Consider the following 43675-nt stretch of genomic DNA (forward strand, 5'->3'; position numbering starts at 1 on the left):
CACGCAACGCCATCGTAGAACTCGCCGCGCTCGCGCGCATGTGTCAATCAGGCGGCCTTCGTCGTATGCGTACTTTGCGCGCGGGCACCATAGTTTTGGAGCTTGATGAAAAATGCAGCCTAAGATCGGGTGGTGTTTCGTTCTCGAACAAGCGCTGGTAGCCGGCGACGTGATGCTTGCTCAGAAGATCGCGCTCGAGACCGACGAAGCCGCAGTGCTCGCGCTTGCCAACCGGTTTGTCCGAGACCGCCCGTCCTGCCCCGAGTAGTACGGCGTACTTACTAGTCCGCTCATGGGCGGGGCCGCCGCCTGTGACAGTGGCAGCCCCTAGCCGCGAAGGCACCGTTTACGCGATACATCGGCAGCTCCGCGGCTACAGGTAAGCCTCAACCCAGTGATCGCCTTCTGCAATGTGATCCACTTGTTAGCCTTACCGGGCGCGAGTGGTCCTCTGCTGATGATCTCAACACTTGCCATTGTTTCGCGTGAACGCCTCGCGCAACTGCCTCCGTGAGCAGGGCTCGGTGGGTCATTGAGATATGCGATTGTTAGCCTGCCCGAAAGATAGCTCAGGGTGCTAGCTTCGCAGAAGCAGGGATTTGCCGTCGCATCTCGATGAGCTCGAGCGCTCCCTCTCTTGACGCCCGCATCAAAATCAAACGCACGCGCGTGGCCGGGCAACGAAGCCGCCGCGCCGAATACAATGGCGCGCCGGCTTCGCATTGGGTGAACCCGGATGGGGCAATGACCGGTGCCTGAACGTAACGCTCCGATGCCTCGCCGCCCGCATTTGTGACACCGATCTATACGGCCGCGTTTAAGAAAGCTCTGCAAGCCGCAGGTAGTTTGCGAATAGTGCGTCCCCTTGCGATGCGAGTATCGACTCCGGATGGAACTGCACGCCGTATGTCGCTTGATTGCGATGGGCAAGAGCCATGATCGCCCTGTCCCAGAGCGCTGTCACTAGCAGAGCGCGAAGTGCCAACCCTCGGATCACCCACAATGGTCTCTCCGTTGCAAAATAGCTTTCCCGTCCGCAATCATATGAGCCCAGAAGGGATCGCACGTCACATACGAATGCTGCCCGAGTACCGCGTCGCTCGATGCGCTATCCAGGAACGTGAGGTGCCTCCGTTGCGAGGGGCCTCGCACGGCTGTGACGGGCTCAATCCACTGCAGTTCCACTACTGCATGACTCTGTCGCTCAGCGATATATGGATGATCGTAAGTCGGCCCGGCGAAGGCGAGCGTTATATCACCAAAAAACCCCTATATGCCTGTCAGCTAACCACGCCCGTAGCGAGGGCCTGCCGAACATACTGGCTCCGCATCTGCAGACATGCTGCAGTCGCCCGCGAGACGTAGCTCTCGCAGCGGCTTACCTGCCGGATCGATTGCTGGTAAACCTCGTGCGCTTTATAGGGTTCGAGCTGGCCTTCGTTGTCGAACTCACCGTAGACGATCACGTCAATTTCGTTTAGCCGGTCACTCTTGCAGTTACGAGCGACTTCAAGCCGGCGTGCGTACGGGATTTTGGCGAGAACGGAGAGGGCTTCGACTTTTGTCGATATATGCCTTATCTTTTGCGGTGAAGAATACGATGTGTCGAATCATAGTTGGCCGTCGGTAATCCCGAATAATTGCGGTTTGATTTCGCGGAAAGCGAAGCATCTTCGCCAAATCATGCAGGACTCGGGCAGCCGTCCAGTGGCCACCGCACGGCAGGCGCCCTGCACAATGGCACTGCCTGGTGTTTAGCTGAATCTCCTTCGGCCGCTACTCCGCAAGGTGGACCATGTCTGAGACCAGTTTTCGCCATGCAGTAAGAAAGCGCCTGATCATCAATCCCCGGGACAAGTTTAAGTATATGACTGCGTCGACGCCATTAGCTTTGCGCGGACGATGAAACGATCTCACTTGCTGGATTGAGGCATAAGAACTGCAGGAAAATGCGGCTCGTTTGTCGAATACAGGCGAGGCGCCGTCATAAAGCTGAGGGGAAAGAGCGCCGCCAACCCCTGAAGCGTTGATGTCGAGGCATGACTTCAACTCTTAAAGTGCTAGCCGGCTGATCACCGCAGAGAGATCGCTCGTGAAACTACACTCAACTTGCGTGGCGATGGTCCACCCCTGCCGCCGAGTTCGTTTTACAAGTTCGCGATCGTCGTAGCGTAGCGCATCGAGCCCGCAACGCTATCTCGCCCACAGCGTCAGATCTCACTGTCAGGGCGAGGAATTGTGCCCGTTCCCCAAGACGCGTCCGGCCGAACCGCTCGAGCCCGGGCGGGATTAATGCTCACCTAGCACTCCGCGGTAAAGCCAACCGGTGTGTTCTGGGAGGCTATTGTCTGGATCACGGCACCGGAGCTGCGATGTCTCTCGACGGTCGCGATCGAGATGCGCACTCGCTGCACGCGGCCAAGCGATTTCAGCTCGGTCGGGAACATGCAAATTGGCCTGATCTACTGCACCGGCAAGCGCTGACGTGATGGGTCCCGCGCGCTTCTTGGCCAATAGATTTTCATCGTGCGGATAGCTTCCAAACGATGCGGACGTGCCCGCCTGGAATGGTCGGTCGGAAAATATGCATGTCTCTGACGCGCAGTTTGCTCTCCTCGATCAGGTTCATGACATGCCCAACGTCTCCTTGATCGGAGAAAATCACATACATCGCACCCTTCGGACTTAACCAGACGTGCGCCCCTCCGACCGCGGCGGCCATGACCTTGTGATCTTCATCGAAACACGAACGCTCCAGATCGTCATTGGCCTTGCGGTTCCAATAGGGGGCGGCAAAGATAATGGTATCAAATTGTGCTCCAGGTTGTAGCGCAGCATAGGTGTCACTCTCGAGGGCTTCTGCTCGATCCCCATAGCCTAATCGCTCGATGTTTATCTTCGTCGAGAGAACCGCCTGCGGATTTATGTCGAGAGCGACTAGACGTCTTGCCCCGGCACGGAGTGCTGCAAGGCCCAGCACACCGGATCCGCACCCAAGATCGAGTACCGCCGCGCCGGGCTCGATGTGCCATTTCGAGATCAGTGCGTCCGGTGCGTGACTTAGGCGCGGTGACAAAACCCCGGGCAGGATGTGCAAAGACATGCCGCCGACTTCGACATCGTGCGGATCATTGTTCAAACGCAGTTCGGCCAACATTGCATCGACGTCTGTTGTTTGGCTGCGTACGGATGCGCCGAGTTGGGTGATCACTTTAACCTCCATGAGTGCTTAGCGCGCGGCGGGAGTAGTCCAGGGCAGCAACACGGCGGGGCCAGACGCGTGCGAAACCGGCAAGCCGTTCAACGTTAAGCTCGATGATCGGGCAGAGAAGGTTGATCCGCTCGGGCGCGGTGTTGCACCTCTCGGATATGGCCCAAGGAAGATATCGCTCATCTGGCCGCGCCCACTCGCTTGGTGTCGTAGCCCTCAATAGCAACGTCCATGCCAAGCGTTGGCCGGATTAATTTCGAGCGGGGTCTAGACATGCGGCCGCACGGCGGCTGAAATTGAAGTGCTGCAAACTCCTTGACGTGAATCATCGTGCCTCACGCGACAGAAGAGCGCAGTTTGCGGGCTGTTCCAACCATACAATCGAGCGCACAAGTCCGCGGCCCCCGGGACGCTGATCACAAGCGCCCTACCGTGAGCTCGCCACACGGTCCGGCTGTCTGCTTAGCCTTCAGAAGGCCCCGAGCACTCGATCGGCATCATCTTCCGTAACATCGTCGTGCCGCTGATGTCTGGACGGCGACGATCAGGCGAGAGACGCGTTCTCATCCTGGTTGTCGCGCCATAAATGTACGCTTGAGAACAAAATGTCGGAATAGGACAAGGGCTGAGCCGTACGTGTGTTTGAAATGCGGAGCGCACCATATTGCGCGAGCCGCACGGCAATTCCCGGATAAGCAACAGGAGCTGCCGCGCCGCCGCCGGGGGAGCGGCGCCATTCCTGAGCCCGCTTCGTTCCGAAAACTCGCAATTGGCTAGCCTCGGACGACGCTCCCGGTTGGTCATCGCCTTATTGCTCCTGTGGGAGGCGGCTCCAAGGCTGGGGCTCCGATCGGTTGCCGCGGATCGTCACGGCCGCCGGCTTGGTTGCCGATCGGGCTGCCCGAACTGGCATGGAATGGGCGACACATCTGATGCGAATCCGAGCAATCCCGCCCCGGGCACTGCAGGCGAGCAGGCGCTCGTCGAACGTCAACGAGGTTCCATGGTCGCGCTCTCCGCTCTGATGAGCATGTCCATCGGACCGGTCGGAATGGTCCCGCTAGGTGGCGTGCGAATTGAAGCATCGGTTAGATCGAGTAGATCGATGCTGCCCGCATTGTGCAACGTCGCGCAATGCGAATTCATTTTGTTTTGTCTCAATGCAGGGCGTCACGATGTGATGCGGCTTGTGCGTTCGGCAATCAATCGGTCGTCAAGGCCGGCAATTGGTGCGAGGATCGAACCGGATGCGGCGAACGTGCCGGTGCCGCTGTCCAGTCAATCGCCAATCGCTGGAGGAGCAGACCGGCTCGGACCTCGGCTCGGCGGCAACTGAAATCGGTGGCCCGGAAATTGCCTAAGTAAGAGCAGTGCCTCTCCCGGCGTCGCCTGCGCGAGGGACTACCAGATGTCCCGAATGGAGTGGAATCGAGGAGGGTTGGCCATGCTGATGCTCATGGGCCGCTCGGACACCGCAACGAACGAAGCCGTGCATTTTGCCCATTCCATGCTGGAGGGCTCGGCGACGGCGTTTTACGAAGTCGACGAGGGCTACAACCTCCGGCGCTTTCTCCTGTCGCGCATTCCGGAGCCGTTTCATCTACAGTATCTCGACGGCATGAGTGCCTTCGACCCGCAGCATCCGAGTCATGCGGGTCACCTTGCGGTGGCGCGCCTGAGTAAGACGATGGTCGGCCAGCAAGCAGGCGAGACAGCACTCTACCGCTCGTTCATCCGCCGATGCGGCATCGTCGACATGCTCGATTTCTTCTTTCGGTGCGACGACCAGATTGTCGCCGGGATCAGCGTCGTATGGGACAGGGAGGCCAGGATCCCGGAGGGCGCCGTGACCATCGCCGAGAAGATGCACCAGCACCTCCAGTTCAACCTGGTCGGCCGCGCCGCCGCGTCCGAGGACGGGCAGCGCTACGCGCTGACCAGCCGCGAGATGGATGTGGTGCGGCTGTTGTGCTGCGGCCGCACCAATCGCGAGATCGGCGAGTGCCTTAAGATCGGCCAGGCGACCGTGAAGACGCACCTCATCCACATCTTTCAAAAGCTCGGCGTGGAGACGCGCTCCGCGGTGGTGGCGCTGATGGCGCGGCCGAATTAGCGGCCACGCCTGCCTTCATCAACCAGTCGCAAGGCCGTGGTCGATCGCGTGAGCGATCGTCCTGGCGTCCTCGGCCGTAATAATCAACGGCGGAGAGAGGATAATATTGCTGCCGGAGACGCGCACCATCACGCCGGCATCGTAGATGGAATCGGCGATCTTTCCGACGCGCTTCTTGTCGAGCGCCTTCTTGCTGCCGCGGTCGGCGACCAGCTCAAGCGCCGCCATCAAGCCCTTGCCACGCACGTCGCCAACGATCTCGCGCTTTTGCTTGAGAGCCGCGAGCGCCTCGTTGAGGATGGCGCCGGAGGCCTCGGCCCTGGTGTCGAGCTTAAGCCCCTTTGTTTCGGCAAGCGCGGCGATGGCGGCCGCGCAACCGACGGGATGGCCGGAATACGTGTAGCCATGGCCGATCGAGCCGAAGCTCGTCTCGTCGCTCTCGAACGCCTCGGCGATTTTATCGCCGATCATCGTGGCGCCCAGCGGGAAATAGCCCGATGTGACGGCCTTGGCGATTGTCATCATGCCCGGCTTGACGTTCCAGAGCCGCGCGCCGCACCATGCCCCGGTGCGGCCGAAGCCGGTGACGACCTCGTCCGAGATCAGGAGCATGCCGTAGCGGTCGCAGATCTCGCGCACGTCCCAAGAAACTCAAATGCGGCACGATGACGCCGCCGGCACCGAGCAGCGGCTCCATGATGAAGGCGGCGATGGTGCCGGCGCCCTGGAATTCGATCTCGTCGAAGAGCGCATTGGCGCGGAGCTGCGCGAGCTTCGCAGGGTCGGTCTCGTTGAAGGGATTGCGGTAAGTCCAGGGCGAGGGGATGTGATAGACGCCCGACAGCAGCGGCTCGTAGTTGCGGCGGAAATTGGCATTGCCGTTGACGGATGCGCCGCCGAAATGCGTGCCGTGATAACCCTTCTTCAGCGCCAGGAATTTGGTGCGGTCGCGCTGGCCCTTGATCTTCCAATATTGCCGTGCGAGCCGCAACGCGGTCTCGACGGAATCGGATCCACCCGAGGTGAAGAACGCGCGCACCATGCCCTCCGGCTTGAACCATTCGGTGAGCTCATAGGCGAGCTCGATCGCAGGTCCCGTCGAGACGCCGCGAAAGCCGGAATAATAGGGCAACTCCTTGAGCTGGTCGGCCATCGCCTTCTTAATCGGATCGCAGCTGTAACCGAGCGTCACATTCCAGAGCCCCCCGACCGCGTCCAGCACGGTCTTGCCTTCGATGTCGGTGACGTGGATGCCCTCGCCCTTCATGATGATCCGCGGCGGATGATCCTGCATGTCTTTGGGATGCGCCATCGGATGCCAGATCCGGCGGCATTGTTCTCGATGAGAAAGTTGATTTCGGGCATGGGTGGCTCCGCTGTCGAAAGGCAAGGCCGAGGATGTGGAGGGCCTGCCGGTAAGAGTTCTGGGGATGTCGAACATCGAACCAGACGGTCGAGAGCCCGCAGGCGATCGCACCCTTGATGTTGCGTTCCTGGTCGTCGACGAACACGCAGGCCTGCGGCGCGAGCTCGAGGGCACGCCGCGCGCGCGACGGACGAAGGTCTGCATATCCCACCAGTCCGCGCCGACGAGCTGCCGACCTCCCGGCTGCGAGTCCGCCAATACTCGCGCTCGGACAATTCTCGGCGAAGCCCGGGTGATTGATGTGGTCCTTGATCACGTGAAGCTCGATCGGCGGGCGGATCGCAGCAAGCATTTCCGTGACGAAGGCGCTGAGGCCTTCGGGATCGTACAGCGTCTCGCGGTCCTGATCCCATCACGGCGCCATAGGCGTGGGGTCTGGCTTCAGGATGCCGGCATGCGTGGCGTCGACGATTATCTCGAATGCCCGAGCAGCGGCCGCTTGCGCCGAAACTCCGCGCCTTAGAAGAGGTCGAGGCTGGTTGGAGAGAATGGCGACCTTTGCGGCCGGCTCCTCGCGCGATCCGGATGGCGCGCCCGGCTTCGGGGCGGATGATGAGCATCGGATCAGCGCTGGACGCGCCGAACGGAAGGACGAAAGCTACTGGCGCCCTCGCCTCCGCAAGCTTCGCGGCAACGGCGCGCGGCTTCCGTCGGCGATCGACGGCACCGGAGGTCGCGGACGCAAGCAGGCGATTATGCGCATGGAACGGACGATGGGCGAGTTCCGTCGGCACCGGCAGCCAGGCGGGAAAGTCCACCATGTCGATGGCGCCAGGCGCGACGATTTGCGGAATGCCGTTCCGGCCGGCATTCATCAGACGGTCCGAGCCGGAGTTTACCACCGAGCCCATCACCTGGTTGGCGACCTCCTGAAGGCTGAGGTCGAGCACCGCGGCAAATCCGCCTTGCGCTGCGATCGACTCCATCGCACGGCCGCCCATGCCGGTGGTGTGGAACACCACGACCTCGTAGCCGCGAGCCTCGAGCTGCGGCTTCAGCTCGACCATTTAGCTGAGGCAGCTCTTACCGAGCGAGGTCAGCGCTAAGATCGGGCCCTCGGGCCGCAGCCTGATGGCGCCGCGGGCCGCGCCGACGATCGCGCCGCAGGCCTGCGACAGCACCGCCGTGCAGGTGCCGTTGAGGCCGTAGAGGCCGCCGGCCCACAGGATCATCATCAGATCGGCGGCGATGCGCGCGGGGGGAATCAGATGAGAAAAGGCGATGGTCGACACGATCAGCTTTGGAAAGCCGAGCGGCAGGGCGAGCGCGATGTCGAGCGCGAGGTCGGTGCCCATGGTGCCGCCGATCGCGATCATGGCGTCGATCCGGCCCTGGTCGCAGTGTTGCCGCGTCAGCCGGGCGGCGCTGCGCGCCATCAACGTCATCGACGAATTCTCGTCGCCGCTCGCGATCACGGCGGCGATCGTCGTGTCGGCGGCGGCGGCCACCGCGTGCTTGTCGTGCGCTGCCTTGTAAGGGGGATCGCCGAGCACGCTGACGTCCATCAAGACGGTCTCGCCGCCGGCGTCCGCAATGCAGCGCTGCATGAACAGGAGCTCGTCCGACGTAGTGTCGCCGGTGCCGATCAGCAGGATGCGAGGGCGTGATCTGTTGGTCATGGAAGGCCGGTGTCGGCGAACGGACGCGCAACGGCCCATGTCCGAGCGCAGTGAATGTTGCCGCAACATTATGGATTTGCTGCGATGCATGATATCCACCTATCGGTGGATTGTGAGAAATGTCGCATCGAAGAAGGACCGTCGGCCTCATTCTGGTGTGAAAACAAATGTTTTGAATTCCTCTCAGATGCCAGCGCTTGCTTCAGCACCTCTCGAAATCATCGCCCACGCCGATATTTGAAACTCACAGAACGCGCGAGGACGCTTGAATTGCCGTGCTTGGAAGACTCTTTGCACATTCGCGCCTCAGACTCGCTGATCATTGAACTGCATAACTGCTTGCTTGCGAAGATCGAAGCGTGTCGTGTCGATAATTCGGCAACCTTGTCGCGAACACGACGGCAGGCTTTACAGAAAGCGGGAACACCGCCGAATTCCGACTGGCCTAAATCCTGCACGACCCTGATGGCCAACATGTCGCCGACCCACCGCTGAGCTACGAGCTGCTAGCGATGGAATGAGGATGTCCGGCACCGCGAATGCCTCAGGTCAGAACCTCATCCCTCCGTTGAAGCTTTCCTTCCATGTCTTTGTTCGTACACTTCGGGAGCGTTAATCGTGCAAATCCCAAAAGAAAATGAGGCGATCAAGCTAGTCTCCTCTGAGGACCGCGCAAGGGTCAGTGCCGTTCTTACGACGGCCTTCACAAGCTGCCCATTGTTGAGATGGCTTTATCCCGAGCCGGACCGCTACTTGCGGAATTTCGGCAAATTCCTCGAGTACTACTCTGGTGATCCCTATACGGATCGAAGCGGCGCGTGGTTCAACAACGGCGATAAAGGCGCGCTGCTCTGGCTAACCGACGAAGTGCACCGGGACGATGCGCGGTTGATCAAGTTTCTACTTGGTAGCGTTCCTGACTTCAGACGAGCCGAAACCGAAGACGTTTTCGATCAGTTCGGCAAATATCACCCCCAGAAAGCCTGTTGGTACTTTACGATGCTGGGTATCGATCCCATCCATCAGCGCTCCGGACTCGGGGAACGTCTTTATCGATACGGCCTCGGGATCTTGGACGAGGCGAAAGGACTCGCTTTCACTGAGGCCACCAGCTCCGAGTCGGCGAGATTGTATCAGCGCCTGGGGTGGGAAGTTCTCGGAGAGGTTCAGATCGGCAGTTCGCCATCGTTCTTCCCGATGGTGCGTTATCCGAAGTGACTGCGAACTAGGTGCGTACGGTTGGACCGGCGGTGGACCAGAATAGCTGACGCATGGTCCCCGGCGAGAATCAGAAGAGACATTCATGCGCGACTTAAACGCCGCAAAGCGACTTGATGATCTGTTCCAGTCAATGAAAAGGGCAAACGAATCATTCCTCGGCTATCCATTTGCTAAGGGCTTCAACTATGAACAGCTGTGGCGTTTCATGAAGTTGACGGGCAACAATCTTGGAGACCCTTTCGAGCCGGGAACTTACCGGGTCAATTCCCATGAGCTCGAATGCGAAGTCGTCAACTTCTTTGCTCGGCTTTTTCGGGCACCCTCGTGCGGGTTTTGGGGCTATATAACCAATGGAGGTACCGAGGGGAACATCTACGGACTGTATCTTGGCCGCGAGCTGTATCCAGGCGCTATCGTCTACTACTCGCGAGATACGCACTACAGTGTCAGCAAAGGCGTTCGACTGCTTGGGCTGGAGCATCGGGTCGTGGCCGCGCAGTCCAGTGGAGAAATCAGTTATGAAGATCTAGGAGAGCAGGCGGCACAATACCGATCTCGCCCTGCCATCGTCGTTGCGAACATCGGCACCACGATGAAGGAAGGCAAAGATGACATCTGTAAAATCCGCAGCGTCCTCCATCATGAGGGCATCACCCAGATCTATATCCACTCGGACGCGGCACTGTGCGGACCGTACGCGCCGTTCCTGGACTCGAAGCCGGCATTCGACTTTGAAGATGGAGCGGACTCGATCACACTCAGCGGACACAAGTTTCTGGGAGCGCCGATGCCGTGTGGGGTCGTAATCTCGCGGAAGCAACATGTCCAGCGTGTCATGGGGCGGGTCGATTACATCGGCAGTTCGGATACAACCTTGAGCGGATCGCGCAATGCGTACACGCCGATTACTCTTTGGTATGCCATCCATACTCTGGGTGTCGAGGGAATTAGAGACACGTTCGGCCAATGTGAGCAGCTAGCGGGCTACGCAGCAGATAAGCTTCGTGCAATCGGGATCGCCGCGTGGCGTAATCCCCATGCGCTCACGGTCGTCTTTCCGCCAGTCGGAGAAGGCATCAAGAGCAAATGGCAAATTGCGACTGCAGATGTTAGCCACCTGGTCGTCACTCCTGGCACGACCAAGCGCCAAATCGACTCGCTAATTGAATCGATGTCGAGGGCCAGAACGTGAGATTCCAACTATCGAAATTCCGGCCTCAAAATGCCTTGGCACTCTCTGGCAATCGATGGGATGACGTACTCGGAATTGACGGCCGGATGGCGCAGGCAAAGTCCTGCCACGCTGCCGTTGAGTGCGACGCATCAAAGCGCCAGCGACTGAGTCGAAAATGCCGCCGCATTCCGCTGCTTGCATTCGTCAACCACACTATCGGAGTTTCTCGCGCGCAGACAGCGTCTAGCCAGGCTGGCAGTGGGTAACGTGATGGCGAAGTCCTAAGCTAATCGTGACAATTCCTGAGCTGTTCGAGTGCTAGGCGATTGTGGCTCAGCAGTAACGCTCCATCCTCTTCATCGATCGAGCCACGGGACTCGAAGAGCGTCTAAACGCGCCATCTTACAGGAGAGGAATGCTGAATTGCGCAAGGTCGAGCGAGCGGATCGCAAGCGCCCAAGTAACCAAAAGAATGAACGAGTGGACCGGCAGCTTCTGAACGACGCGGCCGGGGCCACGAAAGTGCCCATCGATCAGAGAATAGGCGCTACCATTCGTCGCGTTAGACGCGAGCAGGGGCTTACGCTTGCCAATGTTGCGTCGGCTGCCGATATCTCGTCTTCGATGCTCAGTCGTTTTGAGACCGGCAAATCGACCGCTAGCCTAGCGCAGCTCGAGCGCTTATGCGTGACATTCGGCGTCGACCTCGCGCTATTTCTAAATGCGATCGAGCAAGCGAAACGCGAGCCCGAGTTCATCAAGGCCTCTGCTCGAAAGGAGGTCATGCGCGCGGGTACTAAGTACGGGCACACCTTCCATTCACTTTCGCAAATCAAAGGATCTGGGAAGGACTTCGAATCTTTCCTCGTTAATGTGAATAGGAGCCAAAGATATCCGCGCTTTCGGCATCGCGGGACGGAGTTCATCTATATGCTGAATGGCACGGTTCAATATAGATACGAAGATGACCGCATACTCCTTCAACCCGGCGATGCATTAACAATTCCGGACAATGTCACTCATGGTCCGGAAAAGCTCTTCGATGATAACATTCAGTTCATCGCCATTATCATACATAAGTTGTAGAATAGGACGATCCGCAGCCTTTGTGAAAAACTAGCTTCTCTGGTCTTACCTCGGTCGGAAAGCCGAAATGACCTACGTTGAGAAGCCTCGAGTCAGCATGGTGTTTGTCGAGCATCGCCTCGACGAGCAGCTTCTTAAGCCTGGCATTCTCGTCGCCCAGCCCCTTCAGGCCGAGTTGCGGCTCAGCCTGCCCCTCACCGTGGGCGAGGACAACGACACTCCAAGAAGCCGAACCGGCTTTGGAGCGGCATCTCGTTTTCCAGCAATTCTGTCGCGTAGGTGTCCGTCTTCGTTTCGGTACGCTCAGCGCATCCTTTCGCACGACAGCCCATTTCTTGGCTGCGAGGATAGGTCGGCTGCAATCAAGCCGGCGCTGCCGAACTAAAGAAAATCACCGATGGTAACTCTCGGCCAGGTCTGTGTGCGCCGAGCGGCTTTAATCTTCGCCGACCAAGCGTCGATGAGACTGCCGAGGACCAATCGTCCGTTGCCACGAATATCTGGCCATTTCATCGTTGGAGTTCCCAGTGGCAGCGAGATCACCCCATGCGCCGCCGATAGCAGGGCGGCCGCTAGACGCTCCGTCAGCCCCGGCCTCGCCTCCACCCCCAATTCGGAAAGATACTCCGCGATCGAAGTCACAAAGAGCCCGTATCCCTTTCGTACGATCTCAGTTTCACCGAAATAAACCCCATCGGGAAAACGCCTGTCCTCGACCGTGCCGGCCATCGAATAGAGCGATCGAAAATGATCGGGGTTGTCGACCCAATAATCGATATAGCCCTCCATGACGCGCCGCAGCCGGGCCTCGCCGTTGGAATGGAGCGCGCGGACTTGTTCGAGCCGATCCGCCATTTCCTCGAGATTCCGCTCCTTCACTGCCAGCAGCAGCAGGATCTTGGTGGGAAAGTATTTGAGAACCGTGCCCTTCGAGTAACCGAGCGCATCGGCGATCTTCTGGATCGAAACGGTTTCGAGTGTGCCGCTCGCGAACTCCTTTTGCGCTGTCTCAAGGATTCGAGCCTGCAACGCCCGCTTGTCAGCTTCTTGGCGCGCGCGCTTCTGAAAGCGCCGCATCCCTTTAGAGTTTCCTGATCTCTCGGTCGACATCCCAATCTCCGCCCGGTGTGTCCTGCCGCTACATGGCTGGAATCACGAGTAATTAACGCCATTCAACTCGTAGCTTGCCAACTCCAGTGATAAATGACTATAGTCAATTAACTTGAGGCGACCAAATGGAGGAAAGCAGTGGCAACGTCGGCACGCGAGTATGCCTGCAGCGATTTTGATCCGTTCGACTGGGACACTCGCATCGACCCCTATCCGGCCTACGCCGCGCTTCGTGCGAAGGCACCCGTCATCCGGCTAGAGAAGTACGGCATCTTCGCCGTGCCGCGTTTTGCCGAGATCAAGGCGGTCTTTGCCGACCAGGTGAACTTCAGCAATGCCGGTGGTGCCGGCATCGCAAATTATTTCAAGGAGAAGCCGTGGCGTGCGCCGAGCATTGTCCTTGAAGCTGACCCACCGCTACATACACGCACCCGAAAGGTGCTAGCGCGGATCATGTCACCTGGTGCAATGCGAGGCCTCGAGAATGGCTTCAAGGCCAAGGCCGCCGCGCTGGTCGATGAACTGGTCGAAAAGAGATCGTTCGACGCAATCCGCGATCTTGCCGAAATATTTCCGGTGACTGTATTTCCGGACGCCCTGGGCATCGACACTGAGGGCCGCGAAAATTTTCTGACCTACGGCGCAATGGTGTTTGCCGGCATGGGGCCGGAGAACGATTATTTTCGAACTCTGATGGCCAAGGCACCTGAGGTTTTGCCTTGGGTTGCTGCAAAATGCCAACGGGACGCCTTGACTCCGGGCAGTTTTGGCGCGCAGGTCTACGAGGCTGCCGATAGCGGCGAAATTACCCATGACGAAGCACCTCTGCTCGTCCGGTCCTTTCTCTCGGCGGGACTGGATACGACAATCAGTGCAACAGGCATGGCCCTCTTTAGTTTGGCCCGTCATGCGGAGCAGTGGGCCATATTGGCTGCCAATCCTTCGCTGGCGCGCGCGGCGTTCGATGAGAGCCTGCGCTATGATTCCGCCGCACCTTACGTGTTCCGGACCACACCGCATGAAACCGAAATCGCTGGCGTGCCGATCGGCAAGCACGAGAAAGTGTTGCTCCTGATCGGTTCGGCAAATCGCGACGAAACGCGGTGGGAACGGCCTGAGCAGTTCGACATCACCCGGCGCGTTTCGGGACATATCGGCTTCGGCACCGGGATCCACGGCTGCGTGGGGCAGATGGTCGCGCGGCTCGAAGGCGAAGCCGTGCTGGCCGCCTTGGCGGCGAGCGTCGCATCAATCGAGATAACGGGCGAGCCGGTATACCGCGACAGCAGTGGATTGCGGGCACTCAGCTCGCTGCCGGTACGCGTTACGACGAAATAGCCTCAGGCCGGGCTCTTTGCAGCGCAAGGGCGCCACCACTGGCACGAGTCGCCGACCGGCGCGCCAGATGGCCGTTAGGGTCGGCGCGGGGAAATTGTGCGGCTTTGGCTTAAGATGCGCGCGCTCGCGGGCTTCGCGGCGACCGCCTTGTGCACCTCGAAGCGCGGCTTCACGAGGATGAGGTCGGGGCATTGCCTCTTCGCCGTCCCCGACCGTATGGCCGACCGAATGCCGAACTTGCGGTCTTCGTAGCATGCAGTCGCCACCACGCCGCAGGACGTGTGGCGTGCCGATGGATGCGATGCGTAAGCTTCCCGAAAAAGCAGGCCTGAGGCTTGCGCTCCGCGATTACCTCGACAAAATATGCTCGCCAGCCTGCTCATAGGATCGAAAAAGGCCCGAAGCTCGTTCGAGCTCCGGGCAAGTGGAGGGAGAAGCACCCGATAGGGCACCCTGCCGCCATTCGCTAGGTCCCTAGCTCGCTGGCGGCTGCGAATCACTGATTTGGCGGGAGCGCTGAGCCTATTCGATCAACGCATAGGCCTCGATCTCAACGAGCTGCCACTCGCGCAACATCGAGGTGACTTGAACAAGCGTTGAAGCCGGTCGAATCGCGTCGAAGATCTCAAGGTGAGCTCTTGCGACTTCGTCGGCGTCAGCAATATTGCGGACGTAGACAACAGTTCGGACAACATCACTAAGTTCCGCGCCTGCTGCCCCAAGTGCAAGCGAAATTATCTTGAACGCGCCTATCGCTTGGTCATAAGCGCAACGCGCTTCGAAGCCGGCCGGCGCACATGTGCCGGAGACGTGTATTTGGCCACGCTTCGCAACCGCTCGCGAATACCCAAAGATATTTTCATAAGCTCCGCCAGAGGATATGTTTTGCCTATTTCGTCGCGCTCTCGTATCAACTGTCATCTATACTCCTTCCGTGCAATGTCGTGGTGGCGGTAGTTAGTCGAGTCTGGCGGGCCCTCCCGTTCACAAGACCAGCAGTTTCAAACGCTGCAATCGATGCTCTGTCTTACAGCCCTGTGGCATCGCGGACACGGTACCATGCTTCGAAACAAGGTACCGCCGGTCTTGCGAATGCGTGCAAAGCATGACTTGGAAACGTCAGCGCATCGAATGCCGACCGGCCTTCCGCCTTCCCGAGCATTTGAAGCGCAATCTTTCGTCCGAAATGGGTAGATCGCGAAACGCCCGTTCCGCAATATCCCATCGCGTAATGGATGCCATCGGGCGTGCGACCCAAGTGCGGGAGCTCATCGAACGTATACCCGATCAAGCCGCTCCAGGCGAACGACACCCTCACATCGCTCAACATCGGAAACGTGCGGAGGACATCGCGAGCCAGATGCGAATACCCGGCAAGAGCGGAATCTCTGGCGAAATGGTTTCCGCGTCCGCCCCAGATTAGCCGGTTCTCCCCCGGTGCTGGACGGAAATAGAAGAAGACGCGATGGGTGTTGCCGTAGACGCGCCTCTTTGGCATCAGCTGATCGAAGAGGTTCGCGGGTATTGTCTCGGTGGTCAGTTGCGCCGAGCGGATCGGGACAATCCGCTTACCAAAGAACGAGCCTACATTCTTGGTGTACCCATTTGTTGCAATGAGAACTTCTCTGGCCTGAGTCTCAAAGCCATCGAAGTGTAACGTATGTACGGTTCGCTGACTTGTGATCTCGCGTACGGCGGCTTGACCGTGAACCACAGCACCAGCCTGGATGACCCGGTCCAAAAGTCCCGCATGATACCTGCCTGGATGCAGGCTCGCATCGTCCGGTAGCAGCGATCCGCCATGGAAAAGATCTGAGCCGATCTCCTTATGCTGCTCAGATCGAGTGATCATACACGAGTCGACGCCGACGTATTGTCTCAAGTCTTCCATGTCGCGAGCCATACTCTCGTAATGCTCTGGCCGCATCGCGCCTCGGAATCGCCCGCAACGGGCAAATGAGCAGTCGATCTTCTCTCGTTTGACAAGGGCTTCGATGCCGTCGAGCATCTCGATCCCTTCGCGAAGCAACTCGATCGCTTTCCGCTCGCCCTTCATCTGGACGAGGGTCTTCACCCGAAACTTCTGATTGCCGCTGCCGACTTGGCCGCCATTGCGCGTGCTTGCGCCAAAGCCGGGCACTCCAGCGTCAACGACCACGACGTGCCGTCCCGCACGAGCAAGGACCAAGGCGGCAGAAAGTCCGGTGAATCCCGCTCCGATGACAACAACGTCGGCTTTCTTCGGGGGTCTTGGCCAAGGCCCCATCATCGGGGGCGCTGCGTGCCACCAGAAAGGAGTGCCCGGCGTGGACCAGGACTTGGCGCAGCCTTCCGCAAGCTCCCACAGGCGAATGCCCATCTGCTCTTTTTCGGCGTCAGCCATTTCGATGGAGATCGACACGTCATGTCCTAAGCGTGAGAGCAACTTGCATATGATAAAAAGAACTTGCACGAAATGCAATATCAGAATACAACTTCTTCGTCGGGCATGGGCAATGCGCCAGACTTGGTGCAACATGGCGACGAGCCATTCAAAGGAGAAGTCAGAATGCATCTCCCGAACGCGTGGACTGGTGCATTGTCACCCGGAGGTTTGGCGACGCCCAGGCAGTTGGACCTTGCCGGCGCGCAAGCGTTTCTCAAGCAAGCGGGTGTCCGTTACGTTCTTGCGCAATTCGTCGATCTGCACGGAGTCGCCAAGAGCAAAGCCGTGCCGGTGCAGCATCTCGATGATGTTTTGACGGACGGAGCCGGATTTGCGGGCGGTGGCGCGTGGGGCCTTGGGCTTCTTCCCCATGAAGCCGAATATATGGTGATCTGCGAGCTCGATACATTGACGGTGACGCCATGGGCGCCGGGATATGCGCGCATGATGGGCGTCGGTACCGTGAAGGGTGAGCCGCATCCGATCGACACGCGTAATGTTCTCAAGCAGCAAGTCGCCCGACTTGCTGAGCGCGGGTGGACGCTCAATACGGGACTGGAGCCCGAGTTCATTCTGCTGCGGCGGGAGCCGGATGGCAAGCTGTCGCCATTCGACGGGACTGACACGCTCGCCAAGCCCGCCTATGATTATCGCGGCCTCATGCGTGGCCGCAGCTTCCTGGAGCGCGTGACGGAATGCTTACAGGCCGTTGGAATCGACGTCTACCAGATCGATCATGAAGACGCCAACGGGCAGTATGAAATCAACTTCAAATACGCCGACGCCCTAAAGACGGCGGACCAGATCGTCTTCTTCAAGATGGCGGCCTCGGAAATCGCCCACGACCTGGGTGCGATCTGCTCCTTCATGCCCAAACCGCGCGCCAACTCTACGGGTAATGGCATGCATATCCACTGCTCGATCGCCGATGGAGACGGTCGGAATCTCTTTCACGATCAAGCAGACCCGAACGGAATGGGCTTAAGCAGGCTGGCCTACCATTTCCTGGGTGGTGTACTCGCGCATGCAAAGGCATTGACGGCGCTTCTGGCGCCGACCGTGAACTCCTACAAGCGTCTCGTTGTTGGTAGGACTTTGTCCGGTGCGACATGGGCTCCCGCCTTCATTGCCTACGGAGACAACAACCGCACCGCCATGGCACGAATTCCCTACGGCAGACTCGAGATACGCACCGGCGACAGCAGTATGAATCCCTACCTTGCGACCGCAGCGCTCATAGCCGCGGGCCTCGATGGTGTCGAGCGCAAGCTCGAGCCAGGTGAGCCCAAAAACGTCAACTTCTATGGCCTGTCCCTCGAGGCCATCAAGGAAATGGGCGTGGAGCTGCTTCCTCAGACGCTCACCGAAGCGCTCGATGCGCTCGAAGCCGATCGGCTATTTGCCGGCACGCTCGGGGAGCCGGTGATCAAGGAGTTCGTCTCGCTAAAGAGATCGGAGTGGCTGGAGTACCACCGCCACATCTCCGATTGGGAAATCGACAGGTATCTCAACTTCTTCTGATCCTATCGTGTGCCGGAGGTCAAAATGTGTGGAATTGCAGGCCTGTTCATCAAGGGCTCACGACTTCAGCCGCAACTCGGGGAGTTGCTTGCCTCAATGACATCGACCCTCTGTAGCCGGGGCCCGGACTCTGCCGGTTTTGCGCTCTACACGGCAGAAGAGGCAGGCAAGACGAAGCTGACGCTCACCTCTGTGGCGGGAAGGTCGGACTTTGAAGCGTTGGGCGTGATGCTCTCACGGTCGACAGGTGTTCCGGCTTCGTTAGTAAGCCGCTACACCCATGCGGTTTTGACCGTGCCAACCAACCTGGTGCGACTGTGCCGCGATTGGCTCTCGGAGAACGCTCAGGATGTTCGGATCTTGAGCGAGGGGGCCAACCTCGAGATCTACAAGGAAGTCGGCTACCCCGACGATGTCTCGCGATCGTTCGATATTGCATCTTTTGCTGGCACGCACGGCATCGCCCATACGCGGATGGCGACTGAATCCGCTGTATCCACGACAGGCGCTCACCCATTTTCGACGGGGCGGGACCAGTGCCTCGTCCATAACGGGTCGCTCTCCAATCACGCCTCACTTCGGCGTGAGCTTCAGCGCGATGGGATCGTGCCTCAGACGGAGAACGATACCGAGGTTGCGGCGGGTTACTTAACCCGTGAGTTGAAGCGGGGCAGAACGCTGGGAGAAGCTCTCAAATCAAGTCTGGACGATCTCGATGGCTTCTTCACCTTTGTGGTCGGGACCAAGAACGGTTTCGGCGTGCTCCGGGACCCGATCGCTTGCAAGCCCGCGGTGATGGCTGAGACGGATGATTACGTCGCGTTTGCATCCGAATATCGGAGCCTCACCGCGCTTCCGGCGATCAAAAACGCGCGGGTGTTCGAGCCCAAACCGGCCACACCTTATTTCTGGGAGCACTAGGTAAATGAAGCAAATCATCGGCGATTGGCCGCATAGCGATCTTGGCCAGCAGCGATCGCTGGGTCGTACGCGGGAGATCGATCTTTTGACAACGCCGCTACGCGATCTCAACGCAATGTTGCAGGCGCTCAGCAGCGAAGTGAACACAGACGAGGCGTCTTGGCGGGTCCTAAACCCCGATGGCGCACACGCAATTGCTGTCGGCATCGACGCGCCAGTCGATGTCGAAATCGCCGGCCATGTCGGCTACTATTGTGGTGGCATGACCAAGTGGGCCAGCATCGTCATTGATGGAAATGCCGGCCAGGGCGTCGGTGAAAACATGATGTCCGGTCTGATACATGTGAAGGGTGATGCCAGCCAGTGTGCTGGCGCTACTGCACATGGTGGTCTCCTTTTGATCGATGGCAATGCAAGCGCTCGCTGCGGTATCTCCATGAAGGGGGTGGATATCGTCGTAAAGGGTGACATCGGGCACCTGTCGGGCTTCATGGGGCAGACCGGCCGCCTCGTCGCATTCGGCGATGCCGGCGAAGCCTTGGGCGATTCGATTTATGAAGCTCGGATCTATGTGCGCGGGAAAGTCGAGAGTCGCGGGGCCGATTGCATCGAAAAGGAGCTGGGGGACGAGCATCGCGCCGAGCTGTTCGCGCTCCTCAAGCAGGCCGGTGAGGCTCACAAGATCGACGTGTCGGAATTCCGGCGCTATGGGTCCGCTCGCAAGCTCTATAATTTCAACATCGACAATGCCGGGGCCTATTGATGAGTGCGATCGAGAAGATGTGGGGCTACATTCCACCGCGCCCGTCCGCCACTTTTGACGATCACGCGATTGCCGAAATCCGGCGCGCGGCCGCGACCGGCATCTACGATATTCGCGGCGGTGGAACCAAGCGCAACGTCCCGCATTTTGACGATCTTCTGTTCCTCGGCGCGTCGATGTCGCGCTATCCGCTGGAGGGCTATCGGGAACGCTGCGACACCAGCGTGGTCCTTGGGACCCGCTTTGCCAAGAAGCCCGTAAAGCTCGCCATCCCCGTTACCATCGCAGGGATGAGCTTTGGCGCTCTGTCGGCCCAAGCCAAGGAGGCGCTCGGTCGGGGAGCAGGTCTGGCCGGGACATCGACCACCACCGGAGACGGAGGCATGACGCCGGAGGAGCGGGGTCAGTCCAAGACACTAGTCTACCAGTATCTGCCCTCCCGCTATGGAATGAACCCGGACGATCTGCGCAAAGCCGATGCAATCGAGATCGTCGTAGGGCAGGGGGCCAAGCCTGGAGGCGGCGGCATGCTGCTTGGACAGAAAATCTCTGATCGCGTCGCAAGAATGCGGTCTCTGCCTAAGGGGATAGACCAACGGTCTGCTTGCCGGCACCCGGATTGGACGGGGGCTGATGACCTGGAAATCAAGATCCTGGAGCTACGTGAGCTGACTGGGTGGGAAAAGCCGATCTACCTGAAAATCGGTGCAAGCCGCCCCTCTTATGACGTGGCTCTCGCTGTGAAAGCGGGGGCAGACGTCGTGGTGCTCGACGGCATGCAGGGCGGTACGGCAGCAACGCAAGATGTCTTCATCGAGAACGTCGGAATTCCGATCCTTTCGGCGATCCGGGGCGCAGTGCAGTCGCTGCAGGATCTCGGCATGCATCGAAAGGTGCAGTTGATCGTCTCAGGCGGAATTCGAAGCGGCGCCGATGTCGCCAAGGCTCTTGCATTGGGCGCGGATGCGGTCGCAATCGGCACCGCCGCGCTAATCGCGCTCGGCGACAACGATCCCCGGTACGACGACGAATACCGGGCGCTCGGGACGAGGGCAGGCTGTTACGATGACTGGCACGAAGGCAAGGATCCGGCGGGCATCACCACTCAAGATCCGACCCTCTCCTCACGGCTCGATCCGGTGCTCGCGGGGCGCAGGCTGGCGAACTACCTCAAGGTGATCACGCTGGAAGCGCAGACCATCGCGCGGGCGTGCGGCAAGAGCCGCCTGCATAATCTGGAGCCGGAGGATCTTGTTGCTTTGACCATCGAGGCTGCTGCAATGACGCGGCTTCCTTTGGCCGGGACAAACTGGATACCCGGCTCCTGATCAGGACTCAGTTTTCAAGCTGAGCTCGCGGTCTCCCAGACGTCGCGACCGTGAGCGTTCTTGGAAGGTGTTTGCGCAAGCAACAGTCCCTCGGACATTGTTCTAGCCGCGAGCTGAGCTCGCGAAACACAATCCATTTTCGCAAGGATGTGCTCGATGTGAGTCGACACCGTGCGCGGGGAGACAAACAACTGCTCTGCAATCTGCGGATTGGACGCGCCGGTCGCAACCAGATGCAAAACCTGGACCTCTCGGAACGAGAGATCGTAAGGCCAAGGAATTTGCTCCTCCGTCACCAGCACCATATTGCGCTGGCACGGTATGATGGAGACGCGGTGGCAACGGCCGGTATCATCGCTCCACAGGAAGCGCCGTGGCGTCCAAGGCCTCAGCCTGTCCAATAGCAATCGACGCAGGGCACCGTCTTCCCCGAGATGGGGACCGGGGCTGCGCGACAGCAGATCAAAAGCTGCACCGCTCGAAGATATGACCAGCGCGAAAGAGTCCGGCGCCACCCCCTCCGCAATGAGACGTGGCGTTCGGAGCCGGTCACATAGCTCGGCCAGAATGGGACGGAATCGCTGAGTGATCTCTCTGCGCTCATCGGTTGCGGCAACCGCGGCGGTCCAGTTCATATGGAAGGCCCCGACATAGCGTCCATCGGACAGCCGCAGGCACATGGTCGAGCCCTCGTGGAAGCCTGAGGGAATGAGAAATTCGCGAGCGGTCAGGGTATCGGGAAACCAAAGATTCCAGTCCTGCTCGCAGTCTCGCCACCTGAGAGAGCGCGGATCGTCTCGGTGTGCGATTGTGAATGCCGGATTGTTTTTCACGAAATCATCGTTGATGTGCTCGAGCAGCTTGTCGGAATAGCCGTCGCTTGCGAGCGTCTGATGCCGATGGGTCTGAGCTAGCGGATCCCAGGCCGTCAAGGTGAAAGCTGAGCACCGTACCAAGTCGCGAATAAGTCGGGTGGCTTCTATCGTCCTGTCCAAGAGTTGCGCACGTGGATCGGCCGATGCCTCGTCCCACGGAACAATTACCGAACCCTCTAAATGTGCACTCACTGCTTCCTCCTGAGATATTTCCGAAAGGAGCCAGTCGGTAGCGTTCGGTTTATTGCGATTTATTGAGCGGCTGTCCTGCCGCCGTTGGTTCTCGGAGGCTCCAAGGCGCTCGCTTGTTGATAAGTCTATGCCCAATTGGGCCTTTTGGCACCGGAAATTCGAACCTATCAGTCAAACAAGAGAGGCATTGGCCTTTCTAACTGGAGCATCAACTCGTCCCATGTACCGTTGAACAGTTGAAACGTAATGCGAGGACCCGCGGAGTGCGTCACCGGAATTTCTCCGGGACTTCTCCTGCCGCGCGGCTCGGGACAGATGTCCGAAAAATCCGTCAACCGACGTATTGAAGCATCGCCTTCGACGTTGAAAGCTCCCAGCCTATGGTACGCGGTCTTTTGCGCCTCAGAGGCGGCATTCGAATAGCCGATTCGTTCGCATCGTTCGGACAGGAATGGCCTGCGAACAGCAAGATTCGTTTTTGTTGCACTTGCATGAAGTAAAAATGACTTGCATAAAATGCAAACACGGAATAGGTTTTGTCATCGGTAGGCGCAACCGGGGCCATCCGACGATCTCGATCGGCGCAGGAGGAGGACGTTAAAATGACTTCAAAGCTGACCAGGCGGACGGTGACGGCGGGAATCGGTGCGGGCTTGGCCATGCCGTGGATTGTGCGGTCACATGCCTTGGGCGGACAGCCCATTGTGATCGGAATTCCCGCGGCTCAAACCTCGGCCGCTGGCGTCGCCGACCACCTGGATTTCATTCAGGGGACGACCCTTGCGGTTGAAGAAATCAATGCAAACGGCGGCGTGCTCGGCCGCGAGCTCAAGATCTTCACGGTCGACATTGATGTGCTCTCGCCAGAGAGCAGCAAGCAGGCGGTTGCTGCCTGCGTTGACGCGAAGGTGGACGCCATCTCCTTCGCATTTACGCTGGTGCCGGTGCCGGCGATGGATGCGTCAGTGAAGTACAAGTGTCCGTGGATCCACGGCAGCGCACAACGCGCAGGGAGCGAGGCCGTCAAGAACAATCCGCAAAAGTATAGCCATGTCTTCCAGACGCCCCCCTCGGAAGTCGACTATGGCTGGACCTATCCGATCTGGCTCGAACATGAAGAAAAGAGGGGCGTCTGGAAGCCGAAGAACCGAAAGGTTCACATCGTCCAGGAGCAGGTCGCTTATTGCCAAACCATTTCCAAAGCGGCGCAGGAGGCCTTCACGAAGCGCGGCAATTTCGAAGTGGCGCGGATCACTGACATTCAGTTTCCGGTCCAGGACTGGGCGCCCGTCATTCGCGAAATGAAAGAAGTGGGCGCTGCTGCAATCATGGTCGACCATTGGGTCGCGGCCGAATATGCCGCCTTCTGCAAGCAGTTCGTGGCCGATCCTGTGCCGGATTCTCTGGTCTACCTCCAGTATGGCCCGTCACAACCGGAGTTTCTGCAGCTTGCAAGCAACTCTGCCAACGGCTTCGTCTGGTCGACGACGATGGGCCTCTATGCAGATGAGCCGGGCCGCGAATTTGCGCGCAAGTACAAGAAGCGCTTTCCGGGGATCATGGGATTTGCCTATCCCAGCATCTCGTATGACCAGACCTATTACCTGAAGAAGGCTTGGGAAGCGGTCGGCGATCCCCGCAAGTTCAAAGAAGTGTGCGACTGGATCCGCGCCAATCCCCAGCGTGGGGTGAGCGGGTTCATGAACATGAACAACGCCTATCAGGAGAGCTTCCATTTCCCCAACAATGGCGGTGACACGCTTCAGGTGTCGGAGATCGATGAGGGTGTGTCTCAGCTGTACTTCCAGGTTCAGAACGTGGAGCACAAGCTGATCTTTCCGAACGAAGTTGCTGAATCGAAGCTTCAAAAAGCGCCGTGGTGGTCCTGATGTTGAAGACCGCGCACGAGAACCGATCGTGGGACAACAAGTCGTCTCAGCCGCTGTTCTCGTGCAGCGGTATTCATCTCGACCTCGGCGGACGGGAGATACTTCGGGACATCAACATTCACGTCGGCCTCGGAGAGGTGCTTGGCGTCATTGGCCCGAACGGCGCCGGTAAGACCAGCCTCTTCGAGGTGTTGTCGGGCCGTCTGACGCCTAAAAGTGGCAAGGTGACCTTCAAGGGCCAGGATGTCACCACTCTGCCACTGCACAAAAGGGCGAGGCGCGGGATTGGACGAACTTATCAGACACCCGTCATTCCGGAGGAGTTGACGGTTGGCGAAACTTTTAAGGCGGCGCGACAGGCATTTCCGCCATATCTGACAAAATTTGACGCGGAATACGGCGCTGAGCTCGTCGGCTTGAAAGTCGATGAGGATGTTCCGACGGCTCAGCTGGAAACGCTGAACCGCCGAAAGCTTCTGCTTGCCTGCCTTTTGATGCGCCGGCCCTCGCTCTTGTTGATGGATGAACCGGCAGCCGGTCTGATCAACTCGGAAGTAGAGGAGATCGATTTCCTTCTTCGCTTGCTCTCGAAGGAAATGAACATCTCGATCATCATCGTCGAACACCGAATTGAGCTTTTGGGAACGATTGCCGATCGCGTCATGGTGATGGATGCAGGCGAGGTGATCTCGGAAGGCTCCATGGCGAAGGTGCTCTCTGATCCAAAGGTCCACGCTGCCTATTTCGAAAACGTTGACGAGGCGACTTGACATGAACGTCATGCAGCAAGATCTCGGCCGAGCCGAACACCCGCTGGTTCGACGGCGTGAGGTGCTCAATGTGTCCGGTCTGTCGGCCGGATATGGCCCGATGAGGGTCATTCACGACCTCGACCTGATTGTCAGCTCTGGAGAACGCATCGGCATCGTGGGTCTCAACGGTCATGGGAAGTCGACCTTGTTCTACGCGATCGCCGGGCTGACTGGTTGGCAACGGGGTTCGATAAAGCTGAACGGCATCGAGGTCGGCCGCACGCGCAGCCAAGGCCCCGGACGCTACACGCACCAGATCGTGCGTGCAGGTCTTGCCCTTATCCCGCAGGGCGACGAAATCTTTCACGGACTAACCGTTGAAGAACATCTTGACTCGGGCGCGTTCACCCCGCGCTCCTGGCGCGAGCGGAAAGAGCGCAAGGAGCGCATGCTTCAAATATTTCCGCCTCTAAAGAAGCTGATGACGGTCCCGGTTGGTCGGCTATCGGGTGGCGAGCGGCGGATGGTCTCCATCGGCCGAGGACTAATGGGAGAGGCGTCGCTCTTCCTTGTCGATGAGCCTTCACTTGGGCTTGCGCCAAAGATCGGAAAAAACGTGATCGACGCACTTATGGCGCTCGATCTTGGTGGGTCAGCAATGGTGATCGCGGAGCAGAACGTGTCCCTGCTGGAGGGGCGCGTTGATCGAATCATCGGAATGCATGTGGGCAAGCTGAAGGGCGAAGCGTCGGTTGGGCTGATGCTGCAAGATCACGAAAGGGGGTGAGCGATGGATATCTGGTTTGTCGTCAGCAACACGATCGTATTGGCCTGCATTTATGGCACGCTTGCCATTGGTGTATCCATTACGTGGTCAAGCCTGGGGCTGCTAAACCTCGCATACGGACTCATCTTCGCTTTTGCGGGGTACGGAGCCTGGCTATTTTCCCAACACGTCTCGAGCTGGGGTCCCGCCGTTCTCGCAAGCGGCGTTCTGTCAGGGGCTCTGGGTGGGCTCTTTGTCTGTGCCTTGGCCTTCATTCCCATCCACGACAAGCCGAACTTTACGATCAGGGGGCTGATTGCGACGCTGGCCATAAACCTGATCGGGACACAGTCCCTTCTCTGGTGGTTTGGTCCGCGCTCCAAGAGCTTGCCGGAGATATTCGGGACCTGGAAGGTCTCTGTGTCCGGAATAACGTTAACGGCCGACAAGATCGGAAATGTCCTCACCTCGATCCTCATGCTTCTACTCGTGCTCAGGTGGATGCGATCGAGCCGACGCGGCCTTGAAATCCGAGCCATGATGATGAATCCCCACGCCGCGTCCATCGTCGGCATCGGCGTGCGACGCACATCGTTCTACGTCATGGCTATCACTGGCGGTCTGGCGGGCCTTGCGGCCGTTCTCTTATCCCAGACCTATTATATTTCGCCGTTCGGTGGTCTTACGCCGATGATCAAGGCGGTGAGCATCGCGCTGTGTGGCGGGCTTGGGAGCGTGCAGGGAGCAATGATTGCAGCGGTCGTGCTCGGCCTAAATGAAGCGCTCACAACAGTCTCCATAGGCGGCCGTTATATTCTGATCACGCAATTCCTGATGATTATCATAATCCTGCTGGTGCGCCCGAGGGGAATCGCGGGAATTCTGGACAGGGCGAGGGAGGCTTAAAGCATGACCCAAGGCAGCCAAGCTCAGAGGACGTGGCGAAACCCATTGTTCGTGTGGGACAGTGAGCAGGAAGTAGAACAGCTTCCGACCGCCTCTTTCGTCAGCCATCAGGAGATCTGGGACACGACGCGCACCGCCAGGACAAAGCTGTTTCCGGTAGGACGGCTGCGATACTACCACAAGTGGGCCGGCCACAGCAAAAACCTGTGGCAGCGCCATCGCTACTGGCCGACCCGCCGCCGGGTGCTGCGCGTTCGCGGAGAGTATAACGAGAAGAGCCTTCGGCGGGAGAAGACGATCGTCGACAAGCGTCCCATCTGGTGGGTGATGGGACTGATCGCACTTGCGCTAATTCCCCTGGTCACGCCGGCCAGCCTCGAAAACACGCTGCTCACCGCGGGCGTCACTTTCGGGATCTACGCTGCCATTAATCTATGCTGGATGCTCGTCATCGGGACCGCGAGCATCTTCTCGCTGGCGACCTATGCCATTGTTGGCACGGCAGCTTTCGTCACGGCATATTCGTCAACAACGCTTGGGCTGCCGTGGTGGGCGATGCCGCCACTCGGCGCGATTGTGGGATTGATCTTCGGAAGCATCATTGCGCTGCCCGCGACCAGGCTTGACGGGTTCTACTATGCTCTGCTGACGCTTGGCCTCAATGAGCTCTGCCGCGTCTACTTCGTCACGTCCAAGCAATTCGGGTCAGCAACGGGCGGACTCTATGGTGCGACCACCTACATACCCCAGGACTGGTCCTCGTCCGGACAGCTGCAGCTCGCCTATTATGCGTGCTTTGCGCTGATGTTGCTTGCGCTGCTCCTTTATCGCTTCGTCAACGGACGGCGACTAGGGCGCATCTTGCGAATGGCGCCTGAGAAGCGAGAAGCTTTCGCCGAGGCCACAGGTGTTAACTACCGTCAGGCGCGCGTCAGGGTCTTTCTGATCTCCTCCGTTGCGCTGGGCTTCATCGGCGGCTTCTATTCCACAAACTACGGCGGTGTGGCGTTCTCAATCTTCAGTTTTGATACCGTTTTGCTTGGACTTGCCATGCTCGTGATCGGCGGCATCGGGCGGTCGGAAGGCGCGGTGGTCGGCACACTGATCGTGGTCTTTTTCGATAAAGTCCTGATCACGCTCGGGCCGATGCGCCTGATCATCATCGGGCTGATTATGCTGTTCGTTGTGCTCTATCTTCGCAACGGCCTGTTCGGCATCAAGCAGCAGTTCCGTGCCTGGAGAGACAAGAAGAAGAGCGAACGCCGCTCGACCCGCGCGGAAAAGGGCGGCGAAATACTGCCTGAGGAAGCGACCGAAGCCGGCAGCGTGGATGACGTCTATCGTCGCCGCTATGACAAGATGCAGCGCGAATTCTTGAAGAAGCTCGTGACGCCTGAAGTCATTGATGAGCATCGACGCGCGCCACAGGGCCAACACAGCGGGGCGCTGGAACGGCTTTTGATTTACTTCCGGAACCAGCCGCAACCGGACAAATACGCGATCACCGCGCTCCAATCGATCAAGGGCTATCGGATCGTCGCGCTCTCAGGTCACCGGGGTGTCGCGCCTCGCGTGGTCGAGGACAAGATCTACGGGTCGCCCGTCGAAGCCTATCACGGTGTGTTTCTACGCCGGGTCCAAGATCTTCTCGAATCCTGAGCAGCGATTCGAGACGCAGAGCATAGATGTAAGTGGAGAGTTACTAGATGGCACAAGTTAAGCTCTTTGGCTATTCGGACAAGATTTCGGTGAAGCCGGGAGATGTCATCCAGTTTTATGTCAATGCCGACGGGACAGACGCTGCCGAAGCGCACTTGGTGCGTCTGATCCATGGCGACCAGCATCCCGCGGGCCCAGGATTCGTCGAGGAGGAGATTGACTGTTGTGTCAATGGAGCCTGGCGCGTCGAAAAGCAGTACACGCAAGTGGGCTCGTTCCTCGAAGTCGCCGACCGCGAGCGCCGGCTGGCTTTAGAGGGGAGCCTCACCGTCTTCGCGTTTATCCATCCCTTGTGGCCGCAGGTTGGCCTGAGACAGTGCCTTGTCGGCCGTTGGGACAACGACAAGAACTGTGGCTTTGGCCTCGGCATCAAGCAGAACGGACTGTTGGAGTTCTGGGTAGGCCAGGGCGAGGAGGTCGATTACCTTGAAGCCGAGGTGCCGCTCCAGGCGAACATGTGGTACTTCGTGGCTGCGAGCCTGGATGCGAAGACCGGTCGCGCCACTCTTTATCAAGAGGGCGTGGTCAACCGCTATAATAGCGTGCTCGGCAAGGTCGCTCCGCTTGACCTCAGCTCGCATGTCTCTGAAGTTTTCCGCTTCCGTCCCAAGCATTTGGCCGATACGCCATTCTTGATGGCGGGATCGCGGGATTGGCACGAGAAGCGGGGGCACTTCGTCTCGCAACTCTATTGCGGCAAAATCGACCGGCCTGGATTGTTTGATCGCGTGCTCGGTCGTGATGAGCTCGACCTCATGCGAAGCGGGTACATTCCGCCATCCGAAGGCATGGTGGCTTATTGGGATACGACCCACGGATATACCGATCGGGGCATTGGCGATATCGTGACCGACGTCGGTCCGTTCAAGCTGCACGCCAAGGGCTACAATCGGCCCGTTCGTGCACAGACCGGGTGGAACTGGAGCGGACGGAACGACTGCTTCCGACTGGCACCGAACGAATATGGCGGCGTAGAATTCCACTCCGACGCACTCATTGACTGCAATTGGCAGGCCACGAACGCACTGAAGCTACCCGACGAGCTACGGAGCGGCGCCTACGCCATGCGCTTGCGCGCGGGTCCGGGTACCGGCTTGGGTGAGGAATACATCCCCTTCTTTGTTCGCCCGAAGGTGCCGACTGGCCGCATCGCCTTTCTGGTGCCAACAGCTAGTTATTTGGCCTACGCCAACGAACATCTGAGCTTCGATGCACCGATCGTGCAGGGCATGACGGGCATGACCCCGATCCTGACCGAGATCGATATCGAAATGTACAAGAATCCGGAGTTCGGGCACGGCTGTTACGATTCATGGGCGGACGGCCAGGGTGTCTGCTACAGCTCTTATCGTCGACCAGTGGTCAACATGCGGCCCAAATACCGCATCTCAAGCATGGATATCACCTGGCAGTACCCTGCCGACCTCTCAGTGATCGCCTGGCTTGAACACCACAACTACGATTATGACGTGCTCACCGACGAAGATCTCGATCTGGAAGGGGTTGCGGCGCTCAAACCGTATCGCTGCGTCATCAGCGGGACGCATCCGGAATACTATTCCGAGCGGATGATGGATGCGACTGAGGACTACATTGAGGGAGGCGGGCGATATATTTATCTTGGGGCGAACGGATACTACTGCAACGTTGCCATCCGCGAGGATGAGCCGTGGGTGCTCGAGTGCCGCAAGTTCGGAGACACCTGGAAGGCCTGGGAGGCACGTCCTGGCGAGCACTATCTGGCGACCACCGGGCAAAAAGGCGGTCCCTGGAAATCCCTCGGCAGGCCGCCACAGAAGATCATGGGCGTTGGCTTTGTGTCGGAGGGGTTTGGCAGGAGCGAACCGTTTTTCCGGATGCCGGACAGTTATGATCCGACACTGTCCTGGATCACCAAGGGGATCGAGGGTGAGATCATTGGAGATTTCGGCCTTGCTTATGATGGAGCCGCCGGCGTCGAACTGGATCGTTACGACCTGACACTCGGGACGCCACCGAACGCGAAAGTGATTGCTTCATCCGGTGGCCATACCGACAACTACATTACGCATGTGCAGGTTCAATTGCATCAGCATCCCGGCATCACCGGTAGCTACGATTACCGCGTGCGTGGCGACATCACCTATTTCGCCACTCCCAACGATGGCGCGGTCTTATCTTGCAGTTCGATTGCTTTTGGCCAGGCGCTGCCGGTAAATGGATTCGAGAACAATGTTTCTCGACTCCTGGCCAATGTCGTCGACGCATTCGTCAAACCTGGGCCGCTGCCCAATGCAGTGCCGGCTGAAGCCGTGCCAAAGCCCGAGCCTGTCGCTTCGTAAGTTGCGCGATACTGGGGAAGGAGACCAATGATGCAGAATACGGCGCAAGTTGAGGACAGGGACGAAATCTTCAGGCGAATGTTCGAAACAAGGCAGCGGGATTTCCTGCGAGCGCTCGTCACGCCAGAGGTGATCGAGGAGCATCATCTCTCTCCCTTGGGACAGCACACCGAGCCTCTGGATCGGCTGCTCATCTATTTCAACCGCCGACCACTGGCTCACAGGTACGCCATCCTGACTGTCCGGCCATTCGAGACGTACCGGGTGGTGGTCCTTTCAGGAGTTCGAGGCGTGCCGCCGAAGGGACTGGATGAGAAAATCTACACGTCTCACACGGAAGCACAGCACGCAGTCTTCCTCCGGAATGTGCAGGACTTGCTCGAGTCCTGAAATGGACTTTCTCGTTCAGTCGATGCTCTGCCGCCGGACGGAAGCCGGAATAAATTGGAGTTTGTAATGACAAGACCTAAGCTCTTCGGCTATTCGGACAAGCTGTCGGTCAAGCCGGGCGACCTTGTCCAGTTTTACGTCAACGGGGAAGGCACAGGCCGAGCCGAAGCAAAGTTGGTGCGGCTGATCCATGGCGATCAACATCCTTCCGGGCCCGGCTTCGTGGAGGAAGAGATCGACTGCAGCACTAATGGCACGTGGCGGGTCGAAACGCAGCACACTCAGCTCGGCTCATTCCTCGAAGTGGCGGACGATTCGCATCGCTTGGCTGTGGAGGGTAGTCTGACGGCTTTTGCCTTCATTTGCCCGACGCGGCCACAGCTTGGGCGCCGCCAAGCTCTCATTGCGCGTTGGGACAACGAGGAAGGATGCGGATTTTGCCTCGGCATCTCCCCAAATGGCCGCCTTGAGTTCACGTTGGGAAAAGGTGCCGAGGTTGATCGCCTCGAGGCCGACGTCCCTCTGCAGGCCAATTCGTGGTACTTCGTTGCAGCGGCTTTCGATGCCAACACGGGTCGGGCGAGCCTATTTCAGGAGGGCGTACTCAACCGGTATAATAGCCTCTTAAGCAGGGTGGCGCTCGTCGAGCACAGCGCCCACTCTTCTGCAATTCTTCTATCACGGCAGAAGAATCTCCCCGCGACTCCATTTCTGATCGGCGGCGCGCGTGATTGCCGGGAGGGCCGCGGGCAGTTCGTCTCGCAACTCTATTGTGGCAAGATTGACCGGCCGGGCCTGTTCGATCGCGCACTATCACGCGAGGACCTCGATCAGCTCAGATCTGGCCAAAAGCCGTCACCCCAAGGGCTGGTGGCTTATTGGGATACGGCGGCAGGTTACACCGAGGCAGGGATCGGTGATGTGGTCACCGACACCGGGCCCTTCCGCTTGCACGCCGTAGGGCGAAATCGGCCAGTGCGGGGCCAGACGGGATGGAATTGGAGTGGCCGCAATGATTGCTTCCGCTTGGCGCCACAGGAATATGGCGGCATCGAATTCCACGCTGATGCGCTGACGGACTGCAATTGGAAAGTGACGAAGGCCGTCAGGCTGCCAGAGACTTTGAGAAGCGGTGCCTACGCCATCCGCCTGCGGGCGGGTGAGGAGACCGGTCTCAGCGAAGAATATATCCCGTTCTTCGTCCGTCCCAAGAAGCCGACCAGCCGGATAGCATTCCTGTTTCCGACGGCGAGCTATATTGCTTACGCGAATGAACGACAGAGCTTCGAGTCGCCGATCACTCAGCCGGTCACCGGCATGCCGGCCGTCTTGTCTGAGATCGACATTGAACTCGACAAGCGCGACGATTTGAGCCTTTCGGCCTGCGATCACTGGGCTGACGGACAGGGCGTCTGCTACAGCTCCTACCACCGTCCGATCGTCAACATGCGGCCGAAATACCGTTCCTCCAGCACCAATCTTGCCTGGCAGTTCCCGGCTGACCTCTCGGTCATAGCCTGGCTTGAGCACCAAGGCTATGACTACGATGTCCTAACCGATGAGGACCTTGAGCGCGAAGGTGTATCATCCTTGGAGCCGTACACCTGCATCATCAGTGGCACTCATCCGGAGTACTATTCCGAACGGATGCTCGATGCGACTGAAGACTACATCGCTGCTGGGGGACGATACATCTACCTCGGCGGCAATGGTTTCCATTGGAGCGTGGCGTTCCGCCCGGACGAGCCATGGGTGATGGAGTGCCGCAAATTTGGCCCGGCGTGGAAGACGTGGGATGCGCGTCCGGGCGAATACTACATGGCCACCAATGGCCAGAAGGGCGGCGCCTGGCGCGCACAGGGACGACCGGCGCAAAAGGTCGTGGGTGTTGGCTTCATCTCGGAAGGTTACGGAAAGAGCCAATTCTACCGAAAGATGCCTGATAGCTACCACCGCACTGTGTCTTGGCTGACCAAGGGGATCGAAGGGGAGATCATCGGAGATTTCGGTCTGGCCTATGGTGGCGCTGCAGGCGTGGCGCTTGATCGCTGCGATCCAAGCCTTGGGACGCCACCCCACGTAAAGCTCATCGCCTCGTCCGGCGGTCACACGGACAGTTATCTCGTCAACCCGGAGGTCATCCACTATGCATTCGAAGGATTGTCGGGGTCTTATGACTACCGGGTTCGCGCCGATATGGCCTTCTTCACGGCCCCAAACCACGGCGCAGTGTTTTCGGCGGGCTCTGTTGCGTTTGGGCAGGCGCTCCCAGTCAACAACTTCGAGAACAACGTGTCCAGGCTTCTTGCTAATGCCGTCGACGCGTTCGTAAAGCCTGGAGCTCTACCTGGATCGTGGTGGATCAGCGAAGAGAAGCAGTGGCGATAAAGGACTATTGCTAGATCCAAAAACGCTTTAGACGTCATATCCTGCAAAGGCTGCGGGAGGCGTCGAATTGAGCAAAGCCAAACAAGCGAATCAAAAGCGCCAGCGCAAGGCCAAGAAGGAGCGCGCGCCGGACCAGGTTGCTCCTCCCGCCCAAACGGCCGTGGCAAAACCGCCGATCGACGAAAGAATGGGGGCTGCCATGAGGCGTGCTCGGCTCGACCGCGGCCTTACGCTTAGCGATCTTGCGTCGGCAGCAAGCATCTCGGTCCCGATGCTCAGCCGCTTCGAAAATGGCCAGTCCACCGCGAGCCTCGAGCACCTTGAGCGGATCTGTGCGGCTCTGGGAACGGACCTGTCGACTTTGTTTAGAGAGGTGGAGCAAACGATCGGCGAGGCCCAGCTGATCAAGGCCGCCGACCAGATGGAGGTTGTTCGCTCAGGCACCAAGCACGGGCACACCTACCGGCTCCTATCCTATCACAAGGGGCCGCGCAAAATCTTCGAGCCTTTTCTTATCAACATGGACAAGGAGAGCGAAAGCTATCCCCGTTTTCAGCATCCTGGAACAGAGTTCATCTACATGCTGAGCGGGCGGATGCAGTACCGGTTTGGCGACAGAACGTTTCTCGTGGAGCCAGGTGACGCGTTCACATTCTCCGGCGGCGTCCTTCATGGTCCGGAAAAACTGCTAGACGATCGAATCGAGTTCATCACGATCATCATCTATGCGGAATAGGCGTTGATCGTCGAATCGACCTCGATGGATCGAGATACTCGATAGCGGAGTGAACCCTGCTGAGAACGACCGACTCCTAAATAAAGTTGATTGCTCCCTGCCATCGATCGAACGATGGAGATCGCTTCGTGCGCTAAAACACGCCGCTCCGAAGTGACCAACAAATTCTTCGCGACTATCGCGGCCCGTCCTGGCTTCCGCCAAAATCGGTCGACTGACGTATTGAACCAAGCCCCTGGCGGACCGAAGCTTGGCAATGGCAACACTTGATTTCGAGCTCTTCAAGAGCGGCAGTCGGCGAGGACAGATATGCAAAGCCCACATCAACAGCTATCGACGTACAGCAAAAGGATGCGTGACGAGCAGCTACGCGCTTGTTCTTCGTCGAGAAAAATCCGATTACTCGGACAGGCTCCTAGCATTCCGATGCCGTCGTGACTTAATCCCGCGCCCATCGATCGTTCAAAGCCTATTATCAGCAAACATCCCGGAGCTCGTTAATCTATTTTGCAGGTTGACGGCGAAACTCAGCGCGATCGCGCCGAAAAAAGGGCCTCATGTGCGATAAGGGCAGGAATAATGCGTCAAATTCGAATTATGCTGCGCCGGCCGTTCAGGCGTTGCTCGGCCGGGCGTTGTTCGGGGGTTTGTGGCGCAATGAGGCATTCGATGCACAATCATGATGTCGTCTCCGGTAGCCTATTGGCGCTGACCGCCGCCGGCATCGTGCTGCTCTGCTCCAGCCTGCTCGCATTTACGCTCATTTAGAGCGCGATGAGACTTTCGTTCGCGGTCTTCCCGCTTTCAACGCAGGCACAGACTTCATGCGATATGCTTTGTTCGTCGTCGGAGTTGCATTTACCGTTTCGGGTTGGGAGCGGGTTCGACCGCCGCTCCGCGACATCATTCGGCGCACATGCCCGCAGTTCCTTCAGATCGCTATTGCCTGCAGGGCCGCATCTCGGGCTCTCCCGGCAACTGCCAATTCTCGACGTACAAGCAGTGCACGGTCACTGCCTCCGGCACAGACGCGTATTGCGATGTCAATCCGTTCTATGCCTTTGGGCCAGATGGACGGCAATCGCGCTAAGGGAGTCGAGGAGGAGTTGCCGCGACGGCATTGCAAATGCACTCCGGGGTCTGAACTCCATGGTTCGCTTAGATAGTGCACACACATCGTGGCCCGTGTATGGGACCCCTGCTACCGGGATCTCCTTGCTCCAAACCGACGTTTTGACCACGAAATCTCGTCTATATTAGACCGTACAAATAATTGTATTAGCGACTTTACAAATTAGGGTCTAACTCGTATTAAAACGGCGGCGACGATGAATTCGTCCTTTCATGGTGCATCCGACGAGCTGGGTGAAATCATACCAGCTCCCGCAGAAGCTCAGCGAGACCGCAAATCGAGGTCTGAACGAGGGCAACGCTGGTTACGCACTCAGCTTGCAAGCAAAAACAGCCGACGCTTGCAACACGGCGGCGGGTAATTTCAACACTAGCAACCAGCCACGCTCAAAGAGGGGAATGAATATATGAAATTCAAGATTTCCGCATCCGTAGCAGCAGTACTATTAAGTCTAATCGCGCCCGTTGCTTCCGCGGGACCGTTAACCAGTCGCTTAGAGTCGGGAGCGGCGATTCGTATCGGCTTTGCCAACTCGCCGCCATATGCATTCGTTGGGCCCGGCGGCGAGCCCGCTGGGTTCATGAACGCTTACGTCATCAATCTTTTGAAGAAGATGGGGTTCACACAGATCGAGGTGGTGACTTCAGATTTCTCCGGATTGATACCAGCTCTTCAAGCCGGCAGAATCGACATCGTCACGTCTGGTTTGTACATCAAGAAGGACCGATGCAACACGATCGCTTTCGCCGACCCCATGCTGAAGACCGCTGATGCTTTGCTTGTCCCCAAAGGCAATCCGAAAGGCCTTCAGAACTACGAGGACATTGCCAAGAAGAACGCAACAATGACTGCAGTTGTTGGCTATGCCACCATTGACAGCGCAAAAAAGTTCGGCGTCCCGCCGGACCGCATTATGCAGCTTCCTGATGGACCCTCGGTTTTGGCAGCAGTCAGATCGGGACGCGCAGACGCCGCAGCAAACTCGGATCTATCCCTCCAGGCTCAGGCTAAGGGCGCTGAAGGTTCTGTCGAAGTTACCGATTCTACTAAAATGCCGGAATCAACGTTTAATTGGGTTGCTTTTGGTTTCCGGAAAAATGATTCTGACTTCGTCTCGAAGTTCAACGCCGCTCAGAAGGAGTTTCTCGGATCGCCCGAAATGCTTTCCGCGGTTGCGCCATTTGGTTACAGCGAAAAGCAGCTTCCTGGTTCGACTTCGCTCGAATGGGTTTGTGAAAACCGCTGATCTGCCGGAATGGACGATGAACGGGCCAGCAGGTTCGTTCGGGCCAGCAGGTTCGTTCATCGGAGTTTCTCGCTGAGCGTCAGGAGTATGCATGGGCTTTTGGCTTTTTCTGGAGCAGTATGGATCAAGATATCTCAGCGGCAGCTTGGTGACGGCCGGGCAGTTTGTCCTTGCTTCACTTGTAACAGTAGTACTTTCGGTCACTTTTGGACTGTTGGTGTTATCGAAAAATAACGGGCTACGCGCATTTGCTGTTGCATACATCGAATTTTTCCGCGGTAGTTCTTTGGTCGTACAAATATATTGGATATTCTTTGTACTGCCACTACTAGGAGTGAGCCTTTCTCCCTTTACTGCCGGCTTTTTGGCAGTCGGCATCAACACTGGTGCATATGGCGCGGAAGTCGTGCGGGGAGCAATTCTTGCAGTACCGAAGGGACAATGGGAGGCGGCTTATGCGCTTTCGATGTCGCCGGCAAAGCGCATGTACCGTATCATCTTTCCTCAGGCATTTCTAATCATGCTACCGCCTTGGGGTAACCTGTTGATTGACGTCTTGAAGGGCACGGCCCTCGTTTCTTTAATTGGGCTGGCGGAGCTCATGTTTCAGGCAAAGCAGATCAACAACCTTACCTTCCTTTCAGCGCAAGCCTTCGGCGCTGCGTTAGCGATTTACTATCTGCTAGCCCGTTTCCTTATTACACCGACCGTCCGCAGTCTCGAGTCGAGATTGCGGCGAAAGATGTCGAGGACGTGATATGGAGCTAGAGTGGAGCTGGAGCTTCGCCTGGGAAATACTTCCCGATTTGCTCGCCGGAGCTTTAAAAACACTTGCCGCGGTTGGCATCGGTTATTCGATCGCCCTTGTGGGTGGCCTAATCCTCGCTCTTCTGCAAAGAACACGTAGTCAGCTCGTGACGGCAGCCGTGCGCGAATTCGTCGAGTTCATCCGCTCGACACCGCTTCTCCTGCAGATCTACTTCGTGTTTTTCGTAGGCCCGCAATTCGGTGTTCAACTTTCTCCATGGGTTTCAGGGCTGATAGCAATTGGGCTCTACCGGTCGGCGTATCTCTCTGAAATCTTTCGAGGTGGATTGGAGGCGGTTCCGGTCGGCCAATGGGAGGCTTGCGCCGCGCTGAATCTTTCCGGACGAGATACCTATTTCAGAATCATCATACCGCAAGCTCTGCCCCCCGCTATGGCCGGCATGGGTAATGCTCTGATCGCGATTTTCAAGGATACCCCAATGCTCTCGGCAATCGGTGTCGCTGAGTTGATGCATGCCGCGACAGTCGTCGGAACGAATAGCTATCGCTACCTTGAGCCTTATACCCTCGTGGGTATGTTATTCCTTCTGCTCTCGCTGCCTGCAGCCTGGTTGATCCGTATCTTTGAGCGATGGTTGCGCAGCAGATTGGGAATGGTTTGATGGAAAGTTCGCACGACTATCCGCTGGAGTTAACGGGCACCAGTGTACCGATGGTGCGCTTTATGAATGTATCTAAGAACTACGGCGGTCTGAAGGTGCTGGATAATCTCAATCTGGACATCGCCGAAGCAGAGAAGGTGTCGATAATCGGGCCTTCCGGCTCAGGAAAGACGACCGTCTTACGTATGCTGATGACATTGGAATCGATCAATTCCGGGGTCATCTATGTAGACGGGAAACCCCTCACACACATGCCCAGAGGCGGAAAGCTCGTCCCTGCAGATGCGTCGTATCTCCGACGAATGCGAGCAAGCATTGGCATGTGTTTTCAGAATTTCAATTTGTTTCCTCATATGACGGCTCTCCAAAATTGCATAGAGGGGCCCGTTCAGGTTCTCGGTCTTAGCAAAGCTGAGGCCCGAGATAGGGCCGAGGAATTGCTAAGCATGGTGGGCATGATCGAAAAGAAATACCAATATCCTGCACGGCTTTCCGGTGGGCAGCAGCAGCGCGTGGCAATTGCACGGGCTTTGGCTATGCGTCCGAAGGTCATGTTGTTTGACGAAGTCACGTCGGCGTTGGATCCAGAGGTGATTGGAGAGGTGACGAACGTAATACGGAAGCTTGTCTCGGAATTTCGGCTGACAATGTTGATGGTCACTCATCAGATGGGATTTGCCGCGGACATTTCCGACAGGGTGTGTTTCTTTTTCGGCGGCAAGATCGAAGAACAAGGAGAGCCCCAGCAGTTGTTCGGAAATCCGAAGCGGGAGAGAACACAGCAGTTCTTGTCTGCAGTAAAGGATGCTGTCTAGTGCGCTTTTACAGAATGATAATGTTCATTTCGAATGGACCGCCTTGGGTTTGCATGCATAAAAGGGAGAATCCGCTCCGGGTATTGCAGTCGAGAGCACCTCTTTGTCATCGAATTCTGGGCTCACGTTCTGCTATCTCCCGCGGGTACCCGCATCTGAGATCGATAGAGAGGCTCGTCATTTGCGTTTCATGAGCCTGCACCTGTTGGGATGGCCCAGGGGGAAAGCTGTCTAGATGATGCGATCGGCTCTGGCTGAGTGTGCATCATTGGGCTAGCATGCGGATGAGCACGAACGTTCATCATTTCCGCAAAGCCCTTATGAGTGATTTCGCTTACCATCCCTTTCCGAAGTACCTGCAAATTAGAGAGATCGTAAGACGGCGACTTCGCCTGCTTCAGCCCGGCGACCGCCTGCCAACGGAGTCGGAGTTGGCGGCAGAGTTCGGAGTCAGTCGCGTTACGGTGCGGCAAGTGATGAAGATTTTCGCCACCGAGGGAATCATCGAACGCCGGCCGAGAGTTGGCACGATACTCAGGGCGGTACCAGCAGCTCCGGCTGACGATAGGCTGACTGGACCAATAGAAGAATTCGGGATCGCCGGTTTGGAAACAACCAGCGTCTTGATCCAAAAAGGCGAAGTCACGGCAGAGAGGGATGTGGCGAGTGCCTTGCGGACCGGTGCCCAAAGTGCCGTTTACGAAGTACGACGCGTTCGAATGCTCGAGGCCTGTCCGTTCGTGGTGCTCGAGGCGTTCTTTCCTTTGAGAGTTGGAAAAAAGTTAGCTGCTCGAGAATTCCCAGGCCTTTTTGTGCCTCTCCTTCGCAAGATCGTGGACAAAGATATTTGGGAGGAGCATCAAGAGATCGATGCGCTGGTCGCCGGGACCAAATTCGCCACGGCATTGCAAATAGCTGTCGATGCGCCCATCCTCTGCGTGAAACGCTTGTTCTTAGACTCCAAAGGGATCCCGGTGGTGTATTTCAGGGAAAACTTCCGAGCGGACCGCTACTTTTATACTATCCGTCTACCTCAGCCGAATTCGCCGTCCGGCTGAAGTAAGTTTATCTTGACCTGCGCCCTTTGACCTCGCTTTTAAGGAGCGCCGGCTTGAGGGGTGGACGCAGGCCGGGGGCGGCGCTGGTCAGAGAATGAGAAACTTAGGATTTTCTGGAGAGCTTACAGCCGCCACCCAGGTCGCGGCAACAGCGCGGCAATATGCTCCGCACGATTGCGCCATCGTGCGCCAGGGCAATCGCGCGTGTGCTACAACACAATACGGCGGCCGCCGACGGGCCTGTGATCAGCCAGCGATCGAGCAGAACGCGGCCGCTGGTCGGCGTTGTTGGCCCGCGGAGCGGGTCGAGCGGTGTCGATTTCCCGCGCTCGGGCCATCAGCGCCAGGAACTCGCCGGCGCAAGTGATATCCTCCAGCGCGGTGAAGCGATCCAACGGGCGGATCCCTTCGCTCGCGTCACCAGCGTCCGAGACCACACCGCCATTGCTCGCGACGCCGGTGCACTTCCAATACTTGATAGGAGTGGCGTCATCATTCCGTTTGCGATCGACGATGATGCGTTCAAAGCGAGTGCAAACTTTCCCGATCTGTACTGCGTTATGGCAGGCGAGGATCAAGAGCTTCAGCGAGCCAGCGGAACTAAGCAGATCGCCACAAAGGCCAGAAGGAGGCCGATTGAGCGCGCGATCGGCTCGATCCATCGCAGAACTTTGTGGGCGTACGCCTGGCTTCATTTTCAAGGCCGTCCCGATAGAGATTTCTGTGACCTCCGTCTGCTGATTCCGGGTACGTCGTCGCGGAGTTGATCGTTACGTTTTTGCAGACAAAAAGGTCAGCCTGCATAGCGACGTTATGTCGTATATCGGAAACCCCGTCGCTCTTCGGATGGAGGAAGAAACTATTGGGAACGCGGTGCACTCGAAAAGCAAGGCAGATACACCTGACTGCGTTTCCCGGACGCGCCGCACGCACTCCAGCACGTCAAACTCGATATCCTCTGGCCTAGTGAGGGGAGGAGGACGCCGCATCTCATTGTGCCACAGCCGGCCGCCCTCTACGCCTCCTATCACGACCCGTTCAATGTCTGCTGGGTTATCAATTTGCAGTAAGTCAACGCCGAGACATTGTGAATCCGCAGTGATGATCGCGATCTTGCCAGCCGCAGGAAGTTGACGAAGGAGGATAGGCAGAAGGAGCAAGCTCGAAGTTGCGACCGGAACATCGACAGTTTCAGCAATCGCTTTCTGATGTCTGATTGTGAAACCACAATTCGCGCTAATTGCAATCGCTCCACGATCGACCAACCGTTTAGCAGCTGCAATATAAGCTCGCTCTAAGGAGGGATCTCCTCGGATAACGTTCTCTGCCCATGCCCCCTCTACCGTCTCAGAGATAATCGGGAAATCAAATGTCCCCCGATAAAATAGGTGGCCAGGCCTCGGATCCACTGGCTCCGTGCCGCGCGGCAAACCTCTTTCCAAATTAAGAATGCCGAGAGATTGCGGTTGCTGCTGCGACATCGGTATACTCCTAGCAAATACTGGCTGACCAATTTACATGCGCCACATTGTCGACGCTCCAGCTATTCGTCGCCCGAAGCACCTAATGAGGCGATTCCAAGCCCGGCATAGACTCTCTTTAAACGTCTTTTTCTTCGCGCGAACCCGTTAACGCTTTTAACTAGCGTCCGCGCCAAGCAACGCGATCGGCGATTGCCATCATTTATCAAAGCAGGACTTTCGATGGAACGAACGGGTGGTCAACTGCGGGCCGCAACATTTGACGCAGCATGGATGCGTTACTCCGGCGCAGATAGCCGCTTTATTATGCCGGCCAGAAGCGCGCCTTGTTCGGCGATGCTCGACACTTCGGTCCACTCGCGCCTGCTGCACATTTCATGCGTGATCGGGCCCAGGCCATCCAAAGTCGGCGTACCGACCGAAGCGGCATAGCTGGCATCAGAACCTCCTCCCGAGAAAGCGGGAAACATTTCGATACCGAGTGCCGCACCAGTGTCGTTGGCTAACTGAAATAGAAAGCGGCTTCCGTCGCCTTCTTCGAATGGCGGTCGCATCCTGATGGAGTGCTTGATTGTCACTCTCCGATCAGACGAGGCAAGCTCTTCGGAAATGCATCGCTCGATATCATCTATCAGGGCTTCTGTGGCTTCCTTGCTCCGCGCGCGGAGGTCGGCATCAAACCAAGCAACCGCCGGCATCACTTGTCTGGCTTCCCCACCTTGCATCAACCCGACGGAAACACTTACGCCACGCTCATCATCGCTCAAGCCCTCAAGGCGCGTTACAAGACGAGCGAGCACCGAGAGCGCCGATGCTCCGGCCTTCTTATTGTTACCGACATGGGTTGTGATGCCGAAGGCATCGACCCTCAGATGACCAATGGCTCCTCGACCGACAACAAGCCCTCTGTTGGGCCTGGCAGGCTCAAGCGTGAGACAAAAATCCGCGGCTCTTGCCTCGGTCATAATCCAGCTGGCGCTTGCGTCGCTGCCGACCTCCTCGTCAGGCACAATCAGAAATACCACACGTTCGATGCCCTCGATGCCCATTTGGAAGAGTTCGCGGAGAGACACGATTGCCGTGGCTACGCACACTTTCATATCCCCGACGCCGGGTCCGGTAAGAAGCCCATCCTTCTGCTCGAATTTCCACCCTTCGACAGTGCCGGTGGGCCAAACCGTATCGGCGTGACCGAGGATGAGGATCGATCGGCCCGGACGACCCGACTCCCAGCGAGCCGTCAATTGATCGCCAGCGGCCTGCCTGATCTCGCGCTCGACCTTGCATCCGGCAGCTATCAGCGCCTTTTCGAAGACGTCATTAACGCGATTGACGCCCTCGCGATCATAACTGCCGCTGTCAATGTCAACTGCAGCTTTGGTAAGCTGAAGAATGTCGGGGAGTTTTGCCTCCAGAGTTCGAAGAAACAAACGGTCCCAGTTCATGGTGATAGCTTTCGCTGTGGTGGGTAGAATTGCGCCAGTACCGCAAAATGAATTGCATCAGTTCATTAGAGATTGCGGCTGGTCTGCGGCGCCGTTCGACTTTGCATCAGAAGCCTGGCCTTAGCGCGACTCAGACTTCCTCCAAACACGGCTCCGTTTCGGCCTCGATTGCTACCGCTTCGCCGTTGCCGTATGCCGGGAATGCCGTGGCTTCGTGACAGTGCGTCGCAAGCGCGATCGGAATTCCGGAGGCGAGCGCGTCTGTATACCGGCGAGGAGATCAGGAGGAATGTTTCCACGGCCGAATGCTTCGATTACGATGCCGTCTCCCGGTATCGACGACGGCTATTCTTTTCATCATCACAGTGGTCTCCACTACCGCACTATAGGGAAGCGGCGCGGCATTGATCGAAGAACTGCAATGACCTGCGTGCCGCGATCGAGACCAAACGTCAGATTTGCCAGCCAATTTCTGCAACTGGACAGCCGGTATCTGCAGCGCAATGTATTCAAGTGATGCCTCGCGGGTGGGGCTGGCCTGTGTACTTTTCGGCGTCGCTGCAGGGGCGTGCGAAGCGGGAATGAGTTTCGAAGACTACCCCTCCGCGCTTGACGACACCAATGCAGCGGTTAGCGCCGAGAAGGTAGGAAAGATCGTCTGGATGCTCGATGTCCCAAAAAGATAAATCCGCAGCTTTGCCAACCTCAATAGTGCCCCGCTCCTTCCGCATGCCGAGGGCGCACGCCGCGTTGACAGTGAACCCGCGCACTGCCTCTTCGGGCGTCATACGGAATAGGGTGCAAGCAAGGTTCATTATCGCGGCCGGGGAATTTGTGGGCGAACTGACTGGATTACTGTTGGTGGCCAGAGCCACTTT

37 protein-coding genes and 4 pseudogenes are annotated in these 43675 nt (G+C 57.9%); 26 read left to right on the top strand and 15 right to left on the bottom strand.

Annotated features, from left to right (window positions below; translation table 11 throughout):
* Window positions 1-817: 817 nt before the first annotated feature.
* The 3 genes from AC0L23_RS34835 to AC0L23_RS34845 all read right to left on the bottom strand — a co-directional run bounded on the left by AC0L23_RS34835 (window position 818) and on the right by AC0L23_RS34845 (window position 3211).
* The gene (locus AC0L23_RS34835) at window positions 818-937 is read right to left on the bottom strand and encodes a glutamine amidotransferase-related protein (RefSeq protein WP_310473295.1); all 120 of its coding nucleotides are present in this window, start codon (window positions 935-937) and stop codon (window positions 818-820) included.
* Window positions 938-1280: 343 nt separating this feature from the next.
* Window positions 1281-1580 (bottom strand): Dabb family protein, encoded by a 300-nt coding sequence (locus AC0L23_RS34840; protein ID WP_310473296.1) that lies wholly within the window; start codon window positions 1578-1580, stop codon window positions 1281-1283.
* Window positions 1581-2521: 941 nt separating this feature from the next.
* Window positions 2522-3211, bottom strand: coding sequence for a methyltransferase (locus AC0L23_RS34845; protein WP_259219220.1), 690 nt, complete (start codon window positions 3209-3211; stop codon window positions 2522-2524).
* A 916-nt stretch (window positions 3212-4127) separates the two neighbouring features.
* Here AC0L23_RS34845 and AC0L23_RS34850 point away from each other — a divergent pair.
* Both AC0L23_RS34850 and AC0L23_RS34855 read left to right on the top strand, forming a co-directional pair.
* On the top strand, window positions 4128-4547 hold the full coding sequence (locus tag AC0L23_RS34850) for a hypothetical protein (protein ID WP_473358039.1): 420 nt from the start codon (window positions 4128-4130) through the stop codon (window positions 4545-4547).
* 108 nt (window positions 4548-4655) lie between these two features.
* Window positions 4656-5324, top strand: coding sequence for a helix-turn-helix transcriptional regulator (locus AC0L23_RS34855; RefSeq protein WP_473358065.1), 669 nt, complete (start codon window positions 4656-4658; stop codon window positions 5322-5324).
* A gap of 18 nt (window positions 5325-5342) precedes the next feature.
* On the opposite strand, the pseudogene AC0L23_RS34860 reads toward AC0L23_RS34855, so the two are convergent.
* The 3 pseudogenes from AC0L23_RS34860 to AC0L23_RS34870 all read right to left on the bottom strand — a co-directional run.
* Window positions 5343-6689 (bottom strand): annotated as a pseudogene (locus AC0L23_RS34860) (aminotransferase class III-fold pyridoxal phosphate-dependent enzyme).
* A gap of 128 nt (window positions 6690-6817) precedes the next feature.
* A pseudogene (locus AC0L23_RS34865) lies at window positions 6818-7042 on the bottom strand (hypothetical protein); the annotation flags it as partial.
* Window positions 7043-7328: 286 nt separating this feature from the next.
* Window positions 7329-8369: pseudogene (locus AC0L23_RS34870) on the bottom strand (Tm-1-like ATP-binding domain-containing protein); the annotation flags it as partial.
* Between the two features lie 618 nt (window positions 8370-8987).
* On the opposite strand from AC0L23_RS34870, the gene AC0L23_RS34875 reads away from it, so the two are divergent.
* The 4 genes from AC0L23_RS34875 to AC0L23_RS34890 all read left to right on the top strand — a co-directional run bounded on the left by AC0L23_RS34875 (window position 8988) and on the right by AC0L23_RS34890 (window position 12235).
* The gene (locus tag AC0L23_RS34875; protein WP_259219223.1) at window positions 8988-9587 is read left to right on the top strand and encodes a GNAT family N-acetyltransferase; all 600 of its coding nucleotides are present in this window, start codon (window positions 8988-8990) and stop codon (window positions 9585-9587) included.
* Window positions 9588-9672: 85 nt separating this feature from the next.
* Window positions 9673-10782: a histidine decarboxylase gene (locus AC0L23_RS34880; RefSeq protein WP_473358040.1), complete on the top strand. Its 1110-nt coding sequence runs from the start codon at window positions 9673-9675 to the stop codon at window positions 10780-10782.
* A 405-nt stretch (window positions 10783-11187) separates the two neighbouring features.
* Complete coding sequence (locus tag AC0L23_RS34885) at window positions 11188-11850, top strand: helix-turn-helix domain-containing protein (protein WP_473358041.1); 663 nt, start codon at window positions 11188-11190, stop codon at window positions 11848-11850.
* 67 nt (window positions 11851-11917) lie between these two features.
* A complete protein-coding gene (locus AC0L23_RS34890) occupies window positions 11918-12235 on the top strand; it encodes a hypothetical protein (protein ID WP_259219227.1) in 318 nt (105 codons plus the stop codon).
* Here AC0L23_RS34890 and AC0L23_RS34895 read toward each other — a convergent pair.
* Entirely contained in the window at window positions 12232-12960 is a 729-nt protein-coding gene (locus AC0L23_RS34895; RefSeq protein WP_259219228.1) for a TetR/AcrR family transcriptional regulator, read from the bottom strand. The genes AC0L23_RS34890 and AC0L23_RS34895 overlap by 4 nt on opposite strands.
* Window positions 12961-13098: 138 nt before the next feature.
* Here AC0L23_RS34895 and AC0L23_RS34900 point away from each other — a divergent pair, with 138 nt between their 5' ends.
* Complete coding sequence (locus AC0L23_RS34900) at window positions 13099-14298, top strand: cytochrome P450 (RefSeq protein ID WP_473358042.1); 1200 nt, start codon at window positions 13099-13101, stop codon at window positions 14296-14298.
* Window positions 14299-14435: 137 nt separating this feature from the next.
* Here the strand turns inward: AC0L23_RS34900 and AC0L23_RS34905 are convergent.
* The 3 genes and pseudogenes from AC0L23_RS34905 to AC0L23_RS34915 all read right to left on the bottom strand — a co-directional run.
* Window positions 14436-14597 (bottom strand): annotated as a pseudogene (locus AC0L23_RS34905) (Y-family DNA polymerase); the annotation flags it as partial.
* 223 nt (window positions 14598-14820) lie between these two features.
* Complete coding sequence (locus AC0L23_RS34910) at window positions 14821-15219, bottom strand: Rid family hydrolase (protein ID WP_259219230.1); 399 nt, start codon at window positions 15217-15219, stop codon at window positions 14821-14823.
* Between the two features lie 106 nt (window positions 15220-15325).
* Window positions 15326-16699: an NAD(P)/FAD-dependent oxidoreductase gene (locus AC0L23_RS34915; protein ID WP_473358043.1), complete on the bottom strand. Its 1374-nt coding sequence runs from the start codon at window positions 16697-16699 to the stop codon at window positions 15326-15328.
* A 147-nt stretch (window positions 16700-16846) separates the two neighbouring features.
* Between AC0L23_RS34915 and glnT the strand changes: the two genes are divergently transcribed.
* The 4 genes from glnT (at window position 16847) to AC0L23_RS34935 (ending at window position 21256) form a co-directional block, all read left to right on the top strand.
* On the top strand, window positions 16847-18244 hold the full coding sequence (glnT, locus tag AC0L23_RS34920) for a type III glutamate--ammonia ligase (protein WP_473358044.1): 1398 nt from the start codon (window positions 16847-16849) through the stop codon (window positions 18242-18244).
* Window positions 18245-18268: 24 nt separating this feature from the next.
* Window positions 18269-19165, top strand: a complete 897-nt coding sequence (locus AC0L23_RS34925) for a class II glutamine amidotransferase (protein WP_473358045.1) — start codon at window positions 18269-18271, stop codon at window positions 19163-19165.
* A 115-nt stretch (window positions 19166-19280) separates the two neighbouring features.
* A complete protein-coding gene (locus AC0L23_RS34930; protein ID WP_259219371.1) occupies window positions 19281-19928 on the top strand; it encodes a GltB/FmdC/FwdC-like GXGXG domain-containing protein in 648 nt (215 codons plus the stop codon).
* Window positions 19928-21256 (top strand): FMN-binding glutamate synthase family protein, encoded by a 1329-nt coding sequence (locus AC0L23_RS34935; protein ID WP_259219234.1) that lies wholly within the window; start codon window positions 19928-19930, stop codon window positions 21254-21256. The genes AC0L23_RS34930 and AC0L23_RS34935 overlap by 1 nt, the downstream gene beginning before the upstream one ends.
* A gap of 14 nt (window positions 21257-21270) precedes the next feature.
* On the opposite strand, the gene AC0L23_RS34940 is transcribed toward AC0L23_RS34935, so the two are convergent.
* A complete protein-coding gene (locus AC0L23_RS34940) occupies window positions 21271-22323 on the bottom strand; it encodes a helix-turn-helix transcriptional regulator (RefSeq protein ID WP_259219235.1) in 1053 nt (350 codons plus the stop codon).
* A 602-nt stretch (window positions 22324-22925) separates the two neighbouring features.
* On the opposite strand from AC0L23_RS34940, the gene AC0L23_RS34945 reads away from it, so the two are divergent.
* From AC0L23_RS34945 to AC0L23_RS35015, 15 genes are all read left to right on the top strand, one after another.
* Window positions 22926-24212: an ABC transporter substrate-binding protein gene (locus tag AC0L23_RS34945; RefSeq protein ID WP_473358046.1), complete on the top strand. Its 1287-nt coding sequence runs from the start codon at window positions 22926-22928 to the stop codon at window positions 24210-24212.
* Window positions 24212-24982, top strand: coding sequence for an ABC transporter ATP-binding protein (locus AC0L23_RS34950; protein WP_473358047.1), 771 nt, complete (start codon window positions 24212-24214; stop codon window positions 24980-24982). The genes AC0L23_RS34945 and AC0L23_RS34950 overlap by 1 nt, the downstream gene beginning before the upstream one ends.
* Window position 24983: 1 nt before the next feature.
* Complete coding sequence (locus tag AC0L23_RS34955) at window positions 24984-25751, top strand: ABC transporter ATP-binding protein (RefSeq protein WP_473358048.1); 768 nt, start codon at window positions 24984-24986, stop codon at window positions 25749-25751.
* Window positions 25752-25754: 3 nt separating this feature from the next.
* Window positions 25755-26636 (top strand): branched-chain amino acid ABC transporter permease, encoded by an 882-nt coding sequence (locus tag AC0L23_RS34960; RefSeq protein WP_473358049.1) that lies wholly within the window; start codon window positions 25755-25757, stop codon window positions 26634-26636.
* A 3-nt stretch (window positions 26637-26639) separates the two neighbouring features.
* On the top strand, window positions 26640-28295 hold the full coding sequence (locus tag AC0L23_RS34965) for a branched-chain amino acid ABC transporter permease (RefSeq protein WP_473358050.1): 1656 nt from the start codon (window positions 26640-26642) through the stop codon (window positions 28293-28295).
* 47 nt (window positions 28296-28342) lie between these two features.
* On the top strand, window positions 28343-30676 hold the full coding sequence (locus AC0L23_RS34970) for a N,N-dimethylformamidase beta subunit family domain-containing protein (protein ID WP_473358051.1): 2334 nt from the start codon (window positions 28343-28345) through the stop codon (window positions 30674-30676).
* A gap of 27 nt (window positions 30677-30703) precedes the next feature.
* Window positions 30704-31066, top strand: coding sequence for a N,N-dimethylformamidase alpha subunit family protein (locus tag AC0L23_RS34975; RefSeq protein WP_473358052.1), 363 nt, complete (start codon window positions 30704-30706; stop codon window positions 31064-31066).
* A 66-nt stretch (window positions 31067-31132) separates the two neighbouring features.
* A complete protein-coding gene (locus tag AC0L23_RS34980) occupies window positions 31133-33454 on the top strand; it encodes a N,N-dimethylformamidase beta subunit family domain-containing protein (RefSeq protein ID WP_473358053.1) in 2322 nt (773 codons plus the stop codon).
* Between the two features lie 67 nt (window positions 33455-33521).
* Window positions 33522-34190 (top strand): helix-turn-helix domain-containing protein, encoded by a 669-nt coding sequence (locus AC0L23_RS34985; RefSeq protein ID WP_473358054.1) that lies wholly within the window; start codon window positions 33522-33524, stop codon window positions 34188-34190.
* Window positions 34191-35061: 871 nt separating this feature from the next.
* Window positions 35062-35280, top strand: a complete 219-nt coding sequence (locus tag AC0L23_RS34990) for a DUF3551 domain-containing protein (protein ID WP_473358055.1) — start codon at window positions 35062-35064, stop codon at window positions 35278-35280.
* Between the two features lie 448 nt (window positions 35281-35728).
* Window positions 35729-36568, top strand: a complete 840-nt coding sequence (ehuB, locus tag AC0L23_RS34995; RefSeq protein ID WP_473358056.1) for an ectoine/hydroxyectoine ABC transporter substrate-binding protein EhuB — start codon at window positions 35729-35731, stop codon at window positions 36566-36568.
* A gap of 91 nt (window positions 36569-36659) precedes the next feature.
* On the top strand, window positions 36660-37325 hold the full coding sequence (gene ehuC / locus AC0L23_RS35000; RefSeq protein WP_473358057.1) for an ectoine/hydroxyectoine ABC transporter permease subunit EhuC: 666 nt from the start codon (window positions 36660-36662) through the stop codon (window positions 37323-37325).
* Window position 37326: 1 nt separating this feature from the next.
* Window positions 37327-37998, top strand: coding sequence for an ectoine/hydroxyectoine ABC transporter permease subunit EhuD (ehuD, locus tag AC0L23_RS35005; RefSeq protein WP_473358058.1), 672 nt, complete (start codon window positions 37327-37329; stop codon window positions 37996-37998).
* Entirely contained in the window at window positions 37998-38813 is an 816-nt protein-coding gene (gene ehuA, locus AC0L23_RS35010; RefSeq protein WP_473358059.1) for an ectoine/hydroxyectoine ABC transporter ATP-binding protein EhuA, read from the top strand. The genes ehuD and ehuA overlap by 1 nt, the downstream gene beginning before the upstream one ends.
* A 284-nt stretch (window positions 38814-39097) precedes the next feature.
* Window positions 39098-39871: a GntR family transcriptional regulator gene (locus tag AC0L23_RS35015; protein WP_473358060.1), complete on the top strand. Its 774-nt coding sequence runs from the start codon at window positions 39098-39100 to the stop codon at window positions 39869-39871.
* Window positions 39872-40080: 209 nt separating this feature from the next.
* On the opposite strand, the gene AC0L23_RS35020 is transcribed toward AC0L23_RS35015, so the two are convergent.
* The 4 genes from AC0L23_RS35020 to AC0L23_RS35035 all read right to left on the bottom strand — a co-directional run.
* On the bottom strand, window positions 40081-40533 hold the full coding sequence (locus tag AC0L23_RS35020; protein WP_473358061.1) for a hypothetical protein: 453 nt from the start codon (window positions 40531-40533) through the stop codon (window positions 40081-40083).
* 108 nt (window positions 40534-40641) lie between these two features.
* A complete protein-coding gene (locus AC0L23_RS35025; RefSeq protein WP_473358062.1) occupies window positions 40642-41352 on the bottom strand; it encodes an aspartate/glutamate racemase family protein in 711 nt (236 codons plus the stop codon).
* 278 nt (window positions 41353-41630) lie between these two features.
* A complete protein-coding gene (locus AC0L23_RS35030; protein ID WP_473358063.1) occupies window positions 41631-42797 on the bottom strand; it encodes a M20/M25/M40 family metallo-hydrolase in 1167 nt (388 codons plus the stop codon).
* 509 nt (window positions 42798-43306) lie between these two features.
* The coding region (locus tag AC0L23_RS35035; protein WP_473358064.1) for an amidohydrolase family protein at window positions 43307-43675 on the bottom strand (369 nt) is incomplete at its 5' end.

The organism is Bradyrhizobium sp. MI1.4 (assembly GCF_055811315.1).

Coding starts and splice junctions, on each gene's coding strand:
- AC0L23_RS34835 (WP_310473295.1), bottom strand. CDS start 937: ATGGCTCTTGCCCATCGCAATCAAGCGACATACGGCGTGCAGTTCCAT.
- AC0L23_RS34850 (WP_473358039.1), top strand. CDS start 4,128: ATGGGCGACACATCTGATGCGAATCCGAGCAATCCCGCCCCGGGCACT.
- AC0L23_RS34855 (WP_473358065.1), top strand. CDS start 4,656: ATGCTGATGCTCATGGGCCGCTCGGACACCGCAACGAACGAAGCCGTG.
- AC0L23_RS34880 (WP_473358040.1), top strand. CDS start 9,673: ATGCGCGACTTAAACGCCGCAAAGCGACTTGATGATCTGTTCCAGTCA.
- AC0L23_RS34890 (WP_259219227.1), top strand. CDS start 11,918: ATGACCTACGTTGAGAAGCCTCGAGTCAGCATGGTGTTTGTCGAGCAT.
- AC0L23_RS34895 (WP_259219228.1), bottom strand. CDS start 12,960: ATGTCGACCGAGAGATCAGGAAACTCTAAAGGGATGCGGCGCTTTCAG.
- AC0L23_RS34910 (WP_259219230.1), bottom strand. CDS start 15,219: ATGACAGTTGATACGAGAGCGCGACGAAATAGGCAAAACATATCCTCT.
- glnT (WP_473358044.1), top strand. CDS start 16,847: ATGCATCTCCCGAACGCGTGGACTGGTGCATTGTCACCCGGAGGTTTG.
- AC0L23_RS34925 (WP_473358045.1), top strand. CDS start 18,269: ATGTGTGGAATTGCAGGCCTGTTCATCAAGGGCTCACGACTTCAGCCG.
- AC0L23_RS34930 (WP_259219371.1), top strand. CDS start 19,281: ATGTTGCAGGCGCTCAGCAGCGAAGTGAACACAGACGAGGCGTCTTGG.
- AC0L23_RS34935 (WP_259219234.1), top strand. CDS start 19,928: ATGAGTGCGATCGAGAAGATGTGGGGCTACATTCCACCGCGCCCGTCC.
- AC0L23_RS34945 (WP_473358046.1), top strand. CDS start 22,926: ATGACTTCAAAGCTGACCAGGCGGACGGTGACGGCGGGAATCGGTGCG.
- AC0L23_RS34950 (WP_473358047.1), top strand. CDS start 24,212: ATGTTGAAGACCGCGCACGAGAACCGATCGTGGGACAACAAGTCGTCT.
- AC0L23_RS34955 (WP_473358048.1), top strand. CDS start 24,984: ATGAACGTCATGCAGCAAGATCTCGGCCGAGCCGAACACCCGCTGGTT.
- AC0L23_RS34960 (WP_473358049.1), top strand. CDS start 25,755: ATGGATATCTGGTTTGTCGTCAGCAACACGATCGTATTGGCCTGCATT.
- AC0L23_RS34965 (WP_473358050.1), top strand. CDS start 26,640: ATGACCCAAGGCAGCCAAGCTCAGAGGACGTGGCGAAACCCATTGTTC.
- AC0L23_RS34970 (WP_473358051.1), top strand. CDS start 28,343: ATGGCACAAGTTAAGCTCTTTGGCTATTCGGACAAGATTTCGGTGAAG.
- AC0L23_RS34975 (WP_473358052.1), top strand. CDS start 30,704: ATGATGCAGAATACGGCGCAAGTTGAGGACAGGGACGAAATCTTCAGG.
- AC0L23_RS34980 (WP_473358053.1), top strand. CDS start 31,133: ATGACAAGACCTAAGCTCTTCGGCTATTCGGACAAGCTGTCGGTCAAG.
- ehuB (WP_473358056.1), top strand. CDS start 35,729: ATGAAATTCAAGATTTCCGCATCCGTAGCAGCAGTACTATTAAGTCTA.
- ehuC (WP_473358057.1), top strand. CDS start 36,660: ATGGGCTTTTGGCTTTTTCTGGAGCAGTATGGATCAAGATATCTCAGC.
- ehuD (WP_473358058.1), top strand. CDS start 37,327: ATGGAGCTAGAGTGGAGCTGGAGCTTCGCCTGGGAAATACTTCCCGAT.
- ehuA (WP_473358059.1), top strand. CDS start 37,998: ATGGAAAGTTCGCACGACTATCCGCTGGAGTTAACGGGCACCAGTGTA.
- AC0L23_RS35015 (WP_473358060.1), top strand. CDS start 39,098: ATGAGCACGAACGTTCATCATTTCCGCAAAGCCCTTATGAGTGATTTC.
- AC0L23_RS35020 (WP_473358061.1), bottom strand. CDS start 40,533: ATGGATCGAGCCGATCGCGCGCTCAATCGGCCTCCTTCTGGCCTTTGT.
- AC0L23_RS35025 (WP_473358062.1), bottom strand. CDS start 41,352: ATGTCGCAGCAGCAACCGCAATCTCTCGGCATTCTTAATTTGGAAAGA.
- AC0L23_RS35030 (WP_473358063.1), bottom strand. CDS start 42,797: ATGAACTGGGACCGTTTGTTTCTTCGAACTCTGGAGGCAAAACTCCCC.